Origin of the sequence: Devosia ginsengisoli, assembly GCF_024707105.1 — a bacterium.
Classification (GTDB): Bacteria; Pseudomonadota; Alphaproteobacteria; order Rhizobiales; family Devosiaceae; genus Devosia; species Devosia ginsengisoli_A.
The window spans coordinates 340,151-395,898 of sequence record NZ_JANQAJ010000013.1; the positions used below are offsets into that span (position 1 = coordinate 340,151).

Genomic DNA, 55,748 nt, shown 5'->3' on the forward strand with positions numbered 1-55,748 from the left:
GGCTCGGCAAACAGCGACGGCACGCGGATATCGACGGCCATTTCGAGCCCGTTGCGATCGAGGATCGGCGGCCGCGTTGCCGTGATGACATCGCGCGCCTGCCCCTCGATGGTGGAATCGGGCACGACCATGCCCAGTTGCACCAGCCGGCCCCCGACCAGCCCGAAGCCCAGCACCAGCGCCAGCACCATCCAGCGGATGCGGTTCTGCGTGAGGTTGCCGCGCGCCTTGCGGGCACCGTCGAGCGCGATAGTGGGGCCGAAATCCTCTGACGTGACCGCCATTATTCGATCCCCTCCAGTTCGAGAATGGCATCGATCGGGTCGATGCCGGCTTCGAGGGATCTCGAACAGGGAATCCATCGCCGCCGTATTCGGCTTGGCCGGGCGCATCGGCAATTCGCCAAAGGCGCCGAACTGCTGCTGCTTCACCGGCACGATGGCCAGGGCCATCTGGTGGCGCCGCACGATGGGCTCGATATGCCCGGGCTGGCTCAGCACCGCCTCGTCGGCCTTGACCAGCGACAGCTCGCCTTCCTGGCTGTCGATAAGGGCGATGAGCGCGGTGCGCTCGCTGGCCGTATTCTCGATAGAGAATTTGAGCGCATAGACGCCGGCCAGCATGAAGACGCTGGTGAAGATCAGGATGATGTTGAGATTGCGGATCATGCAGCCCCCCGCACCTGGGGCATGCCGAGCCCGTCGAAACGCAGCGGCCGCGCCGGCGCCGCCGAACGGGTCGCGGCGCGCAGGATGGACGAGCGCGCCCGCGGATTGCGCGCCAGCTCGGCTTCGCCCGGCTTGGCGGCCTTGGCCACCTCGACCCAGCGGCGCTCCTCGGCCACCACCTGCGGCAGGTGGCGCGACTGCGCCGGGCCACCCTTGTCGGGATCGAAGAACCGTTTGACGATGCGGTCTTCCAGCGAATGGAAAGTCACGACGGCCAGCCGCCCCCCTCGCCCAGCAGCCGCTCGGCCGCGAACAGGGCTTCGACCAGTTGCTCGAATTCGGCATTGACGGCAATGCGCAGGGCCTGGAACGAACGCGTGGCCGGATGGGCATCGCCCGGCTTGCGGCCGATGGCCTTTTCGATGATGCGGGCCAGTTCCAGCGTGGTGCGGATCGGCGCGGTCTCGCGCGCCGCCACGATGAACTGGGCAATGCGGCGCGACTTGCGTTCCTCGCCGAAGGCATAGAGCAGGTTGGCCAGCGGCTCGGCATCGAGCGTGTTGACCAGGTCGGCGGCGCTCTCGCCCACCCCGCTCATCCGCATGTCCAGCGGCCCCTCGCGCATGAAGGAAAAGCCGCGTTCCGGCTGGTCGAGCTGCATGGAGGACACGCCGATATCGAGTACCACGCCATGGATCGGGCCATGCTCGGCTGCGAGGCTATCGAGTTCGGAAAACGTGCCGGCCACGAAGATGAAGCGGCCCTCGAATTCGGCCATCAGCGCATCGGCAAAGGGTTTTACGCTCGGGTCGCGGTCGATGGCGATGACCACGGCGCCCGCTTCGAGCAGGGCGCGCGAATAGCCACCTGCGCCGAATGTGCCGTCGACAATGCGCTTGCCTGACAGCGGCGATAGCGCCGCCAGGACCTCATCCAGCAGGACAGGGACGTGCGGGCCAGCATTTTGGCTGGTTTCGGGCACGGAACGCTTGCCCATAGAGGTCACTACTCCACTCCCGGCTCAGCGGCCGGTTCGTAAACTTCTCCCCACATTGCGCGATGACGCTTAAGATTCTGTTTCCCATGGGGAGTTTGACGGCGTTTACCCAGCCATTTCCACGACCACGTCCCCCGTCTTGCGCTCGGTCTCGACATAGCGATGCGCCTCGGCCACCTCGGCCAGTGGAAAACGCCGGTCCGTCACCGCCCGCACCGCGCCGGCTTCGAGCAGAGCGACGAGTTCCTGCATATCCTTGAGCTTGGCGCTGACCGGCCGCAATCCGGTGGTCGCCAATCTCCCGCGCTTGCCGGGCGCACGCTTCGTCAGCATATGCCAGAAGATCGCCACGCTCGGCACCGTGGTCAGGTAAATGCCACCTGTCCGGAGCGCTGCCTTGCAGCGTCCGAAGCTCGATTTCCCCACCGCATCGAAGATCACGTCATAGGCGTCGCGCGCCGCCGTGAAATCGGCGCTGGTCCGGTCGATGACCTGATCGGCGCCCAGCGCGCGCACCAGTTCGGCATGGCGGGCGCTGCACACCGCCGTCACTTCGGCCCCGAAATGCCTGGCCAGTTGCAGCGCAACCACGCCGACACTGCTGGCGGCGCCATTGATCAGCACCCGGTCGCCCGGCTTCACCAGCCCCTCGTCGCGGATGAAGGGCATGGCGGTGAGGTAGCCATAGCTCAGCCCCGCACCCTGCCCCGCATCGAGCCCGGCCGGGCGGCGCACCACCGCCGCGTCTTCGGCAAGGCACACATAGTCAGCCCCGCCACCCAGGCCGGAGCCGACCGAGCCGAAGATCATATCGCCCACCGCAAAGCGCGTGATTGTGCTGCCCACGGCCTCAACCACGCCGCCGATATCGTCGCCCAGCACCAGGTTTTTCGGCCGCAGCAGGCCGCCGAAAAAGCGGATGATGAACGGATCGGCCTTGCGGAAGGCGCAATCGGCCAGTGTCACGCTGAAAGCCTCGACGCGGACGAGAATCTCGTTCTCCTTCGGCGCCGGCCGGGGCACCTCGCGGATTTCGAGCACGTCCGGCCCGCCATAGCGGCTCTGCGTCACTATTCTCATCACCCGATCCCCTACTGGTCCTGTCCGTGCCACTGGAACACCTGCTCGAGCGGCACGCCAAAGGCCGCGGCAATGCGGAAGGCCACTTCCAGCGAGGGCGAATAACGCCCCTGCTCGATGGCCACGATGGTCTGGCGCGTCACGCCGACCTTCTCGGCCAAAGCCGCCTGTGTCATCTCGCCGGCATTGAAGCGCAGCACCCGGATCGTGTTGCTGATCGCCGCCTGTCCCTTGCCCATTGTTCTAGCCGATCCGGTAGTAATAGAGGCGCGACGCCGCATCGGTGGCCCCGGCCAGCATCAGCCCGCCGAACAGCACATAGATGCCCACGGTGAAATCGAAGCCGAAGGCCCAGAGGAATATCGCGGCCGCTCCGCCGGCCGAAGCCACGACATAGCCATTGCGCATGGCGCGCGCGCTCACTGCGTGGTCGCGCTCATCGGCCCGCTCGTCCTTCAGTTCCTGACCCTGCGCGATGCTGACCAGAATGGCGAAGACGATCATCGCCACGATGTTGAACGCCACCGATGCCAGCATGGCCCAGCACAGTCGCGCCGCCACTTCGGGCACCGTAGCGCCGGGATCGCCAACAGCCCCCATCAGCACCCATACCGAAATCACCACCGCACTGAGCAGCATCACGCCGGCGTTCATTTCCTTGAAGGTCATGGTGTCAGCTCCATTCGTTGCCGCAGCGATGAGTATGAGAAAGGCGACAATATGTCAAGTTTTTCATACATGATGTCGCAAAAGCCTGACTTAAGCCCTCCGCATATCGACAGCCCAAAGTGGCACCGCCGACCTCCATTTCTGGAGATCGGCGGCATATTCAACGCCAGTTGACCTATAAGCCGGGTTCTGTAGGGCCGCGTTTCCGCGACGTGGTGACCATTCATCTGTGGCGCCTGTTGCCAGGACGCTCGTGCAACCAACCCGGATGATCTGGCCTCGAAACAGGCTGGGGCTTGCGCCCCGCGTCATCCCTATTTGGTCTTGCTCCCGGTGGGGTTTACCGTGCGGTCCCTGTTGCCAGGCACCCGGTGCGCTCTTACCGCACCCTTTCACCCTTACCCAGCCGAGGCCGGGCGGTTTGCTTTCTGTGGCACTTTCCCTGGGGTCGCCCCCGCCGGCCGCTAGCCGGCACCGTGTTTCGAAGGAGCCCGGACTTTCCTCCAGCAGCAGGTTACCCCACTGCCAGCGGCCACCCGGTCAACTGGCCGGCTGATGTAGTGAGTTGGGTGCCCCCGCGTCAAGCGCTGGCGGGGTCGGCGGTCAGCAGCGGCGTCTGCCTGGGCCTGGTCAGCGCCTGATAGGCCAGGTTGATCGCCTTCATGCGATCCGTCGCCACATCGATCAGATCCTCGGGCACGCCCTTGGCGATCAGCCGGTCGGGATGGTGCTCGGCCACCAGCAGGCGATAGACGCGGCGGATCTCGTCGGGCGGCGAATTGGGCGCCAGGCCCAGCACGGCATAGGGGTCCACCCCCCGCTTCGAGCTGCACATGCTGGCTGGCCATCTGCTCGAAGCGCGCATCGTCGAAGCCGAAAATGTCGCTGACCGATTTGAGGTAGTCGAGCTCGGCCTCATGCACCAAGCCGTCGGCCGTGGCGATATAGAACAGACTGTCGAGCACATGCTCGAGCGTATCGGGACTGTCGTGGAAGAAGCGCGTGACCTTGCGGGCATAGGCGTCGTAGCCGGCGACATCCTGCTTGGCCAGGTTGAACACGCGGATCACCTGCTCTTCATGGCCATGGGCGATTTCCACCGTGGCGCGGAAGGCGCGCTCCTCGGAGGCGGTCACCGCGCCGTCGGCCACCGCCATCTTGGCGGCGAGCGCGATCAGCGCCAGGGTGAAGGCGGCGTCGCGCCCACCCGGCAGCCAGGTATCGGGGTCGAGCGCATTGACCAGCGACCCCGCCAGGCCGGTGCGCTGGCTGAACGAGCCGACCAGGTCGCTCAATCTCTGCCACATGTCGATTTTCTCTTCGGGCTCGCGCATGCAATCCACTACCGGCTGCGCCTTTTGGAAGGAATCGGGCGGGCATCCTGCCCGTCGACGGACAGGATAACGATTGCGGACAGCGCGGTCCATTGCCGGCGGCGCATGGCCGCCTCCCGTCAATCGGCGAAGAAGAAGGAATCCACTTCCCGCGCAATGACGCGGGCGCGCGAGCGGTTGGGGCCTTCATCGAGGTAAAAGCCGTTCGGGTCATAGCCCGGATCGACATAGGCATTGCCACCCTGGCGCCGGGCGAGGAATTCGGACAGCGGCCCGCTTTCCCAATCGGCCAGGTCAGCCGCGGTGACATTTGCCGGCGGCAGGCCGACAGAGGGCGGAATGACCACGACCGGCGGCGCCACGACGACGACAGGGCGGGGCCGCATCGACAGCGGCATGGGGACCGGCGCCACCTTTTGCGGCGCGATGGCGGCGACTTCGACCGGATCGATCGTCGTGGGTGCAACTGGCGGGGTCGTGACGATAGGCGTGCGCGCGGGCGGCGTGACGGCCACCTCGGTCGGCGCGGCGACATCGGCGCCGGTGATATAGCTGGGCAGCTTGCGGCCGGACTGCAGGAAGGCATCGACTGCATCGGCGGTCTGTGCGGCAGGGGTCGCCGCCGGCTTGGTAACTGCGGCAGGCGTGGTGGCGGGCTTGACCGGGGCAACGACCGCGGCCACTTCCGCCGCTGGCTTGGCCACGGGCGCATCGGGGCGCTGGCTCAGCGGCGCCGGAATGGGGGCAATGGGCTCGATCACGGCCACCTGGGCCGGCACCGGATCGGACGGATTGCCCATGAACTGCGCCGACAACAGGTCCGCCGTCGGAATGCCGACGACGAGAATTGCACCGGCCCAGGCCAGGCCATTGGTGATACGACGGTCGATGCTCATGGTCCTTACGTCCCGATTTGCTCCGCCCTCAAGGGCGAAAGAGCCGGATTTTCGTGGCCATTTTGTGAAACGGCGCACGCTGCCAGCAATGAAGCCTGCAAGCTGAACCGAAGCTGAATGACGCTGTGCCAGCTCCCAGCCTCGCAGGCCGAGAGCTGATGGCACCAGATCATGGTGAATACAAGGTTAAATTCAGGCGGCGTCGACCGCCGCGACCTCATGCCGCCGCCCCAGGATACGCCCCAGCGCCAGCGCCAGTGGCGAACGGTTATGGGTATAGATGTGGAACTCGGTGACGCCTTCATCCACCAGTTCGGTCACCTGCTCGGCTGCCACCGCCGCTGCCACCAAGGCATGGGTTTCCGGGTCCTCGTCGAGCCCCTCGAAGCGCTCGGCCAGCCAGCCGGGAATGGCCGTGCCGCACCGCGCGGCGAAGCTGGCAATCTGGCGGAAACTATGAATCGGCTGGATACCCGGCACGATCGGCGCCGTAATGCCGGCGGCGCGGGCGCGGTCGAGATAGCGCAGATAATCCGGATTGGAGAAGAACATCTGCGTGAGGGCACGCGTGGCGCCCGCATCGATCTTGCGCTTGAGATTGTCGATCTCGTTGTTCCAGTCCGGGCTCTGCGGGTGCCGCTCCGGATAGGCCGACACCGAAATGTCGAAGTCGCCGATCCGTCGGATGCCTTCGACCAGCTCGATCGCATTGCGATAGCCTTCGGGATGGGCGACGAACGGCTTGCCCACGCCTTCCGGCGGATCGCCGCGCACCGCCACGATGCGGTTGATGCCTGCGTCCCGGTAGCCGAGCACCACGTCATCGACCTCGGCCCGGCTCGCGCCCACGCAGGTCAGATGTGCCGCGGCATCGACGCCGGTCTCGGCCTTGATGCGGCGGACCATGCGCAGGGTGCGCTCACGGGTGGAGCCGCCCGCGCCATAGGTGACCGACACGAAGCGCGGCTTGAGCGGGGCCAGCCGATGCACCGTGTCCCAGAATTTTTCCTCCATGACGTCGGTCTTGGGCGGGAAGAATTCGAAGGAAATCTGCAGGTCCGGGCGATCATGCGCTGTCTGGCGGCTGGCGCGGAGATTGTCGTCGAGCATTGATCTATCCGTTCAAGTCTTGTCGCTGAGGCGCCACAGGCAGACCGTCAGCCCACGTTTGCTGTTCTCGCCGGGAAACTCGTGCACCGCCTCGACCGCGAGGCCGGCAGTGGCGGCCCAGCCGCTCATCTGGAGCTGCGACAGGCCAAGTCGCCGATGGGCATGCTCGCTGCGCAGGAATTCGAGATCGTGCGGGGCGAAATCGACGATGATCATTTCCCCGCCCGGTTTCAGCAGGCGTCTCGCCTGCGCCAGCATGCGGCCCGGATCGTCGAAATAATGCAGCACCTGATGGATGACGATGACATCGGCCGGCCCGGCAGCGAGGTCCACATCGCCGATATCGCCCAGCCGCACCTGGGCATGGGTAATGCCGGCGCTCGCCAGCCGCGAGCGGGCCACGGCCAGCATTTCGCGGCTCGAATCGATGCCGATGCCGCGCTTGTAGGAGCCGGCCAGCACTTCGAGCATCCGCCCGGTGCCGGTGCCCAGGTCGATCAGCGTCTCGACATGCCGCCCGCGCAAAGCCGCGACCACTGCGGCCTCCACCGCTTCCTCGGGCACATGCAGCGTCTTGAGCAGGTCCCATGAACTGGCGACCTTGGCGAAATATTCGGTAGCCTGCGCCTGCTGGCTGGTGCGCACGGCCTGCTGCCGCTCGATGTCGCGCCGGCGCTCCGGATCGTCACCATCCACCCGCTCGATGAGCCACTCGGCCAGCGCGGCGCCATGCCCGTCCTGCGCCAGGCCGTAATAGGCCCAGGCGCCCTCGGCATTGCGCTCGATCAGGCCGGCATCGGCCAGAAGCTTGAGATGCCGCGACACGCGCGGCTGGCTCTGCTTGAGGATTTCCGTCAGGTCTTTGACCGAATGGTCGCCATCGGCCAGCAGCGCCAGCAGGCGCAGGCGGGTACCCTCCCCCGCCGCCTTGAGCACGCTCACCAGTTCATCCAGCTCAGCCATCTGCCCCTCACGAGATATAAAGATATCTTTATATTAGAGTGAGGCGGAGGTCCAGAGGGGATGTGCAGGATGCGTCGACAAAACACAAGCCGTCACCCTCGGGCCTGACCCGAGGGTGACGATCTAGCTTGTAGCAAACGCCTAGGCGCTCATCGCAGCACGTTCTTCGCTGACCGCGCGTTTGCGAAAGGAATGGGCGCGCCACAGCTCGAAAATGCCGATGGCTTCTTCCTTGTCGATGGCCTCGAAGCGGCTGACGACCATGGCCTTGTCGGCCTCGCTCGGCAGGTCGCGCCATGGCAGGGTCGCCACGGTGGCCTCGAACAGGTCGGGCGACATGCCGGCAGCCTTGAGCGCCACGGTGATCGCCACATAATCCTGGCTGGCCAGCCATTTGACGAAGACTTCCGGCGCCACGCGCAGGATGACGGTCAGCGCGGCTGCCGCATGATGGCCATAGCCGAAGCGGGCAAAGCGGGTCAGCGCGCGGTCGTCGAGCTGCTTGCGGTCGCTCAGCGCCTTGACCTGGTTATAGGCCACTTTCCATTCGGTGGCCGAGAAGCCGGCGCGATTGCGCAACCGGTTATAGACCACGGCATTGACCTTGCCGGCCGCCACGGGATCGAACCTGCGGTCGACCTCGCCCAGCGTCTCCAGCACCTTTGATGCCACCGAGTCGATCTCGCCGCGCAGGCTCTTCCAGTCGATTTCGGGGCGGTTGCGCAGGTCGGCGGCCATTTCGGCATCGCGCGTCGCGCGTTCCACCAGCTTTTCCAGCGTCGCCTTGTCGAATTCCGCATTGGAATTGCGCACCAGGCGCACTACCGAAGTGCGGTCGCCGTGCTCGACAATGGCCTCGCCCACCCGCTCGGGCACGTTGGCGCGGCCGGCAATGGCCAGGCGATGCTCTTCGCTCTGGCGGCCGATAATGTCGATCAGGTCGTCGTCGCTGAGCACATTGGAGAATTCGAGCAGGGGCTTGGCCACCTCGATATCGTCATTGGCGAGCTTGACCACGACAGTGCCCGGCGCCCGCTCCAGCGGGGCCAGGAGCTTGGCGACATGCGCCCGCGCCTCGACCTCGACCAGTTCGGCCAATTGGCAGAGCACCTCGTCATACTGGGCGACCTGTTCGTCGTCGCACCGGTCCGAGACGTAGCTGAAGAGCTGCGCCATGTTGCGGAACAACTGTTCCCGCTCCGGTTGGTTGTCTTCGCCATTGAGGACGCGGAAACTCGAAAATGCCCGCTGGCCTTCATCAAGCTCGCTCATTGCCTGCTCTCCCGGCTTCTGCCGCAAATCTGGAATCTGACGATGCACGGGCACCTTCTTGCGGGCCCTGAAGGCCGGAACGAGCATTTGATTCAAATTTTAGCGAATGGATGCCGTCAGCAATTTGGCAATGTCATCGGGAATGGCCTGCGGCCCCACCAGCCGACGCAGGCCAGTCGCCAGTCCGCGCATGACATTGGCCCGGTGCCCCGCGGCAAGAAAATGCCGTGCCGAGGTCTGGTAGAGGTGCCGGAGCACCTGCTGGCAGCGTTCGGGCGAATAGGCCGAAAGCGCCGCGGCCACCGGCTCGGGCAGGTCACCGTCATAGGGCGAGATGAAGAACGGCGCCATCCAGCGGCTATTGGGCCGCGCGAGGTAAAGTTCCTCGCTGGTCCGCGCCACGCCCGGCCGGTCATTGCCCGCCATCAGCGCGGTGCATTTGAGCACCAGCAGATAGATGTGGAAGTCCGAACCGAACTCGGCCAGCTCGATCCCCTTGTCATAGAGCGCAACCGCCTCCGCTATGGCGCCCCGGCACATCAGCATCTGGCCGCGCGTGGCATAGGCAGCGCCGAAGGCCGTGCTGTCGGCAAAGGCCTCGTCAGCCAGTTGCTCGGCCATGTCGAGATGGCCGCGATCGATGAAGAACAGCAGCTTGGCCGCGGCCAGCTTGAGCAGGGCATTGTCCTCGATCCCGGCCAGGTTGCCGAGCACCAGTGTTTCGATCTCGTCTTCGAGCGCCGTGGCACCGCCGGGAGAGGCCAGCCCCGGATCGGGCGGCCACTGGATGAGCCGGGCAAACAGGTTGAGCGCCCACAATATGGCCAGTGACGGATCGCCCGGCCGCTCGTCGCGCGCCTTGCGCAATTGCGCCTCGGCCTCGCGCCAGCGCTCGGGCGAGCGGGTCAGGGCGCGACCCGCCTCGTTGAGCCGGATTTCCACCGGCACATCGGATGGCGTCAATAGCTCCGATCCATCGGGCACCGCGATATGGCGCCAGATGGCGCCGCGAGCCCAGCGGGCGATCGCCACGCCCTGCCCGGCACCCTCGCCCTGCGCCATCCGCGCCCGGCGCGTCGCGATCACCCGGCCCGAAGGCAGGCTGCGTAGCGCCATGGCGGCATGCAGGTCCGACTGCTCCGCATGCAGGCTGATCTCGAGGGCAAAGGCGACCTGCGCCGCATCGTCCCCCTGCCAGTCCGGCACCAGCACAACCTTGCGCCCGCTGCCCAGCAGGGTGGCCAACTGATCGCTTATGCCCTGCACCAGGTTCGCCGCCGCGGCCGATTGCGCCTCGCCGCGCACCGGGCCGACCACGACGAAAGCCGCCACCCCGTCGGGCCGATCGGCCGCGGCGATCCACACATAGCCTTCGCCATATTGCGTGGCGATAAAACGCGGCGCCCGCGCATCATCACCCAGCCGGGCGCGCAGGCGATTGACGATGAAATCGACATTGCGCTCGCCCGCCATACGGCCCGTCGCGGCCATGGCGCGGTGCAACTCGCTCCGGCTCACCAATGCGCCGGGCCGACGGGTCAGCTCCATCAGCAGCACCCGTTCCTGGCGCGTGAAGACGATCTCGCTGCCATCGGCGCCACGGGCCGAACGCATCGATTCCTCGAATATCAACCCGTTGAAACTGTGCCTGCGCAAGACTGTCCGCCCCTGAAGGCCGGAGATTTGCAGCGGCGGGCGGCAATGACAAGCGGGCAAATCGCGAAAATCCGTCCATCAAACAACAAGCCAACAATCTCCGCGTAGCCTGCCGCCGAAGCATTGGGGGGATCCGATGGAACGCGATCGGGATCGCAGCGAGGGGCGCCGCTCGTGAGCGTCATGTTCACCGCCAGACTGGGCGGATCGGCCACACGCCCGATAGGCAAGGACCATCCTGTCGCAAGAAACGAGCCGCCGCCGCCGTCAAAGGCCGGCCTGTGGGAGCGCCTGAGCGACTGGCTGCGCCTGACCTGATCGGCTGGCCAGCCGGCCGGCCGCGGCATGCCCGGAGAGATTGAGCTCCCTTCGGGCATGCCATTCATGAAAGAAGGCCCCGGGACATGCCCGGGGCCTTTGTTGGTTTTTCGTCGCTTAGCGCAGGTCGAAGCGGTCGGCGTCCATCACCTTGACCCAGGCCGAGACGAAGTCCTTGGCGAACTTTTCGCCGGCATCGGACTGGCCATAGACCTCGGCCAGCGCACGCAATTGCGAATGCGAGCCGAAGATCAGGTCGGCGCGGGTGGCGGTCCAGCGCAGCTCGCCACTCGTCCGGTCACGCCCTTCATAGATGCCGCGGCCTTCGGCCGCCGGCTTCCACTGCGTCGCCATATCCAGCAGGTTGACGAAGAAGTCGTTGCTGAGCACTTCCGGACGGTTGGTGAACACGCCATGCTCGGGCTCGCCGGCCCGCAACACGCGCAGCCCACCCACCAGCACGGTCAGTTCCGGCGCCGTCAGCCCCAGCAATTGTGCCTTGTCGACCAGCCCCGCTTCGAGCGACAGGCGCTGGCGGCCACGGGCATAGTTGCGGAAGCCATCGGCCGTCGGCTCGAGCGGCGCGAAGGAATCGCCGTCGGTCTGCTCCGCCGACGCATCCATGCGACCCGGCGTGAAGGGCACGGTGATATCGAGCCCGGCATCCTTGGCTGCCTTTTCCACACCAGCGCTGCCGGCCAGCACGATCAGGTCGGCCAGCGACACTTTCTTGCCGCCACCCTGAGCCGCATTGAACTCGCCCTGGATAGCTTCGAGCCTGCCCAGGATATCGGCAAGCTGGGCCGGCTTGTTGACGTCCCAATCCTTCTGCGGCGCCAGGCGAATGCGCGCGCCATTGGCGCCGCCCCGCATGTCCGAAGCGCGATAGGTCGAGGCCGACGCCCAGGCGGTCGAAACCAGCTGGGCCACCGACAGCCCCGTGGCAAGGATTTTCGCCTTGAGCGCCGCCGCATCGGCATCGTCGATCACGGCATGGTCGAGCGCCGGGATCGGGTCCTGCCAGATCAGGTCCTCCGCAGGAATTTCCGGCCCGAGATAGCGGGTCTTAGGGCCCATGTCGCGGTGGGTCAGCTTGAACCAGGCGCGCGCGAAGGCGTCAGCGAATTCATCCGGATTCTCGAAGAAGCGGCGCGAAATCTTCTCATAGGCCGGATCGACACGCAGCGCGATATCGGAGGTCAGCATGGTCGGCGCATGGCGTTTGGACGGATCATGCGCATCGGGAATGGAATTGGCGCCCATGCCGTGCTTGGGCGTCCACTGGTGGGCGCCGGCCGGGCTCTTGGTCAGCTCCCACTCATAGCCGAACAGGTTCCAGAAGAAGTTGTTGCTCCACTTGGTCGGCGTCGAGGTCCAGGTGACTTCGAGCCCGCTGCCGATCGTGTCGCCACCCTTGCCGGTGCCGAACTTGTTTTCCCAGCCCAGGCCCTGCGCCTCGATACCGGCCGATTCCGGCTCGGCCCCGACATTGGCGGCATCGCCCGCGCCATGCGTCTTGCCGAAGGTGTGGCCGCCGGCGATCAGCGCCACGGTTTCCTCGTCATTCATCGCCATGCGGGCAAAGGTGTCGCGGATGTCGCGGGCCGAAGCCAGTGGGTCCGGATTGCCGTTCGGCCCCTCGGGATTGACGTAGATCAGGCCCATCTGCACGGCCGCCAGCGGATCGTCGAGATCGCGGTCGCCGCTATAGCGCTCATCGGCCAGCCACTCGCCTTCCTTGCCCCAGTAGATATCGAGCTCCGGCTCCCAGGTGTCGACACGTCCACCGGCAAAGCCGAACGTCTTGAAGCCCATGGATTCGAGCGCGACATTGCCGGCCAGGATCATCAGGTCGGCCCAGGAAATGGCCGAGCCGTATTTCTGCTTGAGCGGCCAGAGCAGGCGCCGCGCCTTGTCGAGATTCACGTTGTCCGGCCAGGAATTGAGCGGCGCGAACCGCTGCTGGCCGCCGCCACCGCCGCCACGGCCATCGGCCACGCGATAAGTGCCGGCGCTGTGCCAGGCCATGCGCACGAAAAGCGGCCCGTAATGCCCGAAATCGGCCGGCCACCACTCCTGCGAATCCGTCATCAGCGCGCGCAGGTCGGCCTTGAGCGCATCGAGGTCGAGCCCATTGAACGCGGCAGCATAGTCGAACGCCTCGCCCATCGGGTTGGACAGGGCCGAATGCTGGTGCAACACCGAAAGATCGAGTTGGTTGGGCCACCAGTCGCGGTTGCTGCGCCCTGCTGATTTACCGTGGTCCACCGGGCACTTGCCGGCCGGAGTCTCACCTTGGGAATGGGGGGAAATCTGATCGTCCATTGCGGGCTCCTTTGCTGCTACCGGCTATATAGGGGGTGACAATCATTAGGCCAATCGATAGTTCTTCCCATACCAATAGGAAAAACTTATCGTGAGCGTATCCCTCAAACAGATGCAATATGCGCTGGCCGTGGCCCGGTCAGGCCATTTCGGGCGGGCAGCCGAAGCCTGCGCCGTGTCGCAGCCGGCTTTGTCCCAGCAAATCCTCGCGCTGGAAGGCCTGTGCGGCGCGCCGCTGTTCGACCGGCTGCGCGGCGGCGTCCGGCCCACGCCGCTCGGGCGGGAATTCATCGCCTTGGCACAGCGCGTGGTCGAAAGTGCCGAAGCGGTCGAAACGCTGATTCTCGGCCATGCCGGCCAGCCCAGCCGTCCGATCCGTTTCGGACTGATTCCCACCGTGGCGCCCTATCTGCTGCCCGAGATTTTCCCGGCTTTGACCAAGGGCCTGCCCGGCCTCGATTTCACCGTCAGCGAAAACCGCACCGATGCGCTCATCGCCGGGCTGGGCGATGGCAGCCTCGACATCGCCCTGATCGGCACCGCGGCGCCCAGCGACGGTCCGCGCCTGGTCAGCCAACCGCTCTTCGATGATCCCTTCGTGCTGGCCACCAGCCGCGAGGAGACCACCACCACGCCGGTTTCGCTCGCCAGCCTCGATCCCGACCGCATCCTGCTGCTCGACGAAGGCCACTGCTTCCGCGACCAGACCATCGCGGCCTGCCGGCTCGACAGCGATCCCGCCGGCCGCACCTTCGCGGCCACCTCGCTCTCGACCATTGTCGAATTCGTCGCCAACGGCCAGGGCGTGACGCTGCTGCCGCGCATCGCCCTGCGCAAGGAAGCGAACAATCCCCGCATTGCCATCCACGACCTGGTCTCGCCCGGCGCCGGTCGGCAACTGTCGCTGGTCTGGCGTGCGGCGACGCCCTTCGGCAAGACCTTCGAGAAAATGGCCGAGGCGATCAGGGGCGCACGGCCGGCTGTCGCGGCCTAGGCCGCCGCCCGGCCCCGCCGGCGGAAGCTGTCATAGCTGAACACCATCAGCGACACCCAGATCAGCGCGAAGCTCAAGAGGCGCAGCCCGTTGAGATGTTCGCCGAACAGGAAGATCGCCACCAGGAACTGGATCGACGGCGCGATATACTGGAACATGCCGATCGTAGTCAGCCGCAGCCGCCGCACCGCGAAAGCGAACAGCAGCAGCGGAATGGCCGTGGCCGGCCCGGTCAGCACCAGCATCGTCATCAGATAGGGATCGGCATGAACGCCGGGGCCCGAACTGACGATGGTGTAGATGACGAAGCCCAGCGCCACCGGCACCAGCATGGCCGTTTCGGCAAACAGGCCCGTGGCCGGCCCGAGATGGGCCGTCTTGCGGAAATAGCCGTAGAAGCCGAAGGACAGCGCCAGCCCCAGCGCGATGAACGGAATATTGCCCAGCCCGATCGCCTGGATGCCGATGGCTACGGCGGCGATCAGGATGGAAATGGTCTGCAGCCGGTTCTGCCGCTCGCCGAGCAGGATCATGCCCATCAGCACATTGACCAGCGGATTGATGAAATAACCGAAACTGGCTTCCAGCACCTGCCCGGTTTCCACCGCCCACACATAGAGCAGCCAGTTCCCCGCCAGCAAGACGGCCGACAGCAGCGTGCCGAGCGCGCGTCTCCGGTCGGCAAACAGCGCGCGAACTTCCCCGAAGCCGCCGGAAAAGGCCAGGATGCCGGCCAGTAGCAGCAGCGACCACACCGTCCGTTCGGCAACGATCAGCACCGAACCAGCCGCCTCGACTTCGCGGAACAGCAGCGGCAGGAAACCCCACAGCGTATAGGCGGCCAGGGCCGCCAGCACGCCATTGCGGCCGTCATTTGCCGTCACCTGGGACGCGGAAGAAACCTCGGCTGGCGCAATGGCCTCCGGCGCGGATTCGGGAAGGGACATCGAAAAACTCCGCATCCCGGACGGGATGGCTGAAGCCAATGTGATACCAGCGCCGCGCCGGGACTGCCAATCAGAGTTTGTGATCGCGCTACCTTGCAAAGCTGATGGGCAAGGCCAACCTTTTTCGTGCCGGGGCGTTTGGCCTCAAGCGCAACGCGCTTTCCATCACGACCAACACCAGCAGGAGCACATCATGAAAAAGACCGTCACCTGGGTTTTGATCGCCGACGGCGCACAGGCGCGCGTCCTCGAAAATACCGGTCCGGGCAAAGGGCTCAAGCAGGTCGATGGTCTCGATTGGGCCATCGAACCGCTGCAGGCGCAGGAAATCGTCACCGACCGCCCGGGCCGCGGTCACTCCTCGGCCGGCAGCGGCCGCAGCGCCATGGAACCCCGGACCGATCCGGTGGAACACCGCGAAACCGAATTCGTCAAATCGGTCGCCGCCACGCTGGACCGCAAGCAGCAGCAGGGCGCCTTCGACCGCCTCGTCATCGCCGCCGCTCCCACCGCGCTGGGCGACATCCGCCAGGCTCTGACACCGGCCGTCAAGAAAGCCATCGTCGCCGAGCTGAACAAGGACCTGACCAACACCCCCACGGCACAGCTCGACCAGCATCTGGATGGCATCATCGCAGCCTGAGAAGAAACAGCAGAAAAATCAATGCATTGAACACAGAAGCCGATTCAACCTGCCAACGCGTTGAATCGGCTTCTCAATGTCTTGAATCAGTTTGTGAAGCGGATACCCCCTCCTAACCTCCCCTGATAGGGGGAGGAATCCACCCAGTGGGTTTGGCCAGATCATGCCACAAGCTCGATCTGTTCCTCCCCCTTTTCAGGGGAGGCTAGGAGGGGGTATTCTTTCTTCCCCCTCCTATTCTTCATCCTCGTCATCTCCACCCTCGATGGCGTCGAGAAATTCCAGCAGCATGGAATTGACCAGTTCGGGCCGCTCGATGCTGGGAATATGCGCCACGCCCTCCAGCACGGCGGCGAAGGCATTGGACATTTCCTCGGACAGATGCTCATGCCGGTCGATGATGGCGGTGAAATCCTCGTCGCCCACCAGCAGCAATGTCGGCGCGCCGACCTCGCTCACGCGCGGCCAGGCCAGCGGCGGCCGCTCCTCCTGCGTCAGCTCGGGCTTGCCCAGCGCCAAGGCATTCATGTCGAGAAACAGTTCGCGCGCCGCGCCGCCGACCCGCCCGCTCTGCGCCCGTGGCCCGTCGAGCCATTCATGCGCCTGCACAAGGTTGAGCATGTCGCGGTCGCCCCGCTCCCAGGCATCCTCCTCGGCCGCCTCGATCTGCTGTTCGGCCTCGGTCGCGCTCCACGGCGCTCCGGTAACCGAGGTGCCGAGCAGCACCAGCCCGATCACCCTGCCGGGATGGCGCAGCGCGAAATCCAGCGCCAGCCCGCCACCCATCGAGCAGCCCACCAGCACCGCCGCATGAATATCCAGCGAAGCGAGCACCGCTTCGAGATCGTCGATATGGCTGAAGGCCGCGTCCGCGCTTTCGCTCTCGCCATAGCCGCGCCGGTCATAGGCAATGGCGTGCCAGCCCTCTTCGGCCACGGCTTCCATCTGGCTTTCCCACATGCGCTTGTCGCAGACCCCGGCATGCAGGAACACCACCGGCAGGCCCTCGCCCACCTGGCGTCCCGCCAGAACGGCCCCGCCAACCGCGACCGAAAACGCCTCGCCAATCACCTGCAATTCTCCGTATCGGTAGCGTCGCTCCCCCGACGGGGCGCCGCTTTATTGCTCGACCAGCACGCAGAATTCGAAATCTTCACCGCGCGCCCAGCAGCCGGGCTTGCCGTCAACGGCGCGGAAGTCGCGCAGTTCCTCGGGCACCTGCCCCGGCCGCGCATCGGCCTCGATCAGGAACCCCGTACCGACGCCCTCCTCGACCAGCGTAAAGGCAAAGGTCCTGCCATCAGGCAGCGCAAATGTCAGCCCGCCGCCATCCAGCGCCACATCGCAATCGAACGTGTCATATCCGGTAACCGTACACTGCCCCGGCGCCCCCGCCGCCAGCGTCACCATCCCGCCCGTCGCAGCGACCATGACCGCGGCCGCCCAAATCATCCGTTTCAAGTCTTGCCCCCAGAGCAATCAGCCAGTGCATCGCCGTAGCTCTCTCTTAGCGCGGGAATGCCGGAGTGTCGCGGATTTTTGCGCGCACAGGTGAACGGAAGAACAAGCAGGCATGCCAGGGCGCCCGCCTGTCACGCGGTTGTCATGTCCCGTGCCAAAGCCGGCAGCGAAGGCGGACCCCGAAGCGATTGCCGCCCCGTAGGAAATTAACAATGAGACGACAATCGGCCCGGGGTGCCGGTTTTTGGAACAGCACAGGGAGTCGCGCACACGCTTCCGCCCGGGCTCGAACCTGTGGGAGAGGCCCCCCACCCGGCCCACCCCACCACCGTTCGCCTGCAGGCCGCCGTGTGGAGTGATGGAGGAAGGATAAGGGAGATTTTGGGGGCGGGGATAAGTTGGATAGCGCTTTCTATCCTTCTACCCGGCCAGTGGGCTGGCTCAACCCCAAGTTGTCCCCATAATGACACTCGGCAAGCCAGACTCGCGGGCCCGACTCAATTAAGACTTGACTAGCAGATTTAAGTTCTGCCTTTGTTCTTGTGTTTTTGGTACCTGTGAGGGCCTGTTCGTGAACATCCACGTCACTGATACCATTCTAGATCTGAACAAGAAGATGCAGGGTCAGCGTTTCCGCACAATCCTGGCGGACCCACCATGGCGCTTCGTCAATCGCACCGGCAAGGTTGCTCCAGAGCATCGCCGCCTTGCGCGATACGGCACCATGTCCACCGGGGAAATCTGCGACCTGCCCATCGCCAACTTCGCCGAGCCCACTGCTCATCTATATATGTGGGTGCCTAACGCCCTGCTTCCCGAAGGTCTGCAGGTCATGCAGTCCTGGGGCTTCCAGTACAAATCCAACATCGTCTGGCACAAGATCCGCAAGGATGGCGGCTCCGACGGGCGTGGCGTCGGTTTCTATTTTCGTAACGTTACCGAACTTCTACTGTTTGGCGTGCGTGGGAAGAACGCGCGCACCGAGCAACCGGGGCGCAGTCAGGTCAACTACATGTCGTCCCGTAAGCGCGAACATTCGCGCAAGCCGGACGAACAGTATGAGCTGATCGAGAGCTGCTCGAAAGGCCCATACCTCGAACTGTTCGCCCGCGGCACTCGACCCGGCTGGAGCTACTGGGGCAATCAGGCCGACGAGAGCTATCGCCCAACCTGGGAAACCTACGCCTACAATTCGGCGGCTGAATAGATGCCTGCCCCAACTGAATGGCGGCCCGGGAGCTTTACGAAGAACTATAGCTGGGGGCCCGAGGGGGCTGGTCTTAAGCAGTTACACGAAGCTATCCGGGTTGGGTTCGACGGGAAGACAGAACATGTAACCCGAAGTGAGTTTCGAAAAAGAATTGCACCGCTTGGCCGGCCAGACTACATCCCGATTAACTTTTTCCTTTTCAATATAACCCGCGCCGGGATCGACTGGATCGTTGCCGACGAGCTCGTTTTCCAAGCCATCAACTTTAGACACTCCGATCGCTTCGACAGTTTAGCGCTCTTCGCCTTCAACCTTAGCCTTGTCGGTAGTTGGAAAGGCGCAAAGCCCTACCAAAGTAGGCCGGCCTTGTGGGCTCATCACTATATAGCTGACAGATTCGGTCCTGACCTACAGTGGGAGCCGCGGCGCGCCACTGCGAACGATATACAGGGCTTTGTGTCAAAAAGCTCAAATTATACAGGCGAGGGTTCGCGAAAACTTTCTACCAATCTGGCGTATCTCTACACACAGGCCGGGCTGGGTGGCTTAAAGTCGAAGAAGGTCGAGCGTTGGTGGGTGGATGCACTTTTCTTAACGCTCGATCGAGTCTTGTTGACCCGGGAAATCCAAGGCCTTGTGTCACCAGAAGAGAACTACGAGAACTACTTGTTCGGATCTGGGTTTTTTCAAGTTTCTGGTAGTCGCAGCATTGAGAAAGACCTTGCAAGTAAACATCTGACGAGACTGTATAAGGCGTGCGGAGGATTACGCCGCTTTGACGACGAGGCGGTACGCGAAAGAACCGGCGTGCTTCTAGCCGAGGTCGCAAACTACATTGCAAATAACGACAATCCGATTGCCGCGGTCCATTCCACAAACCTGCGTATTGCAAAGTCGTTGCCAAAGGTCTGCTCGCTGTTGGCAAAATTTGCTGGGTTTGATGTATTTGATCTAGAAGATCTAGAAAACACGGACACATCGGAGTTAGCGCGGCAAAACATTCAGAGAGCGCTCTCAAGTCTGAGCGAACAAGGTATCAAACCCAACATTAGCTCAGAGGAATTAATGCGTATTTTGAGGGGCGAATGACAACGTTTGTCGATACGAATGTGCTGATAGATGCGCTTAATCCGGCCGCAAAGAACCATGAGTGGGCTAAGCAGCAGTTATTAGCGGCTGATCGGCCCTTAGTAGTTTGCGACGTTGTCTATAGTGAACTATCTGTCGGTATGGGCTCGATTGCAGACACGTCGGCAGCAATACAGTCGCTTTCAATCGAAAGAACCCGTTATTCTGACGCTGCGCTATTCATGGCTGGAAAAGCATTTAAGCAATATCGGACACGTGGGGGAGCGAAGTCCAACGTTCTGTCGGACTTTTTGATCGGAGCCGCGGCAAATGATGATGGAAGCCCTTTGCTGACAGCTAACCCCAAGGATTTCCGGAGCTACTTTCCGCAGCTGACGTTGATCTGCCCTCCATAGGTTGATCGGAGGAACCCACAGGATCCTCCGTATCCCATCCTTCACCGCGTCAGCGGCTTATACGTTGCCCGCTTCGGGTTCACCGCATCGGCGCCCAGCCGGCGGATCTTGTCCTGCTCATAGTCCGCGAAGTTGCCCTCGAACCACTCCACATGGCTGTCGCCCTCGAACGCCAGCATATGCGTGGCCAACCGGTCGAGGAACATGCGGTCGTGGCTGATGATCACGGCGCAGCCGGCGAATTCCTCCAACGCCTCTTCGAGCGCGGCGAGGGTTTCGGTGTCGAGGTCGTTGGTTGGTTCGTCGAGCAGCAGGACATTGGCGCCTGATTTGAGCATCTTGGCCAGGTGCACGCGGTTGCGCTGCCCGCCCGAGAGATTGCCCACCTTCTGCTGCTGGTCACCGCCCTTGAAGTTGAAGCTGGACGTATAGGCACGCGAATTGACCTCGCGCCTGCCCAGCATCAGCACTTCGTCGCCTTCCGAGATTTCTTCCCAGACGGTCTTGTTGGCGTTGAGGCTGTCGCGGCTCTGGTCGACATAACCGAGATGGACATTCTCGGCCACGGTCACCGTGCCGGCGTCGGGCTTTTCCTGGCCGGTCAGCATCTTGAACAGGGTGGTCTTGCCGGCGCCGTTCGGCCCGATAATGCCGACAATGCCGCCCGGCGGCAGCTTGAAGCTGAGGTTGTCGATCAGCAGGCGATCACCGAACGACTTGGAGAGCCCTTCCACGTCGATGACATTGTGGCCCAGCCGCTCGCCCGGCGGAATGATGATCTGCGCGGTGTGCGACTGGGTGCGCGCCTCGTTGATCTTGACCAGTTCGTCATAGGCCTTGATACGCGCCTTGGACTTGGACTGGCGCGCCTGCGGCGATTGGCCCATCCATTCCTTTTCGCGTTCCAGCACCTTGGCGCGGGCGGCATCCTCGCTCTTTTCCTGCGCGAAGCGCTTGGCCTTGGCGCCGAGATAGGCGGAATAGTTGCCCTCATAGGCAACGCCGCGCCCGCGATCGAGCTCGAGAATCCAGCCGGTGACATTGTCGAGGAAGTAGCGGTCGTGGGTGATGATCAGCACCGCGCCTTCGAATTCGCGCAGATGCCGCTCCAGCCAGGCCGTGGTTTCGGCGTCGAGATGGTTGGTCGGCTCGTCCAGCAGCAGCAGGTCGGGCTTGCTGAGCAGCAGCGCACAAAGCGCCACGCGGCGGCGCTCGCCACCGGACAGCGTGGTCACATCGGCATCGCCGGGCGGGCAGCCCAGGGCCTCCATGGCCACTTCGACCTGGCTTTCGAGATCCCACAGATTCTCGGCGTCGATCTGGTCCTGGAGCCGCGTCGCCTCGTCGGCCGTCTCGTCGGAATAGTCCATCATCAGCTCGTTATAACGATCGACGATGGCCTTCTTTTCCTTGACGCCGGTCATGACGTTGCCGAGCACGTTCAGCGCCGGATCGAGCTCCGGCTCCTGCGCCAGATAGCCCACCTTGGCGCCCTTGTCGGCCCAGGCTTCGCCCTGGAATTCGGTGTCGATGCCGGCCATGATCTTGAGCAAAGTCGACTTGCCGGAGCCATTGGGCCCCAGCACGCCGATCTTGGCGTCGGGGTAGAAACTGAGATGGATATTGTCCAACACCTTCTTGCCCCCGGCATAGGCTTTGGACATTCCGTGCATGTGGTAGATGAACTGGCGAGCCATAGGCTTGCGAACCTCTTCAGGACTTCGGGGAGAATTGGCCGTCTATGTAGGGTAACCGGGGCTATCAGGCAACTCTCCGAAGAGACCGGGCGCGGGGTCAGTGGCTTGTCCGGAATCGCCTTCGCGGTGGCTGACGATCCGACCTAGCCGAAACTCTGGGCCGGCGGCTCGAGCTCTTCCACCGCATCGGTGGCGACCAGCCGGTCGCGCCCCTGCGCCTTGGCCCGATAGAGCCGGCGGTCGGCAATGGCCATGAGTTCGGCCTGTTCCATGCCGCGCCCGGCAACCGCCAGGCCGATACTGGCCGTGACGCGTAGCCCCGGCCCGAGATCGGACCAGTCCGCCCGCGAAAATGCCTCACGCACCGCTTCGGCCACGGCCGCCGCCGGCTCGATATCGAGATCGGCAAACAGCAGCGCGAATTCCTCGCCACCCAGCCGGAAGGCCTGCATGCCCCAGCCCAGCCCGTTCAGCAGCTCGGCCGCGCGCCGCAGCACGGCATCCCCCACCAGGTGGGAATAGCTGTCATTGACCGCCTTGAAGTGGTCGAGATCGAGAATGCCGAGGCAGAAGCGGCTGCCGCGCAGTTCCTCGATCGCCGCATCGAACCGCCGCCGGTTCGGCAGCCCGGTCAGCGCATCCTGCCCTGCCTGTTCCTCGAAGACAGCCGCGCGCGCCTGCAGCTTGCGCGTTTGCAACTGCATTTCCACCAGTTGCGCCCGCCGCCGCGTCACATCGCCCATCTGCCGCTGATAGGCGGTGTGGAACTGCTTGTAGAGACCAAGCGCCTGCTCGAAATTGCCCAGCGCCTCATGCACTTCGGCAAGCCGCCTGATCGTATTGGCCTTGTGGTCGGCATTGGCATTGTCAGCCGCCAGCGCCACCGCCTCCTCGCTCAGCGCCAGTGCCTCGGCCAACTGGCCGCTATGGGTCAGCAATTCGGCGCTGGTATAGATGTAATGGATGCGCTCGCGCAGCCCCACCGTGCCGGCCACCGCCTCCCAGCGCGCCAGATAGGTCCGGGCAAGGGCAATATTGCCCGTCAGCACATGATATTCGGCCCCGTTGCACAGCGCCGTGCGCAGCGACCAGCTATCCCCGCACCCTTCTGCGACCGCAATGGCCCGGTCATTGGTGACGATGGCGAGTTCGCGCAGGCGGCGCCCCTCCGCCATGTCGCCGCGGCTTTCCGCCGCCTCGGCCATCGAGACCTGCGAATAGGCCAGGTTGGTGCGGTAAAGCGCTTCTTCCGAGCGGGCATCGAGCCCCGTCACCAGCTCCAGGCACCGGTCGAGCAACGGCCCGGCCAGGTGGTCCTGCCGGCAATACATCAGCGCAATGGCCTTGGTATTCATGGCAAAGGCCAGCATGCCCCGATCGGGTTGCATCTCGGCCAGGCGCATTGCCGTCTCCGCCTCGGCAAAGCCCTCGTCGACCAGCCCCATTTCCACCAATAGCCAGCTATAGATGGCCGAGGCATTGGCATGGCCATGGGTGCGGCCATGCTGGCTCCACAGCTCCTTGGCCGCCACGGCGCAGTCAATGCCCTCGTCGGCGAGCCCCAGTTGCAGACAGAACCAGGCGATCTGCGTCAGGCATTCGGCCATGCCCAGCCCGTCTTCTGCCGCCTCCGCCAGGCCATAGAGCCGACGCGACTCCGCCAGCGCCTCATCCGAACGCCCGGTGCGCCCCATGCGCCAGCACGCGGCAAGTTGTTTGGCAAAAGGCATCGACGACTGATCGGACACGTCGGGGAGCACACTCGATAAGGACACCTTATTGGAGCGCGATCCCGTAAAGATTCAGCAAAACCGCTCTATTGCAATTGCCCGATCGCGCATCAGCCCTCCGGCGCCACCCGGATCAGCCTTCCATTGTCTTCGTCGGTCAGCAGGTAGATCGCGCCATCTGGCCCCACCCGCACGTCGCGGATGCGACCCAGTTGGCCGGCGAACAGCCGCTCCTCGCCGACAATGGCGTCGCCCTCGACATCGAGCCGCACCAGCAATTGCCCGCTGAGCCCGCCCGCCAGCAGGTCGCCCTGCCATTCCGGCAACAGGTCACCCTCATAGAAATCGAGCCCCGAAGGCGAGATAGAGGGGTCCCAGTAATGCAGCGGCTGCTCCAGCCCCTCCTTTGCCGTGCCCTCGCCGATCGGCACCCCGGAATAATCGACGCCATAGGTAATGACCGGCCAGCCGTAATTGGCGCCGGGCTGCGGCATGTTCACCTCGTCCCCGCCGCGGGCACCATGCTCCACCGTGAACAGAACCCCGTCATCGCGCAGGGTCGCGCCCTGCGGATTGCGGTGGCCCTTGCTCCACAATTCCGGTGCCCAGCCCTCGGGTTTCGGATTGTCATCCGGCACCGAACCGTCAGGCGCAATGCGCACGATGGCCCCGGCCAGGTCCATCATGTCCTGCGCCCGGTTCTGGTCGCCCCGCTCGCCTAGTGTCACGAACAGGTTGCCGTCCTGCCCGATCACCACCCGCGAACCGAAATGCCGATTGGTGGTGGTGAAATTGTTCATGCGGAAAATGACCTGGCTGTCCTCCAGCCGCCCACTGTCGCCTTCCAGCACCAGCCGCGCCGACAGCAAAGCCGTCCCCTGCCCGCGCTGCAATCCGGCATCCTGCGCGCGCTCGGAGAAGGTGAGATAAATCTGCCCGCTCGTCTCGAAATCGGGCGCCAGCGCCAGGTCGAGCAAGCCGCCCTGCCCCTGGTTATAGACTTGGGGCAGGCCGGCAACGGGCGCGCCGACCACGCCCTCATCGATCACCCGCAACTGTCCGCTGCGTTCAGTCACCAGCATGCGCCCGTCGGGCAGGAAACCGAGTGCCCAGGGATGGTCCAATCCCTCGGCGACAACGGTGGCAGTGAGGTTGCCAGCGCTCGACTGGACGGTCTGGGCCGCTACGGTTGGGACAAGCGCCAGGAGCGCGGCGGAGGTTATGGCAAAGCGAAACATCTGAGGCCTTTCGACGCGACTAGGCGTAAAAACTTGAACCGGCATGTGAACATGACCATCTTCATATCGACACCCGCTTGACCGAAACGCGGCAGGCGGGCAATTTGAGCCCATCTCCCCTCAAAACTAATCGTGAAGCGCACGCCGAACGGGATTTTGGCTGGGGAGAAGGCTATGAGAGCATCGCGCGGAGAAGCGGGAAACCGCTTGTCCGCAAAATGCTATGACATCAAAGACTTGGAGCCGCATCGCGGCTCTATCGTGCCGAGGAGGCTACGAATGGACAAGATTCCGATGACGGTGGGTGGCCACAAGGCTCTCACCGCCGAGTTTGAGCATCGCACTGCCAATGAGCGCCGTCGCATCATCGACGCGATCGCCGAAGCGCGAGCCCATGGGGACCTGTCCGAAAACGCCGAATATTCGGCGGCCAAGGAACAGCAGAGCCTCAACGAGGGCCGCATCAAGGAACTCGAGACCATCCTGGCGCTGGCCGACATCATCGATGTCAGCAAGCTCAGCGGCAGCTCGGTCAAGTTCGGCGCCACCGTCACCTATCTCGACGAGGACACCGAGGAAGAAAAGACCTATCAGGTCGTCGGCGATCCCGAGGCCGATGCCTCGGCCGGCCGTATCTCGATTTCCTCGCCCATCGCCCGCGCCATGATCGGCAAATCCGAGGGCGATTCGTTCGAGGTTGCCGCACCCGGTGGTGCCCGCAGCTACGAAATCATCAAGATCAAGTATGTCTAGCGTTCGTCCGAAAAGTGCGGCGCGCTTTTCGGATGATTCGAACGCAAAAGAGCTGGAACGCGGCGGACAAGCTCCGCGCCTGGCGTTCCCCGCCCAAACTTTGGGCATTTGCTCATAAATCTTGAGCAGATGCCCATAAAGGGTGTGACATTTCCGTCTGTTCCACAGGCACGTAGCGGCCGGAGGAATGGTTTGCCTTGAAAGAGTACTCCTTCGGCCCTTAACTAGGGCCGAGGGATATTCGCATTTGTCGGAGAGCGTCGCGATGCACGCGAAAGTCATCATCATCGGTTCCGGCCCGGCCGGTTACACCGCTGCCATCTATGCGGCGCGCGCCATGCTGGAACCCGTGATGATTCAGGGTCTGCAGCCCGGTGGGCAACTGACCATCACCACCGATGTCGAGAATTATCCCGGCTTTGCCGACGTGATCCAGGGCCCCTGGCTCATGGACCAGATGAAAGCGCAGGCCGAGCATGTCGGCACGCGCATCGTCAACGACATCATCGTCAGCGTCGATTTCGACAAGCGCCCCTTCACGCTGACCAGCGATAGCGGCACCGTCTATACCGCCGACAGCGTCATCATCGCCACCGGCGCCCAGGCCAGGTGGCTGGGCCTGCCCAGCGAGCAGAAATTCCAGGGTTTCGGCGTTTCCGCCTGCGCCACCTGCGATGGCTTCTTCTATCGCAACAAGGAAGTGCTGGTGGTCGGCGGCGGCAATACCGCGGTCGAGGAAGCCCTGTTCCTCACCAATTTCGCCTCCAAGGTCATCCTGGTGCATCGCCGCAACGAATTCCGCGCCGAGCGCATCCTGCAGGAGCGCCTGTTCCGCAATCCCAAGATCGAAGTGCGCTGGAATACCGAAGTGGTCGAAGTCGGCGGCGCGCCCATGCCGCCCTCGGTCAATACGGTGACGCTGCGCGACATTGCCAGCAACCGCACCTATGAACAGCCGATCGACGGCGTCTTCATCGCCATCGGCCACGCGCCCTCCACCTCGATCTTCGCCGGCAAGCTCGACATGAAGCCCGGCGGCTATCTGCAGGTGAAGCCGGGCACCACCGAAACCAACGTGCCCGGCGTCTTTGCGGCGGGCGATGTGACCGACGACGTTTACCGCCAGGCAATCACGGCCGCAGGCATGGGTTGCATGGCGGCCCTCGAAGCGGAACGCTACCTCGCCGAACACGAACTCGCCGAAGCGGCGGAGTAGAAAACAGACACCCAACCAAAGGCGTCACCTAGAAATGCTCGACTGGGACAAACTTCGGATTTTCCACACCGCCGCCGAGTCGGGCAGTTTCACCCATGCCGCCGAGAAGCTCGGCATGAGCCAGTCGGCCGTGAGCCGGCAGATTTCCGCCCTCGAAGACGATCTGGGCCTCAAGCTCTTCATCCGTCATGCCCGCGGCCTGGTGCTGACCGAAGTGGGCGAACAACTGTTCCGCACCGCCCACCGCATGCATTGGGAACTCCAGCAGGTGGAAACCCAGATGTCCGAGAGCCAGGACGTCCCCACCGGCCCGCTGATCGTCACCACCACGGTCGGCATCGGCTCGACCTGGCTCTCTTCGCGGCTCGATGAATTTTTGAAGCTCTATCCGCTGATCCAGCTCGAAATCCGCCTCAACGACGCCGAGCTGGACCTGGCCATGCGCGAGGCCGACGTGGCCATCCGCCTGCACCGGCCCAACCAGTCCGAGATGATCCAGCGCAAGCTGTTCACCGTCCACAACCACTTCTATGCGTCCAACGCCTATATCGACGAATTCGGCATGCCCGCCAGCGCCGACCAGCTCGATGACCACCGCATCATCAGCTTCGGCGAGCCGGTGCCGTCCTATCTCGGCGACATCAACTATCTCGAACGCATGGGCCGCAGCGATTCCAGCCCGCGCCGCGCCGCGCTCAAGGTCAATGCCATCTACGGCATGATGCAGGCCTGCCGCGCCGGCATCGGCATCGCCATGCTGCCCGACTATGTCACCGAAAAGGAAGACGGCCTGGTCCAGGTGCTGCCCGAGATCGAACTGCCGGCCTATGAGGGCTATTTCGTCTATCCGCCCGCCCTCAAGAACTCCAAGCGCGTCGGCGTCTTCCGCGATTTCCTGGTGGCAAAAGCCAGGGAATGGAGCTTCTGATCGTCCCGCAGGCAAATCGCTCCGGTGGAGCAATTTGAGGTCAGAGAGCTGCGCTCGAATGGCGGTCGGAATATTCCCGCATCCACCGGCTCCACCCTCCTCCTTGTGGGGAGGGAAGCGAGATAGGACTTAGCGTCAGCTAAGTCCGTATATCGAGCAGGGTGGGGGTTTGCCTCCGCAAAAGCAGCGCGTATGACTCACCCCCACCCTTGATCCCTCCCCACAAGGGGGAGGGAGACGACTGGGAATTCGGTAGTCCCTATGCCCATCACCACCATCGCCCTCGATGCCGACGATACCCTCTGGCAGAACGAGCAGTTCTTCCGCCTCACCGAGCAGCGCTTCGCCGACCTGCTCAAGGACTATACCGACGCGCCCGACCTCAATGAGCGCCTGATCGCCTCGGTCACGAAGAACCTTTCCTTCTACGGTTTCGGCATGAAGGGCTTTGCCCTGTCCATGGTGGAAACCGCGCTCGACGTCACCGACCACCGCGTCCCCGGCACAGTCATCGCCGAAGTGCTGGCCGCCGGCCGCGAATTGCTGAGCTACCCCATCGAAACCCTGCCCTATGTCGACCAGGCCCTCGACGCGTTGCAGCAGACCCACCGGCTGATTCTGATCACCAAGGGCGACGTCTTCGACCAGGAGCGCAAGCTGGCCGCGTCGGGCCTGGCCGATTATTTCGCCGCCATTGAAATCGTCGCCGACAAGACCAGGGCCACCTATGCCCGCATCTTCGAGCGCCATACCGATGGCCCCGACCACACGGTCATGGTCGGTAATTCGCTGCGCTCCGACGTGCTGCCGCCACTCGAAGCGGGCAGCTACGCCGTCTATGTGCCGCATGACCTGACCTGGTCCTATGAACATGCCGAGGAGCCCGAGGGCCAGCCGCGCTATGCCCGCATCGCCCATCTCGGCGAACTGGCCGACGCCATCGCGCGGTTCGACGGATCGCGCTAAGCGTCGTTCATCGCCAATTCAGCCGGACACCGCTAGCAACGGCGCCACAGTCTTGGGGGAACAACACATGCGTTACGTCGCTGCGATCGGCATGCTGCCGGTCATCCTTCTTGCCAGCTTGCCCGCACAAGCACAGATGGTCACCATCAAGCCTGAGCAGATCGGCCAGATCTTCTGCATCTCCAGCCTCGGCAACGACATGTCGCCTACGGGTGCCGTGCTGGCTGATGACCTTGCTTCACTTATCGACAATGCCTTTGCCCGCAGCAACGAATACGAAATTGCTCATCCGGGCGACAAGCCGCCTATGGGCGACGGCGTCCCGTGGCGCACCTTTCCGGACTATGCCGATGGCTGCACGGTCGGGGAGGCGTCGGTGCGAGACTTGGTAGCGACCGTCGTCATCAACTACACTTTCTCGGAATACCCCGATGCCAACTATTCAAATTCCCTGATCCTGCTGCCCGACTATCCCGAGAACGGCCCTCCATATATCTGGCGCATTGACGACATCGACCTGGGCGACGGGAACACCCTGCGGGAGTCCCTGTATGCCGCTCTCGAGGCCTCCACCGAATAGTATCCATCGTCTGGCCCCGCCCATCCCTCTGCGAATGGTCCGGGGCCTTGATTCGGCATGATTATTCGGAATCGCATGCGCGAGGCGCATGGCTTCCATGTCACCTGCCCGATTGTTGAGCAGAAGCTCGCGGCCTATATGCCCCCCAGCACAGCGGGCGCTTCTCCTCCTCCCTTGCGCCCTGCTGCGTTCCCTCCTTGCGGGAATTCGTTCCTGCAACTTATGTGGCTCCGCTCTCCCCTCGAGCGGGGCCACATTTTTATCCAGCCTACGCGAAATTGCATGGCTGACATGTTCGTCATCGTATTGTCTACCGATCCGATAGAGTTCATATTGCCATTGTCGCTGAGACGCGCTCCGTATCCTCCTCCCTCGGACCCCGTATCGCGACACCGAACCGGGATCGTATCCTCCTCCCTCGATCCAGGTTCAACGGCAGAGCGCATATCCTCCTCCCTTGCTCTCTGCCCCACTTTCGATTTGGCTTCGGCCCTATCATCAGGCTCCAACTTCGGTTGGAGCCTCTTTTTTTGCCCGCGCCGCCCACGCAACGATCCGCTCACACCCGCGTTACTTCCTGCGCGATATGTGCTTTGGAGCGTCAAATGTCCCTTCTAATCAGTATTCTGATCACCTTCCTGGTGGTCGTCCTCATTCTATGGCTGGTTCAGCGCCTGCCGGTCGAGGCCCGTGTCCGCCAGATCATCCAGATTGTGGTGATCGTCATCGGCATCATTTCCCTGCTGAAATACCTGGCAGTCTTCTGACACCACCGAAAGAAGACCCCCGGGTTGACAGAATGTCGCTGTGCGAAATGCATGGCAGTCATGTTGACCCATCTATTGCTGACCAAACGGTCAAAACCTATATTGGCTTTGTCGCTGGTGAAGCCGCTCCGTATCCTCCTCCCCTCGGACCCGCTTCTTGCGACACCGGATCTAGGCCATCTCCTCCTCCCTTGGCCTGGGTTCACCCGGTTCGGCGCATCTCCTCCTCCCTTGCGCTGGACCAAAACTTTCGATTTGGCTTCGGCCCTATCATCAGGCTCCAACTTCGGTTGGAGCCTTTTTTTCCCGGAGCACAGACCTGTCGGCGAATCTGCATGGCAGCGTTTCCCATTGCGCGTTTGTGTCGCGCTATCAGGAGTCCGATACTGCGCCCGACCAGACCAGCGGCGTTCGTGGCGCCGCTCCTCCAAGGTCAGACGCTTCGGCTGACGACCTCTAAGGCCCTGCCCATCCCCTCGGGCGGGGCCTTTCTTTACCGGTCGATTCTTTCCCCAATCCCGGCAAGTTCTGCCGCCCTTTCCGGGCGCAGAAATACCAACGGATTGTTTTCGCTGAATTTTCCATCCGGCACGCCGCTTGCATCACGGTCTCTGACCGATCGCAGGAGCATCCGATGGTTGCCGTCAGCAGCGCCTATTCCACATCGAGCTATTACAAGGCCGCCGCCTCGGCCCAGGCCGCCGGCGCGACCAGCACCAGCACGGCGGCAACCGGCAGCACCACGGAACAGGCGGCAACCTCGGTCACCCTGTCCGACGAAGCCCTGGCCGCCCTCGCCGACCGCACCTTCGCCACCGTGATTTCAGATGCCCGCGCCAAGCTCACCACCCTGCTGACCGAAGCCGACCGCACCTCGCCGCTCGAAGGCGGCAAGCTGGCACTCGACCTGACCAGCCTCGACGCCCGCGAACTCTTCGCCATGGCCAGCGACGACAGCTTCACTCCTGACGAACGCGAGGCAGCCGGCCTCGAAATGCAGCGCCGTTTCGAAGCGGCCCTGTCCGGCCCCGCCGCCATTGCCGAAGTCACCGGCAATTTCACCGCCCTCTACAAGGCCGCCGCCGAATATCTCGACAGCCTCGGCCTCGAGGAAAAGGCCGGCACCGACTGGATCGCCGGCCGCGCCGCCATCACCGAAGCGCAGAAACAGTTGCAGATCGCCCCCAAGACCATGCCCGATGCGGGCGAGGACGATCCGGTGGCGCTCTATCTGGCGCTGGTCGAAGCCGGCAAGTCCGCCCAGCCGCAGGATATCGCCGACGTGGCCACCGGCGCCCGCAAGACGCTCGACGCCCTCTATGCCGATGCCATCAAGACCGGCAAGGTGCCCACCTTCAACAAGAACACCACCATCGGCACCTATATCGACATGTCCAAATTCGGCAGCCGCACGCTGTCCGCCATCGTGCTCGACAAGACCGGCCAGTTCACCGACCAGGAAGTCAGCGCCGCCAATACGGCCATGCGCGGCAAGAGCGGCGCGGCCCTGCTGGCCGGCTTCCAGAACGCCGCCAAATCCAGCGATCCCACGGCCTTCAGCCAGAACATCATGTCCCTCTTCGCCTCGATGACATCAGAGGAACGCCAGGCCGCCGGCTGGAGCGACCAGTTCTACCAGGCCGCCGTGCAGAGCTACCAGACCACCACCAAACTCATGGACATGTTCGCCCAGGCCGGGGGCGGCAATACTGGCTTCCTGAGCTGGCTGGGGAAATAGCGGCAAGCCTCACCCACCACCTGATCATCCCTCTCCCCTTGTGGGAGAGGGATAGAAAATTCGCGTTCAGCGGATTTTCGAGGGTGAGGGGTCCTGCGCCATCCCATGCTTCAATGCCAAGGATAGCGTGGCGCCCCCTCATCCGCCCTTCGGGCACCTTCTCCCACGAGGGGAGAAGGGCACTCCGTGGGATGGCACCACCAAACCCACCCTCCCCCTTTGTGGGGAGGGAAGCGAGATAGGACTTAGCTTCAGCTAAGTCCGTTGGTGGGGGGTATCTCTCCGCGAGTCCGATCCTGGAGGGACGCCTGATCGCCAGCGCCACTAGCGTATCCCCGCGCAGAACCCCTGTATCCGCGCCACCGCTTCTTCCAGTTCGGCATTGCTGGCCGCATAGCTCAGCCGGAAATGCCCGGGCAATCCGAAGGCCGTGCCATGCACCAGCGCCACGCCGGTTTCCTCCAGCAGCGCCATGACGAAATCCTCGTCATTATCAAGCTGCTTGCCTCCGGCACTGGTCTTGCCCAGCAGCCGCTTGCACGAGGGGAATACGTAGAACGCGCCTTCCGGCACGAGGCAATCGAGCCCGGTATTGGCATTGAGCCCCTTGACCACGAGATCCCGCCGCTCCTGGAACACCTGCCGCCAGTCGGCGAGAAATTCCTGCGGCCCGTTCAGCGCTTCCACCGCCGCCCATTGCGCGATGGAGCTGGGATTGGTGGTCGACTGGCTCTGCAGCTTCAGCATCGCCCCCAGAATATGCCGCGGCCCAGTGCAGTAGCCGATGCGCCAGCCGGTCATGGCATGCGACTTGGAAACGCCGTTCATCGTCAGCGTGCGGGGCTGCAATGTCGGCTCCACCTGCGCGATAGTGGCGAATGTGCCGCCGTCATAGACCAGCACTTCATAGATATCGTCGGTGAGAATATGCACATGCGGATGCCGCAGCAGCACCGCAGCCAGCCCCTTGAGCTCCTCCGCCGTATAGGCCGCCCCGCTGGGATTGGACGGTGTGTTGAGGATCAGCCACTTGGTCTTGGGCGTGATCGCCGCTTCCAGCACCTCCGGCTTGAGCTTGAAGCCCGTCGTGTCATCAGCCACCGCGAACACCGGCTCGGCTCCGCACAGTCGCACGATTTCCGGATAGCTCACCCAATAGGGCACCGGCACCACGACCTCGTCACCCGGATTGAGCGTCGCCATCAGCGCGTTGAAGATGATCTGCTTGCCGCCCGAGGCGACGAAACAGTCCGCCGCCGTCACGTCCAGCCCGTTATCGCGCCGGAACTTGGCCGCCACGGCTTCCTTCAGCTCGGGAATGCCATCGACATTGGTGTAGCGCGTCTTGCCTTCGGCCATGGCGCGGATGGCCGCCTCGCGCACATGCAGCGGCGTGTCGAAATCCGGCTCGCCGGCGGACAGCGCGATGATATCGCGCCCCTCCTGCGCCATGGTGCGCGCCTTCTGGCTGATCGCCACCGTCGCCGACGGCGCCACGCGCTCCAATGCTTCGGACAAGAACCCCATTCGTCACTCTCCCCGGAAATCCGGGCAAACTGATACGGCCTCGCGCCATCAGGGGCAAGCTATGCCTTGGGCGGAGAAGTGGTCTCGCGCACCACCAGCCGAGCCTGCAACACCTGCTTGCCCTCGACCTGCCTGCCGCCCAGCGTCGCCTCGACGGCCCGCCGGGCGATTTCCTTCATGGGCTGCTCCATCGTCGTGAGCTTGGGCGTCGCCACCGCGCTTTCCGGCACCCCGTCGAACCCGATCACCGAGACATCATCGGGCACCGTCCGTCCGCTGCGGAACAGCCAGTCGACCGCATACATGGCGATCTTGTCCGACATGGCCAATATCGCCGTCGGCTGCTCCGGCCCGGCAAACATTTCGGCCATGACGGCATGCGTACTGGCCTCGTCTTCACGCGTCTCGAAGACCGGCGCTGTCGAGCGGTCTATCCCCGCGGCCTCCATGGCCTGCCAATAGCCCCTCGCCCGGTCCCGCGACGAGGAATAGGTGGCCGCCCGCACATAGTCCGCATCGACACGTCCGGCATTGCCGTGGCTGAGCATCGCCGACAGAATGGCCAGCCGCCGGTGTCCCAGCCCGATGACATGTTCCGCCGCAACGCGGGCGCCGGTAATGTTGTCGACGCCGATGGCCGGAATATCCCGCGCCGCCGCCGCGCCGATGGCCAGCGCGACGAAGGGCAATTGCCGCTGCCGCGTAATCTCCACCAGCCGCTCCCCGCCTTCGACGCAGAGCAGGATGAAGCCATCCACCAGCGCCGACTGCACATTCCAGTCCAGCCGCTCGTCGCTGCGCGCCGAAACCAGGGCCACGCCGGCCCCCCGGGCATCGCAGATTTCCGATATCTCGGTCATCAGGTGGCGCGCCCACGGATCTTCGAAGAAATAGCGCAGCGGCTCGATCGCCGCCACGCCCACCGCATTGACCTTGCCCTGCCGCAGCAGCCGCCCGGTCACGCTGGGGCCGGCATAACCAAGATCCTTGGCCACGGCCAGCACATGCTCGCGCACTTCGTCGCGCACGACTTCGGGCTTGCTGAACACGTTGGACGCCGTGCCCTGCGACACCCCCGCCGCCTTGGCCACGTCCTTGAGCCTGATGCTCGCTTCACCCTGCCGCGTCACTGCCCGTCGAACTCCCTTTGCATCATGCCCTCTCCTAGCAGAATTTTTGTATCGGTTCAAATTTCGCTTGACTCGGCCGCGTATCGGTTCCATTTTGAACCGGTTCAACCGCATTTCCCTATCGACATTTTGAATCGATCCAAAGGAGACTGAAAATGATCCCGGCCAGCTACCTGTTCAAGGATATCTATCGCCAGCACTGGGAAGCGCCCGCCGCCATCAAGACGCGGCGCTTCCCCGATGGCCTGCTACGCCCCCTCGCCCGCGCCGTCAGCGCCTTGCTGGCCCACCAGGACAAGACGCGCAGTCATCATTTCGGCGCCCACGCCTATGACTGACCCCATCTGTCGCCAAGGCCGGCATTCGGCTCAGATGCCGAGGCCGGCCGCCCGCCGCATTACCACGCCCTGCACCCGCCAGCCCTCATCCGGCTCGTCGGCCAGTTGATAGACCGCCTCATAGAGAAGCTGGTCCGCCCCGACGAATGTCACCACCTGCAGCACCGCGGTCTCGCTGATCCGGTTGAAGGCGCCGAAGCTATGCGTCCGCGACTCCCCGATCGCCCCATAGCCCGCCGCGGCAATGGCCTCGTCGAACATCTCGGGCTCCCCGGCGAACTGCATGCGGAACCCCTGCCCGGCAAAGCCCAGCGCCGCTGCGCCATCCTGCGCCCGAAACGCCGCGATCTGCCCGCTCACCACCGCCTGCCACGGCGCCGGCTCGCCCTGTGCCACACCGGGCGCAACCAGCGCCGCCAGCAGCATTGTCAACGCGAATATCCTGCGCATGCACGCCTCCCCGGCGGTCTCCCGCCACAGTTTCGCCGCCAAATGGTACGCGCCCGACCCCATTCGACACAAACTCGAACCGCATTCGCATGGCTTGATGCCAATATTGCGAAGACAAGGGCCTCGACGTCGATCCCATGCAGAAATCTACGTCTACCAAGCGGAAAAGTTTCAGGCTCTATGCCATTGCCTCGACGGCCATCGTGGGCCTCGGCGCAGTGGTTGCCCTGATAGCCGGCGTCACACCGGCCACTGCCGCGAACCTGGCCAGCCAGCCCGATACCCAGATCGCGGTGTTCATGGTGCCGCTGACCATCCTCGTCGTCGCGATACTGTTCGAAGCCGCGCGCATTGCCTTGCGCGGTGCTTTGCCGGCGGAAGCTCCAATTCGCCGTACGACCCGCCGCCACTGGTCCCCTGTCCAGGGCGAGGGTTGACCTCCCTGATTCCCGACGTCACTGGGCCGGCCTTGCGCCGGCCCTTTTTCTTTTTTCCGACCATCGGCCTATTGCCGCGCGATGGGTCGAGGTCCACACTTGCCGTGCGGTGCGCACCGAGGAGGATTTCAACATGCTTGTCGATACCATCCTGCAAACCAAGGGCGTGATCGTCCACACCCTGCCCGAAACCGATACGCTCGCCGATGCGGTGAACCTGCTCAACACCCACAATATCGGCGCCGTGGTCATCACCGATACCGGTGGCGCCATTATCGGCATTCTTTCCGAACGCGACATCATCCGCCGCCTCGGCAAGGATCCCACCGGCGCCCTGTCCCTCACCATAGGCAAGGCCATGACCCGCGGCGTCGTCACCTGCAAGCGCGATACCGACATTGCCGAGGTCATGGAGCGCATGACCAGCCTGCGCATCCGCCACATGCCCGTCGCCGAAACCGGCGAGCTGATCGGCATCGTCTCCATCGGCGACGTGGTCAAATACAAGATTCAGGAAGCCGAGCACGAGGCCGAAGTGCTAAGGGAATATATCGCTTCCTGATCCGGCGGGCCGTTTCGATGCTGCAGAGTTTCCTTCTTGCCCTTGTCGGCGTCGTCGCGGCCCAGGCCTCGCCCGGTCCCAACATGTTCGCCGTCATCGGGGCGGCGCTGGGCAATGGCCGTCGCGCCGCCCTGCTGGTCGTAGCCGGCATCGCCTCGGGCACCGTGGTCTGGGCAGCCCTGGCCGCATTGGGCCTCGGCGCCATCTTCGCCGCCGTGCCGGCTCTGCTCACCGCGCTCAAATTCATCGGCGGCGCCTATCTCTGCTATATGGGCTTTCGCGGCTTGCGCGCCGTGCTGCGCGGCACCGAAGCCGCTCTGCGCGCCGAAACCCGCACCCTGTCCGACAGCGCTGCCTGGCGCCGCGGCTTCTTCGTGGTCATGACCAATCCCAAGGCGCTGCTGATGTGGATGGCGCTGGCCACCTTCCTCTTTGGCACCGGCCTCACGCCCGGCCAGGTCCTGCTCTTCGGCCCGGTCGTCGCGCTTTCGGCCACGCTGATCTATGGCTTTTACGGCGTCATGTTCTCCACCGGCCTCGCCAGCCGCGGCTATGCCCACTTCTGGCGCTGGATCGAAGCCGCCTTCGGCACCGCCTTCAGCGCCCTGGGCCTCACCCTGCTCATCTCCGGCCTGCGCGATCTCAGGCCGTAGTGGAGGGCGCATGAAGCGACTGTTCTTGTGGATTCTGGGCATCGTGGCGGTACTGGCCGTCGCCCTGTTCCTCGCCTTCCGGCTCAGCCCCTGGCCCACTGTCCTTGTCATCCAATACGCCTTCGGCAAGGGCGATGCCGCCTCCGAGGCGCGGCTGGTCAAGCATGTGCCGCCAGGCATCGTCACCCGCACCGACCTGCCCTACGGCACCGGTCCCACCGAAATCTTCGACCTCAACCTGCCGCCCAACGCCTCCACCCCACTGCCCGTCATCGTCTGGGTGCATGGCGGCGCCTGGATCGCCGGCAGCAAGGCCGGCGTCGCCAACTATCTCAAGGTGCTGTCCGGCCAGGGCTATGCTACGGTCGGCGTGGAATATTCCACCGGCTATGGCACCAGCTATCCCACCCCGGTCCGCCAGGTGAATGCCGCGCTGGGCCATGTCTCGACCCATGCTGCCGAACTCGGCATCGACCCTGATCGCATCATCCTGGCCGGTGATTCCGCCGGCGCCCAACTGGCCGCCCAGGTCGCCAATATCATCACCGACCCGGCCTATGCCGGACAGGTCGGCATCGAGCCCCAGATCGACCCGGCGCAGTTGCGCGGCGTACTGCTGGTATCCGGCGCCTATGACATGCAGGCCGCCACCGTCCCCGGCGGCGACATGTCGTGGTTCGTCAATACCGTGCTCTGGGCCTATTCGGGCGTGAAGGATTTCGTCGAGGACGAACAGTTCACCCTCGCCTCCGTCGCCCACTATGTCACGCCGGCCTTCCCGCCCGCCTATATCACCAGCGGCAATGGCGACCCGCTGTCTCCGCAGGCCGAACGCCTCGCCGCCTCGCTGTCAGGCATGGGTGTGCCTGTGTCGAGCCTGTTCTATCCAGCCGACCACGCGCCCGCTCTGCCGCACGAATACCAGTTCAACCTCGACACGCCGGAAGGCATGGCATCGCTCGACAAGATGCTGGCCTTCCTGCGAACCACGCTGGCTTCGTCCTCGCGCTGAACCACCGGCTCCATCCCCTTCTCCCCTCGTGGGAGAAGGTGCCCGAAGGGCGGATGAGGGGGCACTCACGCCAGCCGCATCAATCCCGCCGCCGTCGGGCCAAACCCGCATTGCCGATAAAACCCCTCCAGATGCGGCTCGAAATCCACATGCAGCCACCGCGCCCCGCGCTGCCGCGCCACGTCAGCCGCGCGCTCCACCAGTTTCGAAGCAATCCCCTGCCGCCGAAACGCCTCGTCCACGCAGGTATCGAGAATGAAGGCATGCACGCCGCCATCCCAGGCGACATTGACGAAGCCGACCAATCGAGCGCCGTCATAGGCGCCCACATGCGTCAGGCTCCGCTCCAGCAGCGGCTGGAAGCTCGCCGGTCCCTCATCGCCCCATGCCACGAGCCACAGCCGCCGCATCGCCTCGTCGGTCGGAAACGGGTCCGTCACGATCTCGATGGTCAAAAGCCCGCTCCCGTTTCTTACCAACCTGACCAAGTCTTCACCCGGCCGCAAGGTCCTGAACAGGCGACACAATCTAGGGTCATTCCTGCCGGATCAACCGGCTCCCATGCAAAGGACCCTACCATGAAGACGATCACCACGACCGCCATTGTGGCACTGATGACGGCCTCTATCGGCCTGACCGCCATTGTCCCCACCTACGCCCAGGACGCCGCGCCCGCCCAGGAACAGAGCTTCCGCCAGGGCGGTCCGGGCTTCCATCTCCGCCAGGACGGTTTTGGCGGTCCCGGCCGCGGTGGCCTGGTCGATTTCCTTGGCGGCAGTACCGAAGCGGTCGAAATCGCCCTCGTCCGTCTCAGCCACGCCGTCGAGATGACATCCGAGCAGCAGGCCTTGTTCGATACCCTCAAGACCGACGCGCTGGCTGCCGCCGAAACCTTCACCACCGCCACCGCGGCCCTGCGCCCCGCTGACGACCAGGCAGCACCAGGCATTTCCGAGCGCCTGCAAAACCGCATCGCCTTCGAAACCGCGCGCCTCGCCGCCCTCGAAGCCGTGCAGCCGGCCGCCACCGCCTTCTTCGACAGCCTAACCGCCGAGCAGCAGACGCAGTTGACGCCGCAGCGCCCCGATCGCGGCGACAGGCCCCGTCATTTCGGCAAGGGTGGCCCCCGCCATATGGGCCAGCAGGGCGGCCCGGCCGCGCCAGCCCCCGCCTCCAAGGGCTAGGCAATCCGCAAACCCCGGCGCTCAACCGCCGGGGTTTGCTTTTTCACGGCCTTCCACTACCAATCGGAGACCACCCGACTGGATAGATCATGACCGCCCTGCCCCTCGATCCCGCCCGTATCCGGGCCGAATTCCCCGCTTTTGCCGAACCGTCCCTCCAGGGCCAGGCCTTCTTCGAAAATGCCGGCGGCTCCTATACGTCGCGCGCCGTGCTCGACAAGCTCGACCACTATTACCGCGCCACCAAGGTCCAGCCCTATGGCCATTACCCGGCCTCGCAGGCGGCCGGCGCCGCCATGGATCTCAGCTTCGAGCGCCTGGCCCAGGCCCTCAACGTCACCGCCGACTGGATTCATTTCGGTCCCTCGTCCTCGGCCAATACCTATGTGTTGGGCAATGCCTTTGCCTTCTGGCTGAAGCCGGGTGACGCCGTCATCGTCACCAATCAGGATCACGAGGCCAATACCGGCGCCTGGCGCAAGCTGGCGAAAATGGGCGCCGAAATCCGCGAATGGCAGGTCGATCCCTTGACCGGCCGCCTCGCACTGGCCGATCTCGACAAGCTGCTCGACAGCAAGGTCAGGCTGATCGCCGCCCCGCATTGCTCCAACGTCTCCGGCGAGATCAATCCGGTGGCGGAAATCGCCGCCCGCGCCAAATCCGTCGGCGCCGTTACCGCCATCGATGGCGTCAGCTACGCCCCCCATGGCCTGCCGGACCTCGCGGCTTTGGGCGCCGACATCTATGTCTTCTCCGCCTACAAGGTCTATGGCCCGCATCAGGGCGTCATGGCCGTGCGGCCGGAGTTGGCCATGTCGCTCCCCAATCAGGGCCACTTCTTCAACGACAACAAGCTGCGCTACCGCCTGACCCCGGCCGGCCCCGACCACGCCCAGATCGCCGCCGCCTCGGGCATTGTCGACTATCTCGAAACCGTCGCCGCCATCGCCGGCACCAATGTCGAGGGTACAAACCCCTTCCGCCGCGCCCACGCCGCCATGCGCGCCCAGGAAGTGGCCCTGGCCACGCCCCTGCTCGATTACCTGCGCAAGAAGAACGCCGTCCGCATCATCGGCCCCGACGATCCCAATCTGCGCGCACCCACCATCGCCCTGGGCCTAACCGAACCCGGCGCCGCCATCGCCGCGCGCCTGGCAAAGCACAAGGTCATGGCCGGCGGCGGCCACTTCTACGCCTACCGCCTGCTCGAAGCCGTCGGCATCGACCCCAACCACGGCGTGTTGCGGCTATCCTTCGTGCATTACACAACGCCGGAAGAGATACAGCAGTTGATCGCTGCGTTGGATGAAGAACTGCCCTAGTCGCGCCCACCAGATCCACCCTCCCCCTTGAGGGGAGGGTAGCGTAACTCGGCCCATCAGGGCCGTTAGTGAAGCTAGGGAGGGGGTGTCGGACTCCTCCGCATACCCAGCGCATGCGGCGCTCTCGACACCTCCACCCTTGATCCCTCCCCACAAGGGGGAGGGAGACGACTGAAAAATCTCGCCAACAACGAGTCCCCAACTCATGTCCCGCCCCGTCGCCGCCCTGCTGCTCCTGATCTGCACCATGCTCTGGGGCTTTGCCTTCATCGCGCAGAAATCGGCCATGGATTCCATGGGTCCGCTCACCTTTGCCGGCGTCCGCTATCTGCTCGGCGGCCTCCTCGTCCTGCCGCTGGCTCTCTGGGAACGCCGCCGCCGCACCGCGCCGCTGACCGGCGTGCATTGGGGCTTCATTGCCGGCATGAGTCTCGTCTTCTTCATTGGCTCCTGGCTGCAACAGGCGGGCCTGGCCACCACCACGGCCACCAATGGCGGCTTCCTCACCGGGCTCTACGTCTTCTTCGTGCCGGTGCTGGGCTTCCTGCTGTTCCGCACCCGCCCCCATCCGATCATCTTCGTCTGCGTGCCGCTGGCTTTGGTCGGCATCTACTATCTCAATGGCGGTGGGCTCGACAGCTTCACCCAAGGCGACGGCCTCATCACCGTCAGCGCCGTGTTCTGGGCCATGCATGTCATCCTGCTCGGCCATGTCGCCCGCGCCACGGGCCTGCCCATCTTCGTCTCGGCGGTCAGCTTCCTTGTGGCTGGGGCGGCGGCGCTGTCACTGGCCTTCGTCATCGAAACCCCGAGCTGGGAGGGTATTTCCGCCGGCTGGATCGAGATCGCCTATGCCGGCATTCTGTCCACCGCCGTGGCCTTCACCTTCCAGGCCATCGGCCAGCAATATGTGCCGCCCGCCAATGCCGCCATCATCCTCTCGGCCGAAAGCCTTTTCGCGGCCATTGGCGGTGCGCTGATCCTGGGCGAACGCCTGCCGCCCATCGGCTATGCCGGCGCCACGCTGATCTTCGTCGCCATCCTCGCCGTCGAAGCCCTGCCCCCGCTCTGGGAAAGGCGCCGGGCGCATGTGGCGCGAACGACGAACTGAGGACCTATTCGGTGTAGCGATACATCCGATACGACTTGCAGATCACGAAGGCCACGCAGCCCTTGAGGACGATTTCGTCCTCCCCGACCTGGGTGATGGTGCCGCCGGCCCGCTGCCCGTAAATGCTGAGGTCACCCTTCCACTGATGGGGCTTCACCTGCCGCGCATGGTCGATCAGCAGCGTATTGAGATAGGGCAGGTTTTCCGCATTGTCGGCGCCGCGCCCCAGCCAGATCAGCGTAGCGCATAATTGCGTGCCGTCCCCGCACAGCTCCACGCTGTAGCGGGAATCCCGCATCTCGATCTCCCAGATCCCCTCGGGAGAGGCCAGTGCCGGCTGCGCCAGCATCGCCAATGCGCCAAGCACGAGAACAGGTTTCCGCATCACAAAATACTCCAGGCTGTGGACAACCAGCCTGCCCCAGCCAAGCTGAACTGCTCCTGAACGATATCTGACCGATCGCGTCACGTCCCCGTCATACAAGATCGTTAAATCTTGCCCCGTTCCCGGCCCATCCCCCATGGGTCCGAACCCGCCGCGCCCCACGTCCCCAACGTCGCGCCCGGCCTTTTGGAGAGTGCGGCCGCCAACCCCCACTCTCCCTGCCGATCCAGTCGGCATTCTGGCCGCCCCGCTGGGCGGCCTCTTTTTTGTGGAGCATATCTCTTTGCACTCGCGCCCGGCAGGCCGCTCCGGCACAACGGAGCCATGGCCAAGCTCTATTTCTCCTACGCGGCGATGAATGCCGGCAAGTCCACCTTGCTGCTGCAGGCCGCCTATAACTATCGCGAGCGCGGCATGCGGCCGCTGCTCTATACCTCCTCGCTCTACGTCGAAAACGGCATCGGCCTCATCGCCTCGCGCATCGGTATTTCCGAACCCGCTTCGCTCTATTCGGCCGAAGACGATCTCTACCATTCCATCCGCGAGGAGACCGAAACCGGCAAGGTCGATTGCGTCTTCGTCGATGAAGCCCAGTTCCTCACGCCCGACCAGGTCTGGCAGCTTGCCCGCGTCAGCGACCGCCTGCGCATTCCCGTCATGTGCTTCGGCCTGCGCACCGATTTCCAGGGCAATCTCTTCCCCGGCAGCCGGGAATTGCTGGCCATTGCCGATACACTGCGCGAAATTCGCACCATCTGCGAATGCGGCGCCAAGGCGACCATGGTGGTGCGCCAGAGCGCCGATGGCCGCGTGCTCACCGCTGGCGAGCAGGTCTCGATCGAGAAATCGGTCTATATCTCGCTGTGCCGCAAGCACTGGGAAGAAGCGGTCGGCCGCTGGCCGGTGAAAGGACCCTGATCATGGACAATGCCAACGCCGAGCCCAAGGGCGCCCTCACCATCCGCACCCTTGCCATGCCGGCCGATACCAATCCGTCCGGCGATATTTTCGGCGGCTGGGTGCTGAGCCAGATGGATATTGCCGGCTCCATCGCCGCCCATGAACGCGTCAAGGGCCGCACCGTCACCGTCGCGGTCGAAGCCATGACCTTCATCGCCCCGGTCAAGGTCGGCGATGTCCTGTGCATCTACACCACGGTCGAGCGCGTCGGCACCACTTCCATCACCGTGGGCATGGAAGCCTGGGCCCGCCGCAACCGCCTGGCCGACCGCGTCAAGGTCACCCAGGGCCGCTTTGTCTACGTCGCCCTCGATGATGACGGTCAGAAACGCCGCATCGATCCCTGAACGTGCCCGATGCAAGCTGAACGATTTCGTTCAGCCGGCGTTCAGCCAGTACGTGATTTGTTGCTACCATCGACCGGTCCGGTCGCGTTGGAGTGCGTTTATGAGAATCCGCCTGCTCGTCGCCGCTATTGCCGCCATCGTCGCGGCCAGCATCGTCCCGGCCTTTGCCGATATTGGCCGGACAACCCAGCAGACCAGGGTCTACCAGAGCAACAGCGCCGGCTCCGCCCTCGTCGGCACCCTGCCGGCAGGACAGAACATCGAGGGCCAGTGCCAGCGCGATGGCTGGTGCCGGATTACCGGTGGCGGTCTAAGCGGCTGGGTGCAGCGTAACGACGTCGTCCTCCAATCGGTCAGCCCGCCTCAGCCTCAGCCTCAGCCGCAGCCCCCTCGGCCGCAGCCGCAGCCACAACCCCAGCCGAATCCGGGCTGGCCCTGGCCCCAGCCCTGGCCGCAGCCACAGCCGCCGCGCCCGCAGCCGCCGGTCTTCGACGAAGCCGGAGCCTGCTTCTATAGCGAGCTCAATTTTCGCGGTTCCAGCTTCTGCGTTGATGAGGGCGATTCCTATAGCCGCCTGAACAACTGGGACAACAGGATCCGCTCGGTCGAAGTCTTTGGCGGTGCCCGTGTCGATCTCTGCAGCGATGAGCGTTACCGGGGCTACTGCGTTACCCTGCGCAGCAATGCCTCTCGCCTGCCCACCGAGCTTGATCGCCGCGCATCGTCACTGGACGTTTACTAACCTGGCAAACCAATATTCACCGGAACTCTTTCTTCCCGGTTCCGTTTCTTGAACAATCAAAAGCTGAAGCGTCAGCGGCCGCCAAGCGTCGCCCCATTCCGGGGCCGGCCAAACAGCACAGAGGAGCTCAGACAGATGAATCGCCACACTCGCAAGATGTTGCTGAATATCGCCACCGGCATCGCCGTGGCCGCAACCGCCGCCGTCGTCTTCCTGCCGGCTGCCTATGCAGCGCCCGGCGTCGTGACCGGCAATGTCAATGTGCGCTCCGGCCCGGGAACCAATTATGGCGTGGTCGATGTCGCCACCCGCGGCACCCAGGTCGATGTGCAGCGCTGCCAGGGCTCCTGGTGCTATGTCACCAAGCCCGGCCCGGACGGCTGGGTTTCCGCCAGCTACCTGAGCGCCGGCGGCCGCCCGGTCAATCCGAGCCAGCCCGGCCTTTCCTTCGGCTTCACCATCGGCGGCCCCAACGGCCCGCAGATCAGCATCGGCGTCGGCAACCAGCCCCAGCCGCCGGTCATCCGTCCGCCGCGTCCGCCGGTCATCCAGCCGGTCTATGACGAAGTCTGCTTCTTTGACCGCACCAGCTTCCGCGGCACCAGCTTCTGCATGGAATCGGGCGACAGCATCCGCAACCTGGGCGATTGGACGGACCGCATTTCCTCCATCGAAAATCGCGGTGGTCTGCAGGTCCAGGTCTGCTCGGAAAGCAGCTATCGCAACTGCCGCACCTACACCACCAGCGCCTCGTCGCTGGGCGATTTCGACGACTACGTCGCTTCGATCCGCGTGCGCTAGTCAGCGAACGCTGTTCGCAGCAGGGCGCGGCTTCGGCCGCGCCCTTTTCGTTTTGCCCCTTGGAGCGGACCGCCTGCCGCGCTACGCTGGCGCCATCGAGAGCATCCGGGATTCAGCCATGCGCCATGTTACCCGCTTCCTGACGGCCCTTGCCGGCATCATGCTACTGGCCATGGCGCCCGCCTTTGCCGCCTCGGAAACCGGCACCCATGCCTGGAGCAGCGATACGCTCATCCTGCGCGAGGGGCCGGGCCTGGCCTATGCCGTGACCGGCGAAATCGCCGCCGACCAGCAGATCAAGGTGCTGCGCTGCCAGAAACTCTGGTGCGCCGTCGATGGCCTCGGCGGTCGCGGCTGGACCGGCAAGCAATCCGTGGTCTTCGGCCTCACCTCGGCCGACTGGCCCGGCGGCGTCAATCCGGACTATCCCGCCGGTGGCCCCGGCATGGTCTGCTTCTACCGGGGCACCAACTTCACCGGCGCCGAACTCTGCGTCGGCCCCGGCCGCGTCATCCACGATCTGGCTCTGCTCGGCCTCGACAACAGCTTCGCCTCCGTCAGGGTCGATGGCAATGTCTCGGCCGCCGCCTGCCGCGACCGTGGCTTCCAGTCCTATTGCGAACGCATCATCGCCTCCCAGCCGACCCTCGCCCCCTACCTCCGCCGCGCCCTGAGCTCGATCCGGGTGTATTGAGGCGGGCCACCATGAGCCGGGCCTCCCCTCTCCCCTCGTGGGAGAGGGTGGTTTTCCGCGTTCAGCGGAAAACCGGGTGAGGGGGCTGCGCCCTCCCATGCTTCAATGCCAGCGGACAGCTCAGCGCCCCCTCATCCGCCCTTCGGGCACCTTCTCCCACAAGGGGAGAAGGCAAAACCCAAAACCTAGAGGATCGAAGGGCCGGGTGTAGCCACCCACCATGCCTCATTCATCTTTCCACGGCCCTGCCCGCCCATTCTGACCACCCTCGCTAAACACCCCATTCAGCGGCAGTTCAGCGCCAATATTGTTCATTCGCCCTCGGAAACAGGCGGCATTTCACGCCCCTGCAAGTCAAACGAGGGTCTTTCGAAATGAACATCAAGCACATCACTGCTATGTCTTCCGCCGCCGCCGTCGTCCTGCTGTCGACTGCCGCCGCCTTTGCTCAGCCCGGCGTCGCCACCGGCGCGGTCAATGTCCGCACCGGGCCCGGCACCTCCCATGCCAAGGTCGGCACGCTCAGCCCCGGCGAACTGGTCGATGTCCTCGACTGCCAGGGCTCCTGGTGCTTCGTCGATCGCAATGCCGGCACCGATGGCTGGGTCTCGGCCAATTATCTCAAGCCTGCCGCCGCCCAGCCGGCGCCCGGCCCGTCCAAGCCCGATATTCCGTTCAATTTCGGCGTTACCGTCGGCCCCGGCGGCCCGGCCTTTTCCTTCGGCATCGGCGATGCGCCGCTGCCCGCCCCGCCGGCCCCCGCCGCACCCAAGGTCTGCTTCTTCAAGAGCACCAATTTCAGCGGCAGCCAGTTCTGCGTCAGCCCCGGCGACAGCAATCCCACCCTGGCCGGCAGTTGGAACAACGCCATCTCCTCGATCAGCATCGAGGGCGGCGCCCAGGTCACCGTCTGCAAGAACAACTGGTATGGCGGCATGTGCACCACCATCACCACCTCCAAGAGCTCGCTCGGCACCTACGACAACGCCATTTCGAGCTTCCAGGCGCTCTGACCGCCCCGCTCGGAACGACCAGCGCCACCCCGCGGGGTGGCGCTGCATTGTTGTTGCGGACCGATGGATTTCATCAAAACTCCGTCCTACCATACCCCCGCTGACCCGAGTCTGTGAGGAGACGCCGGAGGGCAGCTTTGGGGGAGACAACAACTATGCCACGCATATCCGAATACTATTTTCGCACGGCCATCCTGTTCCTGATCGTGGGCATTGCCATCGGCATCCACATGTCGATCAGCCAGAACCACAATGTCATCGGCGCCCACGCCCATATCAACCTGCTCGGCTGGGTCACGTCTGCCGTGTTCGGCGGCTATTACGCCCTGAACCCGGCCAAGGCATCCGGCCGCCTGCCGATGATCCAGTACTTCGTCTATGTCATCGGCGTCGTGCTGATGGCCGCCTCGCTCTACCTGCTGCTGCAGGGCAACACCGCCCTCGAGCCGCTGGTCGCCGCCGGCTCGCTCATCACCTTTGCCGGCGTCCTGCTTTTCGCCTGGGTGGTGTGGACCCCGGCCCGCTAGCAGGTTCCAAAATACGTCGAGCGCCGTCCTGATGGACGGCGCTCTGTCTGGCAGCATCTTTGCTGGGAATGCAGGACTGACGCTGCCAACTCCGGGAGGAGGTCGGCGGGGCTACTCCCCGAAAAACATCGGATACAGCCGGTCGGCAAAGGGCCGCACCGCCTGCGCATGCACCATGCCGCTTTCCCGCGCCCGCTGCGCCTCGGCAATATGCAGCACCATGTCCTGGCGCAATTCGGCCTTCTGCTCGTCGCTCAGCGCCGATGCTTCGAGCATGGCGACCACGTCGCGGAACATCGCGTCGAACTCATCCTGCGGAATGGTCGCCATATAGCCGGTCACCACCTCGTCAAACGTAGCGACCCAGTCCGCCTCGCCGAACCCGGCGGCGGCGATATAGCCGTTATAATCGAGCTCCAGGAACACATCGCCCGCGCCGTAGTAGATGTCCTCGCCGCTTTCCTCGGAGATTTTCTCCATGATCGTCACCACGGTACCCACGCGGTTCGTATCGAGCGCCACGACCGGCACGGCAAAACCCGCCAGCATGGCGAAAGCCACGATCGTCTTCTTGAAAAAGTTCATGTTCTTTACTCTTAGAAAGTCAGCTTGAGCCCGACCGATCCGGAGATCGACGGATCGCGGCCATTGGTTGCGGCATGCACCGAGCCTGACAGCGCCAGGTTGTCGGCAATCTGGTGATCCAGTTCGAGTCCGGCGCGCAGCCAGGTGGCGCTCCGCGTGCCCCCACCCAGGCTGAAATCGAACAGGCCGATCACATTGCCCTTGGCCGCCGGCGCGTCGCCGCTGCGATGCACCACCTCGAAACTGGTGGTCAGCATGGTCTGCGTCGAAAATTCGGTCATCGCCGCCACGCCCAGTCGCATCTCGGCCATGCCAAGCGTCTGCGCATCGAAATGCGCCGGGAACGGGCCGCCCGTTTCGGTAAAGGCGGAGATATGCTGCCGCCCGAGCGCCACCGACGCCCAGGGATTGATCGTCGTATTGCCGATCTGCGCCGCTTCCAGCCAGTCCGCCCGCAACCGGATCACGCCTGCGCCGAGGCCCGTCTTGCCGTTCGAATAGACCGTCGCCGCGCCATTGCTGTAGCCACGATGGAGTTCGGCATTCCAGCCGCCCAGCATGCCGGTCACCGACAGCAGCAGCGGCGTGCCATCCGGCTGCCAGTCCACCTCGCCGATCACATATTGCCCGTTGAGCCGGCTCGACCCACCCCAGCGCCAGCGACTGCCAGGAGCCGCTGGTGCCCACGCCCAGCCCTGCCTTGACAGTGCCGCCCAGCAGATCGACACAGCCACCGGCTTCCGCCAGTGCCAGCCCGGTGCCGCTTTCCCCATGTAGGCCGAAATCGCCCGTGGCCCACATGCAATGGCCATCCTCCAACCGCCCCTGCTGCATCAGCGGCCGGTGATGCGCCCCGTTCATCGGCAGCCAGGTCAGGAACTCGCCGGCACTGGCAATCTGCGTCGTGGAAAACAGTGAGCGCTGGTATTCCGCCACATCCATCAGCCCGCCCGGGCCATCGCCGGTGACGCGGGCGATAAAGGCGCCCGACGATGGGTCAGAGTTGCTCATGAGCCCGGCAATGACCCGACCATTGTCGGAAACCGCCGTGGCGTCGGTCAGCACCTGTCCGTCTGCGAGCGTAACCCCGTGCCGCCCCAGCCAGTCATGCAGCGATTCCATGCCGGTTTCTTCGGTCCAGCGGAAGGCCAGCGTGCCCTCGCTCCCGACCTCCCCCGCACTGCTCCAGCCCACGACATAGGCGCCATCGCGCGATACGGCCCTGGCCTCGCTTTCCGCATCGGAGCGCGCGGGCACCAGCGTACCCAGATCATACATCTGCGCATTGCCTGCCACGCCGCCCGTGGCTCCTTCCACCCAGCGGAACGCCCGGTCGATGCCATCCGCATCGGCAGCGGAGCCGACAACGATCCGCCCATCCGCGGAAATATCGAGCGCGGCGGAGGAACCGCTGTCGATCCCGGTGAACGAGCCGAGATCGAGCGGAAGCCTGGCGCCCGGATCGCCTGCCTCCAGCCCCGACAGATCCCAGCGCACCGCCCGCGAAGCGGTCGCGTTCCCATCGCTATAGCCGGCGGCATAGCGGCCATTGTCCGAAATCGTCCAGGCGGCCCAGTTATTGGCGTCGTCCAGCCCGTCGAGCCGGTACATTTCCACATTGTCCACCTCGCCGGTGGTCGCGTCCTTGATCCAGGCCCAGGCGCGCGTCATGCCCGGGCGGATATAGGAGCCGACCACCCGCGTGCCGTCACCGGAAACGTCACGCGCTGCCATATGTGCATTGGGAATACTGGGATAGAGCAGACCCAGGTCGATCGGCACGCCATTCGGCGCGTCCCACAGGAAGGCCCGGTTGTAACCGGCCAGGTTCTGCGAATACCCCACCACCCAGCGGGCATCCCCGCTCATCCCGTAGATGCGCGACGTACCGGTCCCGAAACCGGGCAGGCTCGTCACGCCGCCGGGCTCCTGATAATAGCCGGTATCGATGTGGTTGACCGCGTCTGTAACATTCCCGACGAAAATGCTGCCATCGGCGCTGAGCGCCGGAATGTCGTAATAGTGGTAGCCGAGGTCCGGCCGCGACGGGTCGAGGATTTCGCCCGCAGCTTCGGCCTTTGGCATGGTGACGATGGCCGTCGTGCCCAGCAGCATCGCCATGCCCGCCAGCCGCCATCCCCCGCGCCTGCGTGAAGCCGTGCCGAACGATCGTGTTGCCATGTCCCTCTCCTGAAACGCAAAATCGGCCCCGGAAGGGGCAGGGATTGCGAACTAGGAGACGGACGCCAAAGGTTCAACGCATATGCCCTTGGGGCATAATCATTGCTGCCGCGCATAATTCCCATGCGGCCAAAACAAAGGCGCCACCCTGATTCAGGGGGCGCCACCGGTCGGTTCTGCGTTTTGGGAATGCAGGGGAAACCGACCGGAACTCGAGCGGACCGCCCGTGGCGTCCGTATCAGCCGGTCGTGGCGCGCCTAGAACGCCGCCTTGAGGCCCACCGAGCCCGCGACACTGGGATCGCGGCCATTGCTGGCCACATGCACCGAAGTCGACAGTGCCAGATCCTCGGTCACCTTATGGTCGAGTTCGAGGCCGGCCCGCAGCCAGGTCTGCCCATAGCTGCCGCCACCGATATTGAAGGCGAACAGCCCATCCACCGTCCCCTTCGCCGCCGCGGCCGTACCCGTCCGATGCGCCACCTCGAATGTGGTGCTCAGCCTGGTCTGGTCGGAAAATTCCGTCACCGCCGTCAGGCCGAGACGGATATCGGCACTCGACAGGTTCTGCGCGTCGAACTTGGCCGGGAACGGCCCGCCGGTTTCCGCATAACCATCCACATGCACATGGCCGAACCCGATGGAGGCATAGGGATTGAAGCTGGTATTGCCGAGCTGCCCCGCTTCCAGCCAGTCCGCCCGCACGCGCACCACGCCGCCAAAGGCATTGGTCTGCCCGCTCGACATCGCCGTCGCAGCACCATTGGAATAGGCCCGGTCGATATCGGCCTGCCAGCCGCCCAGCATGCCGGTCAGCGAGAACAGCAGCGGCGTGCCGTCGGGCTGCCAGTCGGCCTCGCCCAGCATGTACTGGCCCGCCATGCGCGCCGACCCGCCCAGCGCCAGGTCCTGCCACGAGCGGCTGATACCGACCGCCGTCCCCAGCCGCACCGAGCCGCCCGCCAGGTCGATGCAGGCACCCGCCTCGGCCAGCCCCATGCCCGTGGATGTGCCGCCATGATGGGCCATATCCCCGTGGCCCAGGCGCACATGTCGCCACTCAGGTTCGGCGTCATCATCAACGGCCGGTGATGCGCCCCATTCATCGGCAGCCAGCTCAGATATTCGCCGGCATTCGCAATCCCTGCGGAAGCGAACAGCGTCGAGTGATATTCCTCGACATCCATCAGGCCGCCGGGCAAATCCCCGTCGATCCGGGCGATGTAACCCCGTTTCTCGCCCGCGGCATTGGTCATCGATCCGCCGACAACCCCGCCATCGCCGGATACGGAAAGCGCCGTCGTGAGCTGATTGCTCCCTGCTTGCACGCCGTTGGCGGCCAGCCAGTCGGCCACCGAGATCATCCCGCTTTCCTCTTCCCAGCGGAAAGCGGTCGATTGCAAGGCGCTGTCCCGCGACATTCCCACGACGACGCTGCCGTCGGCGGAAACGGCCTTGGCCGAACTGTAGGTATCGTCGCCCAGCACCCCGAGATCATGCATCTCTTCATTGCCAGCAGCGCCGCCCACACTGCCTTCGACCCAGCGGAAGGCGCGAACCGAAACATTGTCTTCCAGTCTCGAATGCCCGACGACCACGCTGCCATCGGCCGATACCGCCTGGCCGGAGGCCAGGTTGCCGCCCAGCGTGCCGAGGTCCTCGATGCCCGCGCTGCCCATCTCCGCCAGCCGGCTCAAATCCCAGCGGGTTGCGGTCCCCTCCGTACCGTTATTGCTGTCGCCCACTGCAAACTGGCCATCGGCCGAAACAGCATTAGCATAGGTTATGTTGAAGCCAGCGACACCGCTGAGCTCATACATCTCCTGGTTATGCCCCACCCCCTGATCGCTGTCCTTGATCCAGGCAAAGGCGCGAACCCCATTGCTGTCGTTTAGGGACCATCCGACCACGACATTGCCGTCATGGGATACGCCATAAGCCTCGGCCGTGGAGGATGCCGCCGCCGCCAGCGTTCCGATATCCCTAACGCCATCGGCTTCCGTCCAGCGAAATGCGCGTATAACGCCCATGCCTTCCCTGACAGCGCCAACGGCGACCTCACCATTGCCCGAGAGCACGCGGCTGTTGACGCTGCGATGCGTTTCCGGCCCGTCGAGCCGGACATATCGCTCTCCGTTCCAGTGATAGCTCTCATAAATCCCGCCATTCCACCTGCTCATCAGCGCCATTCGTCCATCGGCGCTGAGCCCAACGACTTCCTCCACGCGCGGCAGGCCCAGGATTTCCGGATCGATCAACTGCCCGAATGCCTGCCTTGGCACCAGCATCAATACCGTCGTTCCCAGCAACATGCCGGCCAGCATCGCCCGGCCATTTCGGCCCCTGCTCGCCAGAGTTCCACGCGCAACAACCGCCATCGCTATCTCCCGAAAAGGCAAAAGACCGGCCCCTTTCACGGAAGCCGGTCCTGCCAACTAGGTGACTCTGCTCGCGCCCTCAACGCAGTGGACCGCTGCTCATAACCAATGCCCTCGCGCAAAACCGCCGCTCAGCTATCCTCCAGGTCGCGCCGGTAGATCCCCGGCGACACGCCGAACCGCCGCCGGAAGGCGGTGATGAAATTCGACGGCTGGCGATAGCCCATCATCCAGGCCAGTTGCTTGAGCGGAATGTCGAGCCCCTCTTCCAGCATCCGCCGCGCCGCGATCAGCCGCGCTTCCAGCAGGTAGCTGAACACCGTCGTTCCGAAGAGCTGCCGGAAACCCAGGTTGAGCCGCTTGGGCGCAAGCCCCACCGACCGTGCCAGCGCCACCAGGTCCGGCGGCGCGGCCAGGTCGGCCAGCAGCCGTTCCCGCGCTTCCCGCACGCGAATGAGTTCGCGCGCACTGAGTTCCCCCGGCGCGATCGGCTCCTCCGCCAGCACATCCATCTGGTGGGCAATCAGTTCCAGCGTCTTGGCCCGCTGGTAGAGCGCGCCCATCCGCCCCTGATAGATCGGGGTCATCAGCTCCTGCGCCGCCCGCAGCGCCCCCGCCGACATGGCCCGCATCAGCGAGATCGGCTCGGCCCGCCCCTCCAGCACGCGTGCCACCAGCTCCGGCACGCCATCGTCACTGGCCATCTGTTCGAGCGCGTCCGGCGTCAGCATCACGGCCACCGAGCGATAGTCGGCCTGCCCGCTGATATCGTAGCGCAACTGGCGCTCCGACAAGCTCACCGCATACATCTGCCCCGGCAGCCGCCAGTCCTGCGTCTCGTTGCCCTCGGCCACGATACTGCCGGCCCCACCCAGCAGGCACCCGATCACCAGGTTGCGCGATGGCATTTCACCGGTCGGGGAAAGGCTGTATCCGCTCGGCGAACTTCCTCCGCCGGCAAACATGGAAATGCCGTCCTGTATGATGGCATGTTCCATGAAGATGCTGAGGGCGGCATCGGCGACCGTGATACGCCCGGCGCCGTCGAAGCCGCGGACCACGCCTTTTCGTGCGCTGGCAAAGGACCACTCTCTCCTGCTGCCGACCGGATACGGCCGGCTGGCATTCCAGTTTACTGAATTCCTGTTGATTTGCGGGGCTCCACGCTATGCAATTGGAGCCCTCCCACTTCGCTGCTTCGCCCCGGCGGGACAACCCGGCGACCCCTCGCGCATAACGATCGCCGTTGCGCATAATGCGCGCCGCTATTCGGCGGCTTGTGCCCGATAGGCTCCCGGCGCCACGCCGAAGCGGCGGCGGAAGGCGGTGGCGAAATTGGTCACCTGCCCATAGCCCAGCTCCCAGGCCAGTTGCTTGAGCGAGAGCGGCGTGCCGCCCTCCAGCGCCGCCCGCGCGGCGTCAAGCCTGGCATCGCGCAGATAGTTGAACACCGTCGTGCCATAGAGGCCGCGGAAGCCGCGATTGAGCCGCTTGGGCGTCAGGCCCACATCCAGCGCCAGTGTCTCCAGGTCCGGCGGCTCGCGCAGGTCTTCCAGCAGGCGCTCGCGCGCGCGGCGCACCCGCGCCAGTTCCTTGGACGTCAGCGCGCCGCGATCGTCGTCCACCTCGAACCGGTCGAACAGATGCGCCAGCAACTCGAGCACCTTGGCCTGCCGGAACAGCACCCGCATCGATCGGTCATAGGGCATGCGCAGCAGCATGTGGCTGATGGCCCGCAATGGCCCCGAAATCGCGGCCACATCGGCCAGGTCGTCCACCCGCCCTTCCAGCACGTTGCGCACCACATCGGGCAGACGGCCATCGCTGCCCAGCAGGTCCAGCGCCTCCGTTTCCAGCCGCAGCGCAATGGTGCGCCAGCCGTCTTCGGCAATGATGTCATACCGCATGCGCCGCTCGGTCGGCGACAGCAGATAGGCCCTTCCTTCCTCGCGCCAGGTCTGCTCGTCGCAGCCTTCCAGCGCCATCACGCCGCTCCCGCTCAGCATGCTGCCCAGGATGATCCGCCCCTGCGTATCCCGGCCTGCCTCCACCTCCATGTTGAAGCGGCTGCCCCCCTCTGCCTCGCCCCGATAGAGCCAGATGCCCGGAAATATAGGTGTCTCTTCCAGATAGGCCGGCACCGCTCCGCGTCGGAAATCCGCACGCTCACGCGCGTCGAAATCGTGCGCCCACGCGCTATGTTCGCTGGAAAACAGCCAGTTCTGCATGCCCCGCCCCACCAAAGAACAGGGACAATATACAAACTTCTTTGTCAGTTGCAGTACCAGGCGCCTGCCGGAGCCGGCTTTTCTTATGCTTGCCGGCCCATCCTTATGCCCGACGGCCCAACCGCCCGCCTCGGGATCGGAAACTTGCATACCGCCGCCATTTGGCCCACACCCCGGACGCGGAGAATAGAGGAGTCCACCATGCTGCCCTGGGTCAAGCTCGATGAAGCCACCATGCCGGGCGGCGGCGTGCTCAGGCTGATGCAGCGCGGCGCCGAATTCTCCATCATGTCCGGCACGACAGAACTGATGAACAGCCGCCTCAGCGGCTCCGAAGAGCAATTGGCCACCCTGTCGGCCGCCCGCCTCGCCGGAAGGGCCAAACCGCGCATTCTGATCGGCGGGCTGGGCATGGGTTTCACGCTCCGCGCGGCGCTGCAGAGCTTCCCCGCCGGCAGCGAAATCGTCGTCGCCGAACTGGTGCCCGAAGTCGTCGCCTGGGCACGCGGTCCGCTCAATGCCATCCACGGCACCAGCCTCGACGATGACAGCGTAACGCTGCACCAGGGCGATGTCGCCACCGCCATCACGTCAGGCAAGCCGTTCGATGCCATCCTGCTCGATGTCGATAATGGCCCGGATGGCCTGTCGCGACCGGCCAATGACCGGCTCTACAGCACCGCCGGCCTCGCCACCGCCAAAGCCGCCCTGACATCGGGCGGGCACCTTGCCGTCTGGTCCTCCGCGCCCGATGCGAAATTCACCAAACGCCTGAAACAATCCGGCATGACGGTCGAGGAAATCGGCGTCCGCGCCACCAGGAGCGGCCGGGGTGCGCGCCACACGATCTGGTTCGCCACTAAAGCATGTCTCCCGAAAGTGGCCCCGGTTTCGGGACAAAGACATGCGTCGAAGCAAAAGGCTAAAGCGAACGGAGCGAATCTGAAAGATCGCGACTCGCTTTAGCCCCCGGCCGCCTCGCCTGAGCTACTTCACCAGGGGAAACACGCTGCGCACCTTTTCCTCGCGCAGCCACAGCGCCACCCACACGGCCATGCCGAGATAGATAGAAAACAGCGTATGGCTGAACAGCGGATTGTCGACGCGCAGATTGGCCGCCAGCGAACCGCCCAGCAGCCCGGTGGTCAACACGGCGCCCAGCAGCGCCGTCCGCGGAATGAGGAACAGGATCACGCATCCCACCTCGATACAGCCGATCAGCACCAGATATTTCACCGGCCACCCCACGACCGCCATGGCATCGGTCGCCGCCTCGATCCCCATGAATTTCGGCGCGGCCGACGCAATGGCCAGAAACAGCCCGATCAGTCCGCTCAGGACCCAACCTGCAATCTTCATTTTTCATCTCCCGAATGGGCGCCCCTTCGGCACCCCATGCCCTGACGACGAAGCACCGCCCCGGCTTTCGACGCGCCCTCGACATTTATGTCGGCAAGTATATCTCGTTCCATCCGCGGCGAACGACATTCCGGCCTTGATATCGCCGTGAATTTGCGCCCTGAAAAGGACTTAGCAACTTA

The 55,748-nt window shown here is 64.3% G+C and carries 55 protein-coding genes, 1 other RNA gene and 4 pseudogenes (1 of these 60 cut by a window edge); 28 read left to right on the top strand and 32 right to left on the bottom strand.

Annotated features, from left to right (window positions below; genetic code table 11):
• The 14 genes and pseudogenes from NVV79_RS21750 to katG form a co-directional block, all read right to left on the bottom strand.
• Positions 1-668: the 5' end (the start) of a penicillin-binding transpeptidase domain-containing protein gene (locus tag NVV79_RS21750; RefSeq protein WP_303994086.1), read on the bottom strand. 1,426 nt of this gene lie to the left of the window's left edge; only the first 668 of its 2,094 coding nucleotides appear in the window; its start codon is at positions 666-668; its stop codon lies beyond the left edge, outside the window.
• A pseudogene (gene rsmH, locus NVV79_RS21755) lies at positions 665-1,665 on the bottom strand (16S rRNA (cytosine(1402)-N(4))-methyltransferase RsmH). The gene NVV79_RS21750 and the pseudogene rsmH overlap by 4 nt, the downstream one beginning before the upstream one ends.
• A gap of 105 nt (positions 1,666-1,770) precedes the next feature.
• Positions 1,771-2,745, bottom strand: a complete 975-nt coding sequence (locus NVV79_RS21760) for an NAD(P)-dependent alcohol dehydrogenase (RefSeq protein ID WP_303994089.1) — start codon at positions 2,743-2,745, stop codon at positions 1,771-1,773.
• An 11-nt stretch (positions 2,746-2,756) separates the two neighbouring features.
• Positions 2,757-2,984, bottom strand: a complete 228-nt coding sequence (locus NVV79_RS21765) for a helix-turn-helix transcriptional regulator (RefSeq protein ID WP_303994091.1) — start codon at positions 2,982-2,984, stop codon at positions 2,757-2,759.
• Between the two features lie 4 nt (positions 2,985-2,988).
• Positions 2,989-3,414 carry a hypothetical protein gene (locus NVV79_RS21770; protein ID WP_303994093.1) on the bottom strand — a complete coding sequence of 142 codons (426 nt, stop codon included), beginning with the start codon at positions 3,412-3,414 and terminating at the stop codon, positions 2,989-2,991.
• 162 nt (positions 3,415-3,576) lie between these two features.
• Positions 3,577-3,962: RNase P RNA component class A (gene rnpB / locus NVV79_RS21775), an RNA gene on the bottom strand.
• Positions 3,963-3,994: 32 nt separating this feature from the next.
• Positions 3,995-4,249: a DnaJ family molecular chaperone gene (locus NVV79_RS21780; protein ID WP_303994095.1), complete on the bottom strand. Its 255-nt coding sequence runs from the start codon at positions 4,247-4,249 to the stop codon at positions 3,995-3,997.
• Positions 4,250-4,319: 70 nt separating this feature from the next.
• A pseudogene (locus NVV79_RS22715) lies at positions 4,320-4,841 on the bottom strand (TerB family tellurite resistance protein); the annotation flags it as partial.
• Positions 4,842-4,867: 26 nt separating this feature from the next.
• On the bottom strand, positions 4,868-5,644 hold the full coding sequence (locus NVV79_RS21790; RefSeq protein ID WP_303994100.1) for a hypothetical protein: 777 nt from the start codon (positions 5,642-5,644) through the stop codon (positions 4,868-4,870).
• A 192-nt stretch (positions 5,645-5,836) separates the two neighbouring features.
• A complete protein-coding gene (gene metF / locus NVV79_RS21795; RefSeq protein ID WP_303994104.1) occupies positions 5,837-6,754 on the bottom strand; it encodes a methylenetetrahydrofolate reductase [NAD(P)H] in 918 nt (305 codons plus the stop codon).
• 12 nt (positions 6,755-6,766) lie between these two features.
• Positions 6,767-7,717 (bottom strand): metalloregulator ArsR/SmtB family transcription factor, encoded by a 951-nt coding sequence (locus tag NVV79_RS21800; protein ID WP_303994107.1) that lies wholly within the window; start codon positions 7,715-7,717, stop codon positions 6,767-6,769.
• A 141-nt stretch (positions 7,718-7,858) separates the two neighbouring features.
• Positions 7,859-8,989 carry a DUF2336 domain-containing protein gene (locus NVV79_RS21805; protein ID WP_303994110.1) on the bottom strand — a complete coding sequence of 377 codons (1,131 nt, stop codon included), beginning with the start codon at positions 8,987-8,989 and terminating at the stop codon, positions 7,859-7,861.
• A 99-nt stretch (positions 8,990-9,088) separates the two neighbouring features.
• Positions 9,089-10,603 (bottom strand): winged helix-turn-helix transcriptional regulator, encoded by a 1,515-nt coding sequence (locus NVV79_RS21810; protein WP_303994115.1) that lies wholly within the window; start codon positions 10,601-10,603, stop codon positions 9,089-9,091.
• A 477-nt stretch (positions 10,604-11,080) separates the two neighbouring features.
• Positions 11,081-13,288 carry a catalase/peroxidase HPI gene (gene katG / locus NVV79_RS21815; RefSeq protein ID WP_303994118.1) on the bottom strand — a complete coding sequence of 736 codons (2,208 nt, stop codon included), beginning with the start codon at positions 13,286-13,288 and terminating at the stop codon, positions 11,081-11,083.
• A 91-nt stretch (positions 13,289-13,379) separates the two neighbouring features.
• On the opposite strand from katG, the gene NVV79_RS21820 reads away from it, so the two are divergent.
• Entirely contained in the window at positions 13,380-14,282 is a 903-nt protein-coding gene (locus NVV79_RS21820; RefSeq protein ID WP_303994121.1) for a hydrogen peroxide-inducible genes activator, read from the top strand.
• Here NVV79_RS21820 and rarD read toward each other — a convergent pair.
• Positions 14,279-15,229, bottom strand: a complete 951-nt coding sequence (gene rarD / locus NVV79_RS21825) for an EamA family transporter RarD (RefSeq protein ID WP_303994124.1) — start codon at positions 15,227-15,229, stop codon at positions 14,279-14,281. The genes NVV79_RS21820 and rarD overlap by 4 nt on opposite strands.
• A gap of 193 nt (positions 15,230-15,422) precedes the next feature.
• On the opposite strand from rarD, the gene NVV79_RS21830 reads away from it, so the two are divergent.
• Complete coding sequence (locus tag NVV79_RS21830; RefSeq protein ID WP_303994126.1) at positions 15,423-15,872, top strand: host attachment protein; 450 nt, start codon at positions 15,423-15,425, stop codon at positions 15,870-15,872.
• 234 nt (positions 15,873-16,106) lie between these two features.
• Here the strand turns inward: NVV79_RS21830 and NVV79_RS21835 are convergent, their stop codons facing one another.
• Complete coding sequence (locus NVV79_RS21835; RefSeq protein ID WP_303994129.1) at positions 16,107-16,943, bottom strand: alpha/beta fold hydrolase; 837 nt, start codon at positions 16,941-16,943, stop codon at positions 16,107-16,109.
• Between the two features lie 48 nt (positions 16,944-16,991).
• Positions 16,992-17,333, bottom strand: a complete 342-nt coding sequence (locus NVV79_RS21840) for a hypothetical protein (protein ID WP_303994131.1) — start codon at positions 17,331-17,333, stop codon at positions 16,992-16,994.
• Between the two features lie 571 nt (positions 17,334-17,904).
• On the opposite strand from NVV79_RS21840, the gene NVV79_RS21845 reads away from it, so the two are divergent.
• The 3 genes from NVV79_RS21845 to NVV79_RS21855 are packed head-to-tail and all read left to right on the top strand — an operon-like array spanning position 17,905 to position 20,027.
• On the top strand, positions 17,905-18,540 hold the full coding sequence (locus NVV79_RS21845; RefSeq protein WP_303994136.1) for an MT-A70 family methyltransferase: 636 nt from the start codon (positions 17,905-17,907) through the stop codon (positions 18,538-18,540).
• The gene (locus NVV79_RS21850; RefSeq protein ID WP_303994139.1) at positions 18,541-19,632 is read left to right on the top strand and encodes a hypothetical protein; all 1,092 of its coding nucleotides are present in this window, start codon (positions 18,541-18,543) and stop codon (positions 19,630-19,632) included.
• On the top strand, positions 19,629-20,027 hold the full coding sequence (locus tag NVV79_RS21855) for a type II toxin-antitoxin system VapC family toxin (protein WP_303994142.1): 399 nt from the start codon (positions 19,629-19,631) through the stop codon (positions 20,025-20,027). The genes NVV79_RS21850 and NVV79_RS21855 overlap by 4 nt, the downstream gene beginning before the upstream one ends.
• Positions 20,028-20,068: 41 nt before the next feature.
• Here the strand turns inward: NVV79_RS21855 and ettA are convergent, their stop codons facing one another.
• The 3 genes from ettA to NVV79_RS21870 form a co-directional block, all read right to left on the bottom strand.
• On the bottom strand, positions 20,069-21,724 hold the full coding sequence (gene ettA / locus NVV79_RS21860; protein ID WP_303994145.1) for an energy-dependent translational throttle protein EttA: 1,656 nt from the start codon (positions 21,722-21,724) through the stop codon (positions 20,069-20,071).
• Positions 21,725-21,867: 143 nt separating this feature from the next.
• Positions 21,868-23,454, bottom strand: a complete 1,587-nt coding sequence (locus NVV79_RS21865) for a GGDEF domain-containing protein (RefSeq protein ID WP_303994147.1) — start codon at positions 23,452-23,454, stop codon at positions 21,868-21,870.
• A 110-nt stretch (positions 23,455-23,564) separates the two neighbouring features.
• On the bottom strand, positions 23,565-24,692 hold the full coding sequence (locus NVV79_RS21870; protein ID WP_303994149.1) for a PQQ-dependent sugar dehydrogenase: 1,128 nt from the start codon (positions 24,690-24,692) through the stop codon (positions 23,565-23,567).
• Between the two features lie 279 nt (positions 24,693-24,971).
• On the opposite strand from NVV79_RS21870, the gene greA reads away from it, so the two are divergent.
• The 7 genes from greA (at position 24,972) to NVV79_RS21905 (ending at position 31,640) form a co-directional block, all read left to right on the top strand.
• Entirely contained in the window at positions 24,972-25,445 is a 474-nt protein-coding gene (gene greA, locus NVV79_RS21875) for a transcription elongation factor GreA (RefSeq protein ID WP_303994151.1), read from the top strand.
• A gap of 265 nt (positions 25,446-25,710) precedes the next feature.
• Positions 25,711-26,661: a thioredoxin-disulfide reductase gene (trxB, locus tag NVV79_RS21880; protein WP_303994154.1), complete on the top strand. Its 951-nt coding sequence runs from the start codon at positions 25,711-25,713 to the stop codon at positions 26,659-26,661.
• A gap of 34 nt (positions 26,662-26,695) precedes the next feature.
• Positions 26,696-27,589 (top strand): LysR family transcriptional regulator, encoded by an 894-nt coding sequence (locus NVV79_RS21885; RefSeq protein WP_303994157.1) that lies wholly within the window; start codon positions 26,696-26,698, stop codon positions 27,587-27,589.
• Between the two features lie 261 nt (positions 27,590-27,850).
• Complete coding sequence (locus NVV79_RS21890; protein WP_303994160.1) at positions 27,851-28,555, top strand: HAD family hydrolase; 705 nt, start codon at positions 27,851-27,853, stop codon at positions 28,553-28,555.
• 67 nt (positions 28,556-28,622) lie between these two features.
• Entirely contained in the window at positions 28,623-29,135 is a 513-nt protein-coding gene (locus tag NVV79_RS21895; protein WP_303994163.1) for a hypothetical protein, read from the top strand.
• A 605-nt stretch (positions 29,136-29,740) separates the two neighbouring features.
• Positions 29,741-29,902, top strand: coding sequence for a Thivi_2564 family membrane protein (locus NVV79_RS21900; protein ID WP_303994165.1), 162 nt, complete (start codon positions 29,741-29,743; stop codon positions 29,900-29,902).
• A 634-nt stretch (positions 29,903-30,536) separates the two neighbouring features.
• On the top strand, positions 30,537-31,640 hold the full coding sequence (locus NVV79_RS21905) for a hypothetical protein (RefSeq protein WP_303994167.1): 1,104 nt from the start codon (positions 30,537-30,539) through the stop codon (positions 31,638-31,640).
• Between the two features lie 324 nt (positions 31,641-31,964).
• On the opposite strand, the gene NVV79_RS21910 is transcribed toward NVV79_RS21905, so the two are convergent.
• Entirely contained in the window at positions 31,965-33,167 is a 1,203-nt protein-coding gene (locus NVV79_RS21910; protein ID WP_303994170.1) for a pyridoxal phosphate-dependent aminotransferase, read from the bottom strand.
• 59 nt (positions 33,168-33,226) lie between these two features.
• Complete coding sequence (locus NVV79_RS21915; protein ID WP_303994173.1) at positions 33,227-34,297, bottom strand: LacI family DNA-binding transcriptional regulator; 1,071 nt, start codon at positions 34,295-34,297, stop codon at positions 33,227-33,229.
• Between the two features lie 155 nt (positions 34,298-34,452).
• Here NVV79_RS21915 and NVV79_RS21920 point away from each other — a divergent pair, with 155 nt between their 5' ends.
• A complete protein-coding gene (locus tag NVV79_RS21920; protein ID WP_303994176.1) occupies positions 34,453-34,635 on the top strand; it encodes a hypothetical protein in 183 nt (60 codons plus the stop codon).
• Between the two features lie 30 nt (positions 34,636-34,665).
• On the opposite strand, the gene NVV79_RS21925 is transcribed toward NVV79_RS21920, so the two are convergent.
• Positions 34,666-35,085 carry a DUF4864 domain-containing protein gene (locus tag NVV79_RS21925; protein WP_303994179.1) on the bottom strand — a complete coding sequence of 140 codons (420 nt, stop codon included), beginning with the start codon at positions 35,083-35,085 and terminating at the stop codon, positions 34,666-34,668.
• A 137-nt stretch (positions 35,086-35,222) separates the two neighbouring features.
• Between NVV79_RS21925 and NVV79_RS21930 the strand changes: the two genes are divergently transcribed.
• From NVV79_RS21930 to NVV79_RS21945, 4 genes are all read left to right on the top strand, one after another.
• Entirely contained in the window at positions 35,223-35,522 is a 300-nt protein-coding gene (locus NVV79_RS21930) for a hypothetical protein (RefSeq protein WP_303994182.1), read from the top strand.
• Between the two features lie 133 nt (positions 35,523-35,655).
• Positions 35,656-36,084, top strand: a complete 429-nt coding sequence (locus NVV79_RS21935) for a CBS domain-containing protein (protein WP_303994185.1) — start codon at positions 35,656-35,658, stop codon at positions 36,082-36,084.
• A gap of 17 nt (positions 36,085-36,101) precedes the next feature.
• Positions 36,102-36,737, top strand: a complete 636-nt coding sequence (locus NVV79_RS21940) for a LysE family translocator (protein WP_303994188.1) — start codon at positions 36,102-36,104, stop codon at positions 36,735-36,737.
• A 10-nt stretch (positions 36,738-36,747) separates the two neighbouring features.
• A complete protein-coding gene (locus NVV79_RS21945) occupies positions 36,748-37,749 on the top strand; it encodes an alpha/beta hydrolase (RefSeq protein WP_303994190.1) in 1,002 nt (333 codons plus the stop codon).
• Between the two features lie 65 nt (positions 37,750-37,814).
• On the opposite strand, the gene NVV79_RS21950 is transcribed toward NVV79_RS21945, so the two are convergent.
• Positions 37,815-38,159: a GNAT family N-acetyltransferase gene (locus tag NVV79_RS21950; protein WP_303994371.1), complete on the bottom strand. Its 345-nt coding sequence runs from the start codon at positions 38,157-38,159 to the stop codon at positions 37,815-37,817.
• A 168-nt stretch (positions 38,160-38,327) separates the two neighbouring features.
• Here NVV79_RS21950 and NVV79_RS21955 point away from each other — a divergent pair, with 168 nt between their 5' ends.
• The 3 genes from NVV79_RS21955 (at position 38,328) to NVV79_RS21965 (ending at position 41,366) form a co-directional block, all read left to right on the top strand.
• Complete coding sequence (locus tag NVV79_RS21955; protein ID WP_303994193.1) at positions 38,328-38,933, top strand: Spy/CpxP family protein refolding chaperone; 606 nt, start codon at positions 38,328-38,330, stop codon at positions 38,931-38,933.
• An 89-nt stretch (positions 38,934-39,022) separates the two neighbouring features.
• On the top strand, positions 39,023-40,255 hold the full coding sequence (locus NVV79_RS21960; protein WP_303994195.1) for an aminotransferase class V-fold PLP-dependent enzyme: 1,233 nt from the start codon (positions 39,023-39,025) through the stop codon (positions 40,253-40,255).
• Between the two features lie 205 nt (positions 40,256-40,460).
• Positions 40,461-41,366 (top strand): DMT family transporter, encoded by a 906-nt coding sequence (locus NVV79_RS21965; RefSeq protein WP_303994197.1) that lies wholly within the window; start codon positions 40,461-40,463, stop codon positions 41,364-41,366.
• Between the two features lie 4 nt (positions 41,367-41,370).
• Here NVV79_RS21965 and NVV79_RS21970 read toward each other — a convergent pair whose 3' ends face one another.
• Positions 41,371-41,751 carry a hypothetical protein gene (locus NVV79_RS21970; RefSeq protein ID WP_303994199.1) on the bottom strand — a complete coding sequence of 127 codons (381 nt, stop codon included), beginning with the start codon at positions 41,749-41,751 and terminating at the stop codon, positions 41,371-41,373.
• Positions 41,752-42,075: 324 nt separating this feature from the next.
• Between NVV79_RS21970 and NVV79_RS21975 the strand changes: the two genes are divergently transcribed.
• The 7 genes from NVV79_RS21975 (at position 42,076) to NVV79_RS22005 (ending at position 46,835) form a co-directional block, all read left to right on the top strand.
• A complete protein-coding gene (locus NVV79_RS21975) occupies positions 42,076-42,669 on the top strand; it encodes a thymidine kinase (RefSeq protein ID WP_303994203.1) in 594 nt (197 codons plus the stop codon).
• A gap of 2 nt (positions 42,670-42,671) precedes the next feature.
• A complete protein-coding gene (locus tag NVV79_RS21980) occupies positions 42,672-43,058 on the top strand; it encodes an acyl-CoA thioesterase (protein ID WP_303994206.1) in 387 nt (128 codons plus the stop codon).
• Positions 43,059-43,158: 100 nt separating this feature from the next.
• Positions 43,159-43,800, top strand: coding sequence for a peptidase inhibitor family I36 protein (locus NVV79_RS21985; RefSeq protein ID WP_303994209.1), 642 nt, complete (start codon positions 43,159-43,161; stop codon positions 43,798-43,800).
• A 135-nt stretch (positions 43,801-43,935) separates the two neighbouring features.
• Entirely contained in the window at positions 43,936-44,601 is a 666-nt protein-coding gene (locus NVV79_RS21990; protein ID WP_303994210.1) for an SH3 domain-containing protein, read from the top strand.
• Positions 44,602-44,719: 118 nt separating this feature from the next.
• A complete protein-coding gene (locus NVV79_RS21995; protein WP_303994212.1) occupies positions 44,720-45,295 on the top strand; it encodes an SH3 domain-containing protein in 576 nt (191 codons plus the stop codon).
• Between the two features lie 374 nt (positions 45,296-45,669).
• The gene (locus tag NVV79_RS22000) at positions 45,670-46,308 is read left to right on the top strand and encodes an SH3 domain-containing protein (protein WP_303994214.1); all 639 of its coding nucleotides are present in this window, start codon (positions 45,670-45,672) and stop codon (positions 46,306-46,308) included.
• A gap of 155 nt (positions 46,309-46,463) precedes the next feature.
• The gene (locus tag NVV79_RS22005) at positions 46,464-46,835 is read left to right on the top strand and encodes a hypothetical protein (RefSeq protein ID WP_303994217.1); all 372 of its coding nucleotides are present in this window, start codon (positions 46,464-46,466) and stop codon (positions 46,833-46,835) included.
• Between the two features lie 596 nt (positions 46,836-47,431).
• Here the strand turns inward: NVV79_RS22005 and NVV79_RS22720 are convergent.
• From NVV79_RS22720 to NVV79_RS22030, 6 genes and pseudogenes are all read right to left on the bottom strand, one after another.
• Entirely contained in the window at positions 47,432-48,232 is an 801-nt protein-coding gene (locus tag NVV79_RS22720) for an autotransporter outer membrane beta-barrel domain-containing protein (RefSeq protein WP_369684757.1), read from the bottom strand.
• 457 nt (positions 48,233-48,689) lie between these two features.
• A pseudogene (locus NVV79_RS22725) lies at positions 48,690-49,601 on the bottom strand (hypothetical protein); the annotation flags it as partial.
• Positions 49,602-49,859: 258 nt separating this feature from the next.
• Positions 49,860-50,630 (bottom strand): autotransporter outer membrane beta-barrel domain-containing protein, encoded by a 771-nt coding sequence (locus NVV79_RS22015; protein ID WP_369684756.1) that lies wholly within the window; start codon positions 50,628-50,630, stop codon positions 49,860-49,862.
• Between the two features lie 341 nt (positions 50,631-50,971).
• Positions 50,972-51,979: pseudogene (locus NVV79_RS22730) on the bottom strand (hypothetical protein); the annotation flags it as partial.
• A 131-nt stretch (positions 51,980-52,110) separates the two neighbouring features.
• Complete coding sequence (locus tag NVV79_RS22025) at positions 52,111-53,040, bottom strand: helix-turn-helix transcriptional regulator (RefSeq protein ID WP_303994225.1); 930 nt, start codon at positions 53,038-53,040, stop codon at positions 52,111-52,113.
• Positions 53,041-53,244: 204 nt separating this feature from the next.
• Positions 53,245-54,207, bottom strand: coding sequence for an AraC family transcriptional regulator (locus tag NVV79_RS22030; protein WP_303994228.1), 963 nt, complete (start codon positions 54,205-54,207; stop codon positions 53,245-53,247).
• Positions 54,208-54,408: 201 nt separating this feature from the next.
• On the opposite strand from NVV79_RS22030, the gene NVV79_RS22035 reads away from it, so the two are divergent.
• Positions 54,409-55,173, top strand: a complete 765-nt coding sequence (locus NVV79_RS22035; RefSeq protein ID WP_303994231.1) for a hypothetical protein — start codon at positions 54,409-54,411, stop codon at positions 55,171-55,173.
• A gap of 21 nt (positions 55,174-55,194) precedes the next feature.
• On the opposite strand, the gene NVV79_RS22040 is transcribed toward NVV79_RS22035, so the two are convergent.
• Positions 55,195-55,566, bottom strand: a complete 372-nt coding sequence (locus NVV79_RS22040) for a DoxX family protein (RefSeq protein ID WP_303994232.1) — start codon at positions 55,564-55,566, stop codon at positions 55,195-55,197.
• Positions 55,567-55,748: the final 182 nt, after the last annotated feature.

Excerpts from the sequence above, each read along its gene's own strand:
- NVV79_RS21760 (WP_303994089.1), bottom strand. The coding sequence starts at position 2,745 with ATGAGAATAGTGACGCAGAGCCGCTATGGCGGGCCGGACGTGCTCGAA.
- NVV79_RS21765 (WP_303994091.1), bottom strand. The coding sequence starts at position 2,984 with ATGGGCAAGGGACAGGCGGCGATCAGCAACACGATCCGGGTGCTGCGC.
- NVV79_RS21770 (WP_303994093.1), bottom strand. The coding sequence starts at position 3,414 with ATGACCTTCAAGGAAATGAACGCCGGCGTGATGCTGCTCAGTGCGGTG.
- NVV79_RS21780 (WP_303994095.1), bottom strand. The coding sequence starts at position 4,249 with ATGTGCAGCTCGAAGCGGGGGGTGGACCCCTATGCCGTGCTGGGCCTG.
- NVV79_RS21790 (WP_303994100.1), bottom strand. The coding sequence starts at position 5,644 with ATGAGCATCGACCGTCGTATCACCAATGGCCTGGCCTGGGCCGGTGCA.
- metF (WP_303994104.1), bottom strand. The coding sequence starts at position 6,754 with ATGCTCGACGACAATCTCCGCGCCAGCCGCCAGACAGCGCATGATCGC.
- NVV79_RS21800 (WP_303994107.1), bottom strand. The coding sequence starts at position 7,717 with ATGGCTGAGCTGGATGAACTGGTGAGCGTGCTCAAGGCGGCGGGGGAG.
- NVV79_RS21805 (WP_303994110.1), bottom strand. The coding sequence starts at position 8,989 with ATGAGCGAGCTTGATGAAGGCCAGCGGGCATTTTCGAGTTTCCGCGTC.
- NVV79_RS21810 (WP_303994115.1), bottom strand. The coding sequence starts at position 10,603 with ATGCGTTCGGCCCGTGGCGCCGATGGCAGCGAGATCGTCTTCACGCGC.
- katG (WP_303994118.1), bottom strand. The coding sequence starts at position 13,288 with ATGGACGATCAGATTTCCCCCCATTCCCAAGGTGAGACTCCGGCCGGC.
- rarD (WP_303994124.1), bottom strand. The coding sequence starts at position 15,229 with ATGTCCCTTCCCGAATCCGCGCCGGAGGCCATTGCGCCAGCCGAGGTT.
- NVV79_RS21830 (WP_303994126.1), top strand. The coding sequence starts at position 15,423 with ATGAAAAAGACCGTCACCTGGGTTTTGATCGCCGACGGCGCACAGGCG.
- NVV79_RS21850 (WP_303994139.1), top strand. The coding sequence starts at position 18,541 with ATGCCTGCCCCAACTGAATGGCGGCCCGGGAGCTTTACGAAGAACTAT.
- NVV79_RS21855 (WP_303994142.1), top strand. The coding sequence starts at position 19,629 with ATGACAACGTTTGTCGATACGAATGTGCTGATAGATGCGCTTAATCCG.
- ettA (WP_303994145.1), bottom strand. The coding sequence starts at position 21,724 with ATGGCTCGCCAGTTCATCTACCACATGCACGGAATGTCCAAAGCCTAT.
- NVV79_RS21865 (WP_303994147.1), bottom strand. The coding sequence starts at position 23,454 with ATGCCTTTTGCCAAACAACTTGCCGCGTGCTGGCGCATGGGGCGCACC.
- NVV79_RS21870 (WP_303994149.1), bottom strand. The coding sequence starts at position 24,692 with ATGTTTCGCTTTGCCATAACCTCCGCCGCGCTCCTGGCGCTTGTCCCA.
- greA (WP_303994151.1), top strand. The coding sequence starts at position 24,972 with ATGGACAAGATTCCGATGACGGTGGGTGGCCACAAGGCTCTCACCGCC.
- trxB (WP_303994154.1), top strand. The coding sequence starts at position 25,711 with ATGCACGCGAAAGTCATCATCATCGGTTCCGGCCCGGCCGGTTACACC.
- NVV79_RS21885 (WP_303994157.1), top strand. The coding sequence starts at position 26,696 with ATGCTCGACTGGGACAAACTTCGGATTTTCCACACCGCCGCCGAGTCG.
- NVV79_RS21890 (WP_303994160.1), top strand. The coding sequence starts at position 27,851 with ATGCCCATCACCACCATCGCCCTCGATGCCGACGATACCCTCTGGCAG.
- NVV79_RS21895 (WP_303994163.1), top strand. The coding sequence starts at position 28,623 with ATGCGTTACGTCGCTGCGATCGGCATGCTGCCGGTCATCCTTCTTGCC.
- NVV79_RS21900 (WP_303994165.1), top strand. The coding sequence starts at position 29,741 with ATGTCCCTTCTAATCAGTATTCTGATCACCTTCCTGGTGGTCGTCCTC.
- NVV79_RS21905 (WP_303994167.1), top strand. The coding sequence starts at position 30,537 with ATGGTTGCCGTCAGCAGCGCCTATTCCACATCGAGCTATTACAAGGCC.
- NVV79_RS21910 (WP_303994170.1), bottom strand. The coding sequence starts at position 33,167 with ATGGGGTTCTTGTCCGAAGCATTGGAGCGCGTGGCGCCGTCGGCGACG.
- NVV79_RS21920 (WP_303994176.1), top strand. The coding sequence starts at position 34,453 with ATGATCCCGGCCAGCTACCTGTTCAAGGATATCTATCGCCAGCACTGG.
- NVV79_RS21925 (WP_303994179.1), bottom strand. The coding sequence starts at position 35,085 with ATGCGCAGGATATTCGCGTTGACAATGCTGCTGGCGGCGCTGGTTGCG.
- NVV79_RS21930 (WP_303994182.1), top strand. The coding sequence starts at position 35,223 with ATGCAGAAATCTACGTCTACCAAGCGGAAAAGTTTCAGGCTCTATGCC.
- NVV79_RS21935 (WP_303994185.1), top strand. The coding sequence starts at position 35,656 with ATGCTTGTCGATACCATCCTGCAAACCAAGGGCGTGATCGTCCACACC.
- NVV79_RS21940 (WP_303994188.1), top strand. The coding sequence starts at position 36,102 with ATGCTGCAGAGTTTCCTTCTTGCCCTTGTCGGCGTCGTCGCGGCCCAG.
- NVV79_RS21945 (WP_303994190.1), top strand. The coding sequence starts at position 36,748 with ATGAAGCGACTGTTCTTGTGGATTCTGGGCATCGTGGCGGTACTGGCC.
- NVV79_RS21950 (WP_303994371.1), bottom strand. The coding sequence starts at position 38,159 with ATGCGGCGGCTGTGGCTCGTGGCATGGGGCGATGAGGGACCGGCGAGC.
- NVV79_RS21955 (WP_303994193.1), top strand. The coding sequence starts at position 38,328 with ATGAAGACGATCACCACGACCGCCATTGTGGCACTGATGACGGCCTCT.
- NVV79_RS21960 (WP_303994195.1), top strand. The coding sequence starts at position 39,023 with ATGACCGCCCTGCCCCTCGATCCCGCCCGTATCCGGGCCGAATTCCCC.
- NVV79_RS21965 (WP_303994197.1), top strand. The coding sequence starts at position 40,461 with ATGTCCCGCCCCGTCGCCGCCCTGCTGCTCCTGATCTGCACCATGCTC.
- NVV79_RS21970 (WP_303994199.1), bottom strand. The coding sequence starts at position 41,751 with ATGCGGAAACCTGTTCTCGTGCTTGGCGCATTGGCGATGCTGGCGCAG.
- NVV79_RS21975 (WP_303994203.1), top strand. The coding sequence starts at position 42,076 with ATGGCCAAGCTCTATTTCTCCTACGCGGCGATGAATGCCGGCAAGTCC.
- NVV79_RS21980 (WP_303994206.1), top strand. The coding sequence starts at position 42,672 with ATGGACAATGCCAACGCCGAGCCCAAGGGCGCCCTCACCATCCGCACC.
- NVV79_RS21985 (WP_303994209.1), top strand. The coding sequence starts at position 43,159 with ATGAGAATCCGCCTGCTCGTCGCCGCTATTGCCGCCATCGTCGCGGCC.
- NVV79_RS21990 (WP_303994210.1), top strand. The coding sequence starts at position 43,936 with ATGAATCGCCACACTCGCAAGATGTTGCTGAATATCGCCACCGGCATC.
- NVV79_RS21995 (WP_303994212.1), top strand. The coding sequence starts at position 44,720 with ATGCGCCATGTTACCCGCTTCCTGACGGCCCTTGCCGGCATCATGCTA.
- NVV79_RS22000 (WP_303994214.1), top strand. The coding sequence starts at position 45,670 with ATGAACATCAAGCACATCACTGCTATGTCTTCCGCCGCCGCCGTCGTC.
- NVV79_RS22005 (WP_303994217.1), top strand. The coding sequence starts at position 46,464 with ATGCCACGCATATCCGAATACTATTTTCGCACGGCCATCCTGTTCCTG.
- NVV79_RS22720 (WP_369684757.1), bottom strand. The coding sequence starts at position 48,232 with ATGGCCATTGCATGTGGGCCACGGGCGATTTCGGCCTACATGGGGAAA.
- NVV79_RS22015 (WP_369684756.1), bottom strand. The coding sequence starts at position 50,630 with ATGGCCCATCATGGCGGCACATCCACGGGCATGGGGCTGGCCGAGGCG.
- NVV79_RS22030 (WP_303994228.1), bottom strand. The coding sequence starts at position 54,207 with ATGCAGAACTGGCTGTTTTCCAGCGAACATAGCGCGTGGGCGCACGAT.
- NVV79_RS22035 (WP_303994231.1), top strand. The coding sequence starts at position 54,409 with ATGCTGCCCTGGGTCAAGCTCGATGAAGCCACCATGCCGGGCGGCGGC.
- NVV79_RS22040 (WP_303994232.1), bottom strand. The coding sequence starts at position 55,566 with ATGAAGATTGCAGGTTGGGTCCTGAGCGGACTGATCGGGCTGTTTCTG.